Genomic DNA, 57,671 nt, shown 5'->3' with positions numbered 1-57,671 from the left:
TCGCCGTGGCCACTGGCAAAAGTACTGAAGATGACCTCCGCGCTGCCGGTGCCGAACGCGTAATCGCCAGCCTGCACACCTTCCCCGTGCTGTGAGGCGCAGAAGCAGTGGGGCACTTCGTTCGGCGCTGCGACTGAGCACAGCCGACCGAGCTCTTGACCGCGCAGCAGCCCGAGATCTTCCTTGTCTGCACGCAAGCGATGGCCAGGTCCGATTCGTGCGACCCGGTCGCAGCTGCGGGGGCTCACGTCAGTGCCCTCGGCACGCTAAGGGGGAGGGCGCGCCGAGGGCGTCTTTGACGCTACCGGCGACGCCATGAGGACGGATGGAAACTCCCCCAAGGAGTGAATTTTGGTGGTCAGTCGCCGCATCCGCACGCAGCTCTGCGATGGCGCAGCGGCTTCGAACGCACGGATGCCCCGGCGACAACGCACCGGGGCACCGAGGTGGTTCGATCAGTCGCGCCTGAAGTTGTTGATCAGTGCTCGCCATGCAGTGCCCGTGACGGACAGCTGCCCGCCGTCTCGATCCTTCGTGTCGCGGACGCCGACTTCAAGCGGTGCGACCGCGACCTCAACGCAGTTGTTGCCATTCTGGCTCCGACGCGGCTTCCGCCAGCGGTCGCCAGTTGTCGGTGCTGTCATTTTGTCCTCATTTCCTCGCGCAGGCGGGAGACGAACTCGATCGAATCCGCAGGACTCAGTGCGGCGGAGGAAACGAGGGGGACCGCATCGCGGTACGCCTTCACGTCACCCTCCTCGTGCAGGATCAGGCCGCTTCGCCGGTTCTCGAGGAACACGATCGAGAACCCGTCGGCCCGCGGGTCGATCAACGTGAACGCGCCCTCCAAGGCCGGATGCCAACCGCTCGCGAATGGCACCACTCGCAGGTCCACGTGCGGCCAGTTCGCGACCTTCATCAGGTAGGCAAGCTGCTCTGCCATCATTTCCCTGGTGCCAATCACCTGTCGGAGTGCGGCCTCGCCGACCAGTACAACCAGGTTCGCGGGGTTGGTCTTGTCGGTGCTCACCACTTCTCGACGACCGAGGCGTGTAGCGACACGCAGGCTGACCTCGTCGGGCGGCACCGTGCCGCCGGACATGATCGCGCGTGTGTAGTCCGCCGTCTGTACCAGACCGGGGACCAGTAGCGGGGCGACCTCGGTGATGGTGCCGGCCGCCGCTTCGAAGTCCAGCAACGCGGCAGTCTGTTGCCGTTGCTCTGGCAACGAGATCGCGAGCCACTGCGACGCGTCGACGTCGGCGAGCATGCCCATGATCTCGTCGTACAGGCCGTTGTTGATGCCGTAGTGGCCGAGAATTCGCGCGACAGTCTCTGTCTTCGGACCTCGTTCTCCGGTCTCGTAGCGGAGCAACGTGCTGGGATCGATGCCCAGGTCAGCAGCTGCGGACCGCAGCGATTGGCCCCGTTCTTCTCGCAGCTTCCTCAGCTTGGCGCCGACTGCTTTGGACTTGGTGGTCGCCGTGTTGCCAGGCATGCAACACAGGATAGGGCAGCGGTGCGTGAGGGCCTAGATCACCTGAACGGGTCATTGCTCTCCAGTGTTGCCAGTGTTGCCATTGTTGTCGTTACTTTAGCAACATTGGAAACGTTGGCAACGGCGGAAGGGATGGCCATGACCGGCTATGGCGTAGACGCGGTGCCGGCATCTCCCCTTCTCCGCGCGACAAGCCGACGACCCGCAGCTGCGACCGCAACGTCAAAAGTGGTTTCACCTGCATCCGGTTCGCCCGGGCGACGCCTTCCCGCACAGGCGCCCGGGTTCCTGAGGCGAGTGGCGGGGCGTGGAGACCGGCCCCCAGGTGCTGTGACGCTCCGTTCCGCCGCTCGCTTCCCCCGAACGCGAGGGATCTGGCGGCGCATCCCCGACCGTTGCCAGGTCCCTCGCCACCACAGGAGTGGACGGATGGACGACGACACCAGCGTGCAGCAGACGATGTGGCCTGGACTTTGGAGCGGCAGGTTCCTTCACCGGGTGACGCCCGGCAACGAAGACCGACTGCACGGCGCCGGACGGTCTTTTGGCCTATCGGAGTGCGGCGTGGCCTGCGTTCGAACGCGTTCCGCTCGCCGCGAGATGGAGTACTGCCCCCAGTGCTTCCCTGCGTGGCCTCAGAGGAACGCCCTTGAACTCGAGGGGCCGATGCCGTCGTTGCCGAAGCGGGTACCCGGTTGGGTTCCCCCACCGCTTCCGAATCGGCGTAACCCGGACAGCCCGTGGTTCTCGTCATTTCCGCACCGTGATGACTCTGATGTCCCGATCGGTGGAGGTAGCCGCCCGGCGGTGGATATGTCGGAGGATGTGCGCTCAACGACGGTGTCCATCCGCGAGCCAGCACTCGCGTCGAGCACGGGCAGGCGCGACGGGGCAGGGAAACACGAAGGCATGCGTTCGTTGCCTCGGTGCGAACCCGACGCCGGCGGTGACAGCGGCCACGCACGATCGGCGCGGACTCGGAAGGCACGCAACCGACGGGGAGTTCTGGCTGTGCTGATCAAAGCCGGTTGGAAGTCGGGGCGACGCGCATGGGCCGTGTCGTGCCGTGACGGTGATGGGCGACGCTCGTACGTGCGGGTGTCGCTCGATGAACGAGGTCCGCGACTTTCGTTCGACGCGTCCGGTATCGCGACTCTTCGGCCGCGGGAGGTGGGTCAGTTGCGTGCGCTCCTGCGAACGGCGCTCGAGGTCCACGCACGGCTGGACAGATCAACGCACGAGGGAGAAGCGGTACCCCGCAGCCATCCCGGGCCCCTGCCTGCCCCTCACCGCGCGCAGTCCGACGGTCCGCAGGGGACTGAATTGGCAGATCGTACGAGTGTGGTGATCGACAAGGAATTCGGCGTGGAGCTCAGTGGCTTGCACGCTTCCGTCCGGTCCCATCCGATGATCGGCGAGGCGGCGTGACAACCGACGGAACAGAGGTCGACGTGCCGTCTCAGTGCGCTCTGCGTCGAGTCGAGGGAGGCGCGCTGCGCTGGCATGGCGAATTCTTGGTCACTGACGGAGGGATGGCAGTGCCGGACTGGGTTGCCCAGGCGTGCGGCGAGCTCTTGACGTCCGGTCACCTCGTTCTCGAAGCGGCGACGCATCGGCTCGAGCTCACTACATCGGGCGATGCCGTGTTGGCCAAGATCCGACAGAGAGGCGCGCATGCATGAGTTGCGCGCGGCACGAGCCGACGCGATGGCGAGAATCGGATTCGGCAACGATTGTCGCCTTGACAACAGTGGCACAAAACCGGCACAGGAACGGCACACCACTGTGATCGCCGTTCTGTTCCTTCACTGGACGCAAAACTTCATCGTGGAGGTATGCGAGTCGAGTCACCTGTTGGAGCTGTCGATCCCGTCGAGGGGCGGGCAGTTCTGCGCTCGAGTTCGCGCGCTGGGGTGGCGCCTCTCCCATCTTGCGCCACCCCAGCCTCGGCAACCCGGTTCGGCCGCGCGACGCTGCGAACTGCGGAGAGTCGCGGCGTGCGACACCGTCGTTCGTTACCTGCCGCCGTTGAGCTAGCCGGCCACCACGACCATCACGAGTGTCCCGGCGAACAAGCAGGGGCCGAAGGGCACCACTACAGCGCCCTCGGCGTTGCGTTGCCTCACCTCTGGGGCGGCGACAAGGACGAGCGCCAGGACCGATGCTGTGAGCAGCGCGCCGGCGACAAACGGCCATCCGATCCACCCTGCCACCAGGCCGACCACTGCTGCCGCGCCGACGTCTCCGGCTCCTACTCCTCCGGCAGTCACGAGGGCCAGTGCCAGGAACAGGCCGCCGGCTGCAGCGAGAGCAGCAATGGCCCGAACACCGGGTGCGAAGTCGTGTCTTTCCAAGCACAAGAGCAAGAACCCGGCCAGGGCGACGGCCAGCTGCGGCCACAACAGCGCCCGGGGCAGCCTGTGCTCGGACCAGTCGATCAACGCGAGCGGCACCGCCAGCACGGCAACGAACCCGTCGACTACAAATTCGCCGTCGGTGCGCACGCGCCAGGCAAGGAGGCCCAGCACTGCGGCTGTCATCAGAGCTCCCAGCCACCAGGAGCTGGCGACAACGCGGTCAAGCGGTACGAACCGGCGTGTGAGCACGCTTGCTGCGGCTCCGAGTGCGAGCCCGGTGAGGACGGCGCCGAGGATCGACCACCCATGGATGTGCGCGAGCTGCGCAGCGGCCTCGGTTCCCACCTGCCCAGGATGTACACAACCGCAGCCGTCGAAGCGTCGATCATGACGCTGCCCAAACCATCGGGTGAACTTTACCGACGAGCCCACGAGTGCCGCCTTCTGGCCGGAAAGGTCTGCCTCGCACTGATTCCGCGCTTGATGTGGTCAGTCCGGGGAGCACACGCACCTGGGGCAAGGGATGCCGACGATCTAGGGGCGACAATGACACGTCTTTCGAATAGGAGCACTTGCACGGCTGCGCTGGTTGCGACGATCGGGATAGGCCTGGGTGCAACGGCTTGTGGATCTGGTGGCGCCTCAGTCCCCACACCAGCGACGCCAACCACATCGTCGTCAACCCCGAGCAGCGCGGCCGCGTCGCCCGAAGAAGTCGCGTCGCAGAAGGCAACCCGGGCGTACTTGGCGATGTGGGGCGACGTCGCCGCCGTGGCTGCGACGTCCGATTGGCAGTCGTCGCGGCTGTCTGACCACGCGACTGGTGACGCGCTTTCAGTGCTATCTAGGCAAATGTACGCCGACCACGCGAATGGCCTGATCACGAAGGGGCGACCCGTCAGTGTGCCGGTCGTTGAGTCTGTGGAGCCGCAGAGCGCCCCGAAGACCGTCCGGATCCGTGATTGTTCAGACGCGAGCGGATGGTTGAAGTACCGTGCTGACACGGGAAGCCCGTCGACACTGAGCCTGGCGGCAAGCACTTGATCAACGCCGAGGTCAAGCTGGCGGTCGACGACTCGTGGAGGGTGACTCGGTTCGCCGTGGCGGGGACAGGCTCATGCTGACCGTCAAACGCGCGGCCGCGTTGACGGTGTTGACCTCCTCGGCCGTGCTCGCGTGCGCGGGGCCGGCGCTGGCGGGCGACTGGTACGGCGATGTCGACTGTGGCCAGTCGTCTTACGCGGGTTGTGAGCTCGGTGCGGGGCAAGGCGGGAACGAGGCAACTCCCCCGCCAGGCCGTGGCGGTTCGCTGCCGCCGAAGGAGCCCGGAGAGCAGGCTCCTTCCACTCCGCCGGATGATACCAAGGTCGGGAAGGACGATCGTGCCCAGTGCTCATACGTGCGCAGCGACTACCAGCCCCCGTCGGGTGTGAAGACCGCAAGCTACCGGCCGAGTTCGACAGGTGCGAGGTTCGTGTCGTTGTCCCGGGCCGAGCAGGGTCACGCGTTGCCGGCGCAGGCCGGGAGCACGAGTGGTGCGTGGTACGTCTACCGCTGCACGGGACCAGGAGCGCGGGACGCGCTGTACCGCGCCCCGGTCTGGATTCCTGATGACCAAGCCCCAGGAGGCGGGCCGGCTCCCTCGCCAGAAGAGCTGGCGCGGCAGGCTCGGTCACAGTTGCGGTTGCCTAGCCCGGTGATCGCGTCGAGCCCGGCCGGGACTCAGCTGGTGCGTCTGCCGACGTGGCTCTGGCTGGACCGCGGGTTCTGGCAGGCGCGCACGGCCACGGCTGAGGTACCCGCGGTGTCAGTGACCGCGACGGCGACGCCGACGTCGGTGGCGTGGTCGATGGGGGACGGCACGACAGTGACCTGCGCCGGGCCGGGAACACCATTCCCCGGTTCGCGCGACCCGAAAGCGGCGTCGCCGGACTGCGGGCACACGTATCAGCATTCTTCGGCCGGCATGCCGGTCGAACGGTTTCCCGTCACGGCGACGGTGTCGTGGCGGATCACGTGGGCGGGCGCCGGCGCATCAGGGACGTTCCCGGACTTCACCACCAGCGGGTCGGCGGCGTTGCGGGTCGCTGAGTCGCAAGCCCTCGGAACCGGCTAGGGCCACGCCCGCGCCTTGAACTGAATCATCGTTTTCCTTTCTGGACTGCGGTTTCCATGAATTCGCGGTGCGGGTTAGCCATGCTTGGAGGGCCGTCATGACGAGTACCGACACATCCACGAGGGGCCGCGCGTCCTCGGACGGGCTCCGGCCGGTTTCGTGGCTGGGCCCTTCGGGGTCGCGCGGAGCGGCGGCACCGCGCCGTCGTCGCCGACTGCCGCATCTGGTGGCGGGCGTTCTGCTGGTGGTGTTGTGCGTCGGAGGCGCGGTGTGGTGGACGACCGCAAGCCATGAGCGAGTTGCCGTGCTGGCGACCGCGCATTCTGTGCTGGTCGGGCATGTGCTCGCCCCGGTCGATCTGCGCAGCGTCGAGGTGTCGGTGGGGCCAGGGCTGGTCGTCGTCCCGGCGGATCAGGCCCGGGGCCTGGTGGGGCGGACGATGGCGACCAGCCTGGGCCCGGGGGCGTTGCTCACGCCGGACGCCGTCGGTGCGACCGCGATACCGGCAGCAGGGCGCTGCGTGGTTGCGGTCGGAGTGAAACCCGGCCAGTTCCCGCCGGAGCTCGCCGCAGGCTCCCGGGTCGCCGTGGTCGTCACGGCGAGCGGCGAAGCTGCACCAGGCGACGCGGGACCTGTTTCGGGCACGTCATGGCTGGGGACGGTCGTCGGCATGACCTCGGCGGCCGGTGACCAGACGACGGTTGTCTCGCTAGATCTCGACGAGGTTGGAGCTGCGCAGCTGGCGCAGGTCCAGGCCGGGCGTTTGGCGCTGGTACTTCAGTCCGCGGGCGGTGGGCGCTGATGCTGGTGGCCTTGTGCTCGCTGAAGGGCTCCCCCGGAGTGACCACGGTGGCCGTGGCCCTGGCGACGCAGTGGCCGCGGCCGGAGCTCACCTACCGCCTGGTCGCCGAGGTCGACCCGTCCGGCGGCGATCTGGCAATGCGGTTCGGCGTGCCCGCCACCCCCGGTCTGGTGAGCTTGGCCGCGGTCGCGCGCCGCACCGGTGACCCCACAGCCGTGTGGGAGCACACCCGTCCGCTGCCGGACGGTGTGCGGATGCTGCTGGCACCACCCGGCGGTGTTCACGCGCGTGCGGCGTTGCACACGATGGCCGCCGGGGCGGGAAGGTCGATGCTGCGCGAATTGTCGCGCGATCCCCGCGTCGTGGTGCTAGCCGACTGCGGCCGGATCGACCCCGGCTCCCCGGCAGAAGCTGTTGCGCGCCAGTCCGACACGTTGCTGGTTCTGACGCGGACGCACGCCGAGGATCTCGCGCATGCCGCGGCCCGGCTGACGGAGCTGGCCGGCTGGACGCCTCGACCGGGGTTGTTGCTCGTGGGAGAGGGATACCCGACGGCCGATGTCGAGCGCGGCCTCGGCGTGCCCGCCGTGGGGCGGATTCCGCACGACCCGGCCGTCGGAGCCGTCCCAGGCGGTAGGCGTCGCCGCCGCCCCGGCGCGCTGGACCGGCAGGCCGCTTTGCTTGCGCGCAGCCTGGTCACCGGCGCACCGACCTCGACGTTGCCATCGCCAGTGGGCGGATTGTTCACCGTGCCTGGGGGTCCGTCCCAGCAAGTGCGGCTTCCCGGCGGCGAGGTCGTCCGGTACCCGCACCCACCGCTTCAGCACCTGCGACCGGTACCCATGCCGCCGGCACGAGACGTCGGTTCAGCGCGCAACGGCCATCCTCTTCGTGTTGTCGGGAGGGATTCGGCATGACGTCGACCGGCAACGCTCCCCGAACGACTCGCTCGGCGGCAACTGAGCCGAGCCCAGGTGAGGACCGGCTACGCACTCGGCTTCGCCACGCAGTCATCGCCGACCTTCCGACGCAAGTCGACGCTGCCGCACAGTCCTCGGGTGATCCGCTGAGCCTGTCTCGGCGCCGAGAGATCGGCCGCGAGCTACTCGAGACGGCGATCGCTAAGCACAGCGAAGCCGAGCTGCTTGCCGGGCGCGCGCTGGTGGACTCCGCGACGGAGCAGCGGCTGGTCGACCAGGTGCTCGACGAGGTGTTCGGCCTTGGCGGCCTGCAACCGCTGCTCGCGGATTCCAGTGTGGAGACGATCGCGGTGAACCGCTTCGACCGGGTTTTCGTCCAGCACAACGACGGGCGCCGTACGCGGGCCGCACCGGTGGCAGCGTCCAATGAGGAATTGACCGAGCTGATCCGCACTCTCGCGGCGCGCGCGTCGTCGGAGGAACGACGGTTCGATCGCGGCTCGCCCGCGTTGAATCTCCAGCTGCCGGGTGGAGAGCGCCTGTTCGCGGTCCTGGGGCTGACGGCGGGCGGGGTGACGGCCTGCACGATCCGCCGGCACGGCTACCTGACCGCCACCCTCGGGCAACTGCGCCGACGCGGCACTCTCGACGTCGGGCTGGAGCGATTCCTCCGTGCGATGGTGCGGGCGCGGAAGAACGCGTTGATCACCGGCGGCACCGGGGCGGGCAAGACGACGCTGCTGCGCGGTTTGGCTTCGGAGATGGACCCGATGGAGCGGGTGGTCACCATCGAGGATGCGTTCGAGCTCGGTCTCGATCGGGATCCCGCTCTGCACGCGGACGTGACCGCGTTGCAGGCCAGAGAGGCGAACGTAGAGGGCGAAGGCGCGGTCGATCAGGCCGAGCTGGTCCGGTGGGGCCTGCGGATGTCGCCGGACCGCGTGATCGTCGGCGAGATCCGGGGCCCCGAGGTCATCCCGATGTGCAACGCGATGTCGCAGGGCAACGACGGCTCGATGGCCACCTTGCATGCCTCCAGCTCGAAGATCGCCTTCACCCGCCTGGCCTCCTACGCCGCCCAAGGCCCGGAGCGACTGTCGCTGGAGTCGACCGCGTTGCTGGTGGCGAGCGCGGTGCATTTCGTCGTCCACCTCGACCGTGCCGCCGACCGCACTACGCGGGTGATCGCCTCGATCCGCGAGGTCGTCGACGCCGACGGCGGCACGGTGATCTCCAACGAGGTCTACCGCCGCGGTCCGGACCGTCGCGCCGTCCCGGTGCCAGGAGCGCTGCGCGCCGACACCCTCGACGACCTGGTCGCGGCCGGGTTCGACTCGGAGCTGCTCACCCAGCCCGAAGGGTGGTGGACCCCATGACCATCGACACCATGCTCATCGCCGCCGGCCTCGGCGCCGGTGCTGCCGGCGGGGTCCTGCTCATCCTTGCCACCGGGCGTCGTGGCACGCCCACGAGTGTCAAAGTCAGTCGCCTGCAGGTTCTCGCGCGCAAGTTGCGGGATCGGCGGGTGCTGCTGCGCCTGTCCGTGGCGCTCGCCGCGGGCATCGTGGCCGCGGCCGTGACCGGCTGGGTGGTCGGCGTGGTGCTGGCCGCGGCGGCGGTCTGGTTCCTGCCCCAGCTCGTCGGCCCGGACCGTACGCACGCGCGGCGGGTTGCGCGGATTGAGGCGATCGCCGGTTGGACGGAGATGCTGCGCGACGTCCTCTCCGCCGCCGCCGGTCTCGAGCAAGCCATGCTCGAGACCGCCCGTCTCACCCCGCCCGCGATCCGACCCGAGATCACCAGTCTCGCCGCCAGGTTGTCGAGCGGGCAGCGTCTGGCGCAGGCGCTGCGGCAGCTGGCCGGGGAGCTGGGCCATCCGATGGCCGACCTCGTCCTCGCCGCCTTGGTGCTGGCCGCCGAGCGACAGGCCCGCCAGCTCACCGACCTGCTCGGCTCGCTGGCGACCACCGCGCGCGAGCAGGCGGCGACGTGGATGCGAATCGAGTCCGGGCGCGCCCGCATCCGCACCTCGGTCCGCGTGGTTGTGGCCACCACGCTGGTCTTCGCTGGTGGGGTCGTCGTGTTCGACCGCGCTTATCTCGACGTCTACAACACCGCTGGCGGCCAGCTCGTCCTGCTGCTCATCGGCGGAGCATTCGCCGCCGGGTTCGCCTGGCTCACCCGCATCGCCGCCAGCGCCGGCCAGACCCGCCCCCTCATCCTCGAAACGCCGGTTGAGCCTGACGGGGCCGCAGGGGCGCACGACGGAGGTGAGCGCGGATGATTCCCGCGCTCCTGCTTGGCACCGGCACGGGCGGTGGCCTCTGGCTGCTGCTGATTTGGGCCTTCCCGCCCCGCCCCGCGCTTGGTGAGCGCCTCGCACAGCTCGTACCATCGCCCGCGGCGCCGATCACGACCACCCGCGACGCCGCGTGGGTCCGGCGGTGGGGTCGACCGGTTGTGCACTTGCTGCGCGCCCTGGGCTTGCCCAGGGCCCCGATCGAGACCGACTTGCGGGTCCTCGGCCGCGGCGCCGACACCCACCTCGCCACGAAAGGCCTGCTCGCCTTCGCGGGGCTCCTCGCGCCGTGGCTGCTTCACGCCCTGCTTGCGGCGGCCGGAGTGGCGCTGGGAACGGAGGTGTCGCTGGCAGGCGGGATGGTCCTGGCCGCACTGGGCTTCTGCCTGCCCGACCTCGTCGTCCGAGCGAAGGCGGCCCGCTGCCGGCGCGAGTTCCGAGCCGCGCTCTCGGCGTACCTCGACCTGGTGTGGATCACCCTCGCCGGCGGCGCCGGTGTCGAAGCCGCGTTGATCGACGCCGTCACTGTCGGCCACGGACCCGCGTTCGGCAAGATCCGCCACGCTCTGCACGCCGCCCAGCTCACCCGCACCACCCCGTGGGCCGCGCTGCGCCGGCTCGGCGAAGAACTCGACATCACCGAGTTGGCCGAGCTCGCCGCCTCGCTCTCGCTGGCCGGCACCGAAGGCGCCCGTATCCGCGTGTCGCTCGCCGCGAAAGCGAAGGCCCTGCGCACCCACCAGCTCACCGACGCCGAAGGCGATGCTCAAGCCGCCACCGAACGCATGGCCCTGCCCGTGGCCCTGCTGTTCCTCGGCTTCTTGACCTTCATCGCCTACCCGGCAGTACTGCAAGTCCTCAATGGACTTTAACTGCGACCGCACCGTCCGGTTGACACGAAAGGTCTAACACGCCACGACAACGAAGGAAGTTTGATGTGGAACAACATGCACACCCTCTGGACAGTCGTCTGCGCACGCATCGCGGTGTTGCGGGCCGAGTCGGAGCGCGGGGAGATCACGACCACCGTCATCGTCACCGCGTTGCTGGCCCTCGCCGCGATCGCCATCGTCGCGATCATCGTGGCCAAGCTGACCGCGAAGGCGAATTCGATCGACCTCGGCAGCTGACTCCCTCACCTCCCACGATGGGCGCACGCCTCGAGCGCGCGCTGCGGGGTGACCGAGGCGAGGTCACCGCCGAGCTGGTCATCGTCATCCCAGTGCTGTTCCTGGCCCTGATGGCGATCATCCAGTTTGTGCTGTGGTCACACGCCACCCACGTCGCCCAGGCCGCCACCGCCCAAGCCCTCGCCGCCGCGCGCACCCAGGACGGCACCGCCGGCACCGGGCACGCGGCCGGACAACAACTGCTCGAAGACCTCGCCCGTGGACCACTGCAGAACCCGCAGTTGACGGTGTCCCGAGGGCCGACGGCGGTGTCGGTCGCCGTCCAGGGCGAGGCCGCCGCCGTCGTGCCCGGCCTGCACCTGCACGTCCACGCCGAAGCCGCCGGGGCAGTCGAACGCTTCGTCCCCGACATCCCGGGAGCCCGCTGACACCTCGCGCCGCAGGCACACAAGCGGCGCGGCACGCGAACGGAACATGCCATGACCACACGAATCACCACCACGCCGGTGCGCACCGGGACCTTCCACGACGGACCCGACACGCTGCTGCTCAACCCGCAGACACGAGGGCGCCGATGGCGCCGTGAACGCCTGCGTGCCTTGTTGCTGCCGCAGACTCTCCTCATCGCACTTGCCGGAGCTGCCGCGCCGGACGTGATCCAGGTATTGCCCGTATGGGCCGACGTCATCGCGAACTTGAGGGTGATCACCGTTTTGGGCGCCGGGATCATCCTGGCCGTCGGGGTCGGCAGGTTCCTGCGCATGCCCACCGACCACCGTCACCCGCTGGCCCGGCCGTGCCGCCTTGACCGCGTCCGCGGCGAGTTCTTCTTCCGCAGCAGGGACTTCGCCGACCTCGGACCCGAAAATTACCTGCGCGTAAGAAATTTGGTCGCCGGCGTGGACGAGCTGCATCGCAGCCCGGCGCGTGCCTGGCTCGACCCGCAGCTCTGCGCCGAGGTGCACCAGCTCGTGTGGCAGACCCTGACTTGCCTGGACCGCACCCGCGCTGCGCGCAGCCTCGCGGCCGAACTCGCCACCGAGCCCGACACCGACACCGCTGCGCTCGCCGCCGAGGCCCGGGAGGCCGTCGCGGTGATCGACGACGCCCTGGGCCAGGTAGTTCTTCACCTGCACGGCTGCCTGGCGCTGACCCGCGCGTGGGAGGCCCAAGCTTGGTCCACCGAGCTGACCGCGCGCACCGACCGGGCTCTGGCTGAGCTGCCCGAAAGCGACCTCCTGCACCAGCTGGCCGAGGCCGCCGAGGAACTCCCGCAACGCGTGTTCGCCTACATCACCGCCGCTCGCGATGTCACCGGCGCCGGCACCTTCCCGTGGGAGCGGCCGCGCTCAACCTGGCCACAGCCCGGCGGCGTCACCTCCCGGCGCGCCACCTGGAACCGCACCGGACGTGCAGGTGACGGCGGGGGATCACCGTGACCCGCCTGCGTCCTGCCGTCGGGTGGCTGCGGCGATGGTGGGCCGATGAGCAGGGGTCGGTGACCGTCGAGACGGTGATCGTGGTCCCGTTCCTGGTGCTGCTGCTGGTGTTCGTCGCCGTGTTCGTGCACCGCGGGGTCGACGCGCGGCTGCGGCTGGACGACGCCGCCCACCAGGCCGCCCGCGCTGCCACCCTGCAACGCACGATCGCGGCCGCCACCACCGCGGCGGGCGACACCGCCAGCAGCGCACTCGCCCAGGCCGGGATCGTGTGCCGTGCAATCACCACGGCCCTGACCGGGACCCTCGCCCCTGCCAGCAGCGTCACGGTCACCGTGCGCTGCAGCGTCGACTTCGGGCAAGCCGCGCTCCTCGGCGTCCCCTCCACCAGGACGCTCGCCTCCACCGCCAGCGAAGTCGTCGACACCTACCGCTCCCAACCCGCCGGAGCCACGCCATGACCCGCCGACCGGAGGGCGGATGGGGTTACTGGTGGCGCGCCGAGCGCGGCCAGGTGACCGTCCTCGTGGTCGTCCTGCTCGTTGCGCTGCTTGCCCTGGCTGGCCTGAGTCTGGACGGCGGCCTCGCGCTGGCCAGCAAGGTCCGTGCCGGCGGGCAGGCCGAATCCGCCGCCCGCGCCGGCGCTCAAGCCCTCGACCTTACGACCTACCGCACCACCGGCCAGCTCCGTCTCGACCCGGCCCACGCACAGCAGCTCGCCCAGAACTACCTCGCCAGTGTCGGCGCCACCGGCACCGTCCAGGTCGGCGGCGACACCGTGACCGTCGAGATCACCACCACCTACCGAACCCAGCTGATGTCGCTGATCGGCGTGCGCGACATCCGCACCCACGGCCACGGCGCCGCCCATCCCCAACGCGGCGTCACCGCCATCGAGCCCTGACCGCCACTACGAGCAATCTACGAGCAGGAAGGGAGAACAGGCATGGTCACCTCCGAACAGGAGATCGCCCGTCGCCTCGAGGAGACCGACTCCGCCCGCAGCGCCCGCCGAACCAAGGCCGCCACTACGATCGGCGAGCTGGCCCGTCGCCACAGCGACCTCGCCGGCCAGCTCGCCGAGCTCGAACGAGAGCTCGGCGCAACCCTCGCCGCGGCCGAGGATGTCATCGACGTGCCCGAGCTGGCCCAGATCACCGACATCCCCACAACCGACCTTGCCCGCTGGCGCGACCAGGCCGCCAAGCCCGTCCGGGCCGGTAAGCGCAAGCGCACCAGCAGCCCGAAGGACAACGGCCTGCCTCCCACGGCAGCCGCCGCACGGCCACCGCAGTTCAGCACGCCGAACCCTGCTGTCGCAGGCGCGGCACCCAGCTGATGGCCTCCCCTGGTCACCGTGTCGCGCGCACGGTCCGGCTATTGGGCTGGACTGTGCGCGGCCTGTTCGCGGCCGCGTTGCTCGTGGCCCTACTGGCGGGGCTCCCGCTCGTGCTGATCTACGGCGTCGGGTGGCCGTTGCCCGACCATGTGCCGAGCCTCGACGAGGTCGAATCGCTGCTGCTGACGCCGATGTCGAGCACGTTCCTGCTCAACACGCTCGCCTGCGTGGCCTGGCTGCTGTGGACGGTGTTCGTCCTCGACGTCGCCGCCTGCACGGTGGACGTGGTGCGTGGCGCGCGCTGGCCGCAGCACAGCGGGCCCGTGCGCCGCATCGCTGCCGCCCTGGTCGGCACGCTGCTGGTTGCGCTGCTCGGCCGCACGGCCACCGCGGCACCAGCCAGCACGCCCTCGCTCGGACATCCTCAGAGCCACACCACGTCCGTCGCTGCGGCGGCGGATGGCCGCGATACCGCCGCGGCCCCCGAGGCGACGCTGCCGGCGCAACGCGTGGGCCCTGGTGTCGAACGTGTGCGCGAGCCGCGCAACGGAGTCCACGACTCGTTGTGGCGCGTCGCGCAGCGCTGCCTCGGTGACGGCGATCGATGGCCGGAGATCTGGGCGCTCAACCGCGGCAGCGCGCAGCCCCAGGGGCGAATTCTAAGCAACCCCAACCTGCTTCACCCCGGTGACCTGCTTCGTTTGCCCGTCCGTGAGCCGGCTTCCACCACGGTCGATCCTGTCCAACCCGCCGCCCCGCACCACATCGCGCCGACCCTGCCGAGTTCGGACCCGACGCCATCCCCGCAGGCCGTCCCGCCGTCCGCCTCGGTCGCCGCCCCCGCCCCGGCGAAGGTGCGCGCCGAGCACAGCGAGGGCGTGGTGACCTGGGGCGAGGGCGAGGTGTTCATTGGGCTCGGGCTGGCGACCGCGGTGAGTGCGCTGCTGCTGCTTGCCCGTCGGCGCCGCCACGCGCGTTACCAGCCCGGCAGCGGTCGCCGCGGCGACGACCTCCCGGCCGCCCCGATCGTCTACCAGCTGCGCCAGGCCCATCTGCGCGCCCAGTGCGACGACGACCTCCCGGTCACCAACCCCGCAGAACCAGACGGCGACGCTAATCCTGCCCCGGACGCAGCTCGCCCGACCGAGCCGCACGACGCCAACGAGTCCATCGCCGCATCGGAACCCGCCGGAAGCCCGGGGAGCGGCGCCGCGCAGGTGTTCACAACCGGAGTTCGAAGGGTCGTCGGCGCGAGCGGAGGAACCGGCCCGAGGAGCCCGCTCTCAGCGGTCGACCTCGCCCTCGCACCCGGCGCGAGCGACGAGTCCGCGGCCGCCGGGTTCGGAGGAGGAGGAACGCAGATCGCGCTCGACCTGGCCCATGTGCACGGCCTCGGGCTCGTCGGGCCCGGCGCCTACGCCGCAGCTCGCGCACTGCTTCTCGACATCCTTACCGCGCCCGCCGGGCGGGCCGCGCCGAAGGTTCTGGTCCCCGCCGCCGACCTGTCTCGAGTGACCGGCCTGTCAATACCCGCCACGAGCCTGCCACGGGCCATCACCGTCACGATCGATCTCGATGCGGCCCTAAGCCGGCTCGACACCGACCCCGCCGAGCCACACCAGCCCCGCATGTTGATCGCGACACCGCCGCGCGAGCCGAGCCCCCAAGCGCGCCTACAGCAGCTGCTCGACAACGGCGGCACCGCCGGAATCACTGCCGTGCTGCTGGGCCAATGGCGCCCCGGCGCGACCGCCTACGTCACCGCCGCCGGCATCATCTCCGCTACCGATCCGGGCCCCGGCGAACCCCTACGTGGGGCGCGCGCATTCACGTTGCCGGAGGCCGCGACTCGCGACCTGCTGGCCTTCCTGCACACCACCACGCCCCACGACAACCCCGAAAGCGGGACCGACGATGCCGACCCGCGCTGTTACGCGCCCGCGCCCCAACTGGCTGTGACACCATCGGAGGCGGTCGCACCGTCCCCAACCCAGAACGCCGGAGTCGGCCCGCAACGCCTGGAAATCACCGCGTCGACACCCCCTCCGGAAATGTCACTGGCCAAGGCCGGCGAACCGCGCGATGTGCCGCGCCCGCGCGCGGCCGGTGCGGGCTCCGGGCCACCCGTGCCCCTGGCACTGAGTGTGTTCGGTGCTCCGGCCCTGCACTGGCGTCCCGGCCCCGGCCGGCCCGAGACCGGGGTGCGTGACCTGTCTGGCGAGCTGAGCAGTCGACCGGTCGAACTCCTGGTTTTTCTTGCAGTGCATCCGGGAGGTGTATCCCGGGACATCATCGTCGACGCCCTCTGGCCCGATGTGCCGCCCCGCAACCCAGCCAGCGTGCTGCGCACCGTGCTCTCGCGCATCCGCCGCTCCCTCGATGCCGCCACCGGCGGCTGCGCCGGCGAACTGGTGGTGGCCGAGCAGGGCCAGTACCGGCTCGATCCGGCCGTGGTGGAGGTGGACTACTGGGGCTTCGCCGACGCGGTGACGCGCCGCCGCGCCGCCACCACAGCGGAACGGCGCACCGACGCTTACGAGGAGATCGTCACGCACTACGGCGGTGCTTTGGCGGAGGGCCTGGATTCCGAGTGGCTCATCGCTGCCCGGGAAGCGACCCGCCGCGACGCGCTCGACGCTGTGGCCGGTCTCGCCCGCGCGCGGGTCACGACCGACCCCGACTACACCCTGGATCTGCTGGAGACCGCGCGGACGTTCGATCCCCACAACGAGCTGCTCTACCGCGACATCATGCGCCTGCAACACACGCTCGGCCGGCACGACGCCATCTCCCGAACCCTGAGCCTACTGCGGACCCGTCTGGCCGAAATCGACGCCATGCCCACCGCGGACACCGTCGACCTCGCCCAGCGGTTGCGTGCCCGCGACCCCGGAATGCCGGTCGAGGACCTTTCTCGATCCACGGCACCGTGAATGACCGCTGCGCGAAGCTCGAATACGAAACTCGCGTACCGGAATCGAGATGCCATTCGTAGGCGGTAAAGGCAGTTGCGCAGAACAGCAAAATACCTCGATCTCTTCCCGTGGTACCGCCCGCGCCGATGCTAGCGTCCACCGTGGCAGCACAATCGTCGAGGGTGAAGAAAAAGAACGTCGTGGGCGTGAACCGGTATTACCCCATAATCCGGCCACCGTTCTGGATCGGGTGCTGCCGAAGCCTTCCGCGCACCGAAGAGGCCCTCCGGCGCCATGGTGGCCTCCGGTGCTTCCGGTGCGACGAGAGGGCCCCGAGGGCCCGTTCGCACACAGTGGCCCGCCTACTCCGCGCGACAGGCGCGGCCGGTGACGACTCGGAGCGTGACTGCCAGCCGTGGGGCCGCCGACCCGGCCACTCAGCCTCGTCCTCCGGTATCCGCCTAAGGCGGATCCCCCCGTGTCGACCGTTATCGCAGCTCAGGACCCCTCCAGGGGGATCCACCGGTGTCCCAGACTCGCTTGACCCCAAGCAGGTAAACACATCAGGCCCGGCGGCGGTGTCAGGTGGCCCGATCATCGTTTCACCACTGGTCGCCAATGCACTTCGCTCGCTTTCCCCTTCCCTTGTCTTTCGCTTCTTTTTATTCAAAAATTATATCTGCCCGCGGCTTCCGCTGCGGCCGGCGCTCCCAGCCCAGGCTGACCCGCAACTGTCTGACCTGCGCAAACAATTCCGTGAATTCGTTTTCTCCACGTCGACAAATGGAAGAAATTCCGCGAAATTGATCCCGGAAACTATTGCGCTCCGCGCGGGGTCGAGTTACGTTTGCTGTGTCACCGGGAAACCGGAAACCACAAACCGCCCCGGCCACATACTCCGGGAAGCCGGAAAAATCCGAAACTCACGAACGGGGACCGCTATGTGCATTATTGAAAGCGAACGGATTTACGACGAAAACCCTGAGGTGTAGGTCGAACTCCCCGGGTAAGCCGCACCCATCGGGCACGCCGCCGCTGGTGACGTGCCTGCCCCGTGCCCCGCACGGCCCCGTCGCCCCCATTGTTCGAACCCGCACGAAAGGACCCGACACCATGACCACGCCAGCCACGACTCCGGTCCCGGGCAGCACGTCTGCCGCCCCGGGCGCGGCCAACCGACTGCGCAACGGCGAACTTCGCCGCATGGTGGCCGAACTACTCGCCCACAACCCGGTCGCCACGCTCACCCCCGGCACCATCGCGAACGCACTCGGCAAATCGTCCGGCGCGGTCGGCAACGCGTTGGCGACGCTGGAAGCGCGCGGGGAAGCCGAAAGGGTCGGCACCAACCCGATGACCTACCGCGCGACCGACACCACCGCCGACGCCGCAAAAACCGCCACGGTCACCCCGCGCGGCGCCACCGCCCCGCCCGCCCCACCCGGCCCCGCCCCGGCACCCGCCCTCCCCGCAGTGGTCACCGCTCCCGTGCGCCGCCCGAACGGGCAGATGTACCACCCGCGCAAGCTGTCGGGGCTGTCGGATGTGACCGCGCTACGGCGGTTGCGGGACGCGGGCGTGTCCGCGCTCATGTACGGCCCGCCCGGTACCGGGAAGACCTCGGTGGTGGAGGCAGCGTTCGACGACCTGGTGACAGTCCAGGGCGACAGCGACACCGTGGTCGATGACTTCGTCGGGTCCTACACCCAAACCCCCGACGGCCGTTACGAATTCGCCTACGGCCCGCTGGTGGCCGCGATGCGTGGGGGGCGCGCACTGTTCATCGACGACGCCACCCTCATCCCGCCGACCGTGCTCGCGGTGGTGTATCCCGCGATGGACGGACGCCGCCAGATACTGATCAAGTCCCACAAAAACGAGGTGGTCGACGCCGCGCCCGGGTTCTACGTCGTGGCCGGACACAACCCCGGGGTGCACGGCGCGGTGCTGAGCGACGCGCTCTCGTCACGGTTCGCCGCGCAGATTCACGTGTCCACCGACTACGACCTCGCCACCCGGCTCAAGATCGACCCCAAAGCGGTGCGCGCGGCGAAGAACCTGGCCCAACGGCAGGACAAGGGCGAGATCGGGTGGGCGCCGCAATTGCGTGAGCTGATGGCGTTCAACCGCATCGCCGATGTGCTGGGAACCGTCGCCGCCGCTGGAAACCTGGTCGGCATCGCCCCCGAGGAGGACCGGGAGGTGGTGGCCGAGGTCGTACGGAATGTGTTCGGCGCGAACGTCGCCCCGCTCTCACTCGGATCACAGTTCTAACCCCGCCAACACCGACCCGCGCGACACTGTCCGGAAAGGACACACGTCATGACGTCCCACATCGCCGCCCCCGCCGCCATACCTACCGCCGTGTTTCCCGCCGCACCCGGGTGGCTGACCCTGTCCGCCGCGTTCGGCGAGGAGGTCCCCTCGATCGCCGACCGTGACGACCTCGCGGTGATCGTCGCACCCGGGGCGGGACACGGTTCCCCCGCCTGTTTCTTCCCCGACCTCGCCACCATCGAGGTCGACGGGTCCCATGTGGACAAGAGTGTCGACCCCGCCACCGTCGAACCTCACCGAGTCGGTGACCGAACGCGCTACCGCACCGCATGGGGGCTATTGACTCACGAGTGCGGCCACGCCAAACACTCCAGGTGGCGCGCACCCGGCGACGCGCCCCCGGGCGCGGTCGCGGCGGCGAACCTGTTGGAAGAAACCCGGATGGAAGCGGCACAAGTCCGCCGCCGCCCGGGCGACCGGTACTGGCTGCGCGCCAGCGCCACCAACCTCATCCTCGCCGACACCCAAGCGAATGACCCCGCAGCCGCACCGCACATGACCCGGCACGACGCCGCCCACAGCGCCGCACTCTTGCTGGCCCGCGTGGACGCAGGCGTCCTCAACCGCCGCGAGGTCACCCGCGTCGAGCGCGTCGTGCGCGACATTCTCGGCACCGACACCCTCACCCAACTCCGCGTGATCTGGCGCGCGGCACACCGCACCGCCGACGACAACGCCGCCGCCATGATCGAACTTGGGCGCCGCTGGTGCGACACAGTCGGCGACGACCCTAACCAGCCACCCGGCACCCCCGACCGCAGCGCCAACGGGACCGGGAACGGGAACGGCACACCGTCCCCATTGGCACAGGCGATCAGCAGCGCCACCGCCGCGATCGGCCGCGCGGTCGCCACCGAACCCGCACCTACCGACCCCGCGACGCAAGCGATGAACGCCCGTGCCGCCGACGGCAAAGCGCGCCAGCAGGCACAGAAAGCCGCGAACACGGTCTTCGGCGGCGCCGCAAGCGGATACGACCCGACCGCCCGCCACATCCAGGGCACCCGGGCACCGCGCAGCACCGAACAAACCGCCGCACGGCAGCTCGCGCGAGCGCTGACCACCGCCGGACACCGCGACCGCACCGCCACCAAAACCCGCTCCACCGTGCCACCCGGGCGGTTGCGGATGCGGGGCGCGATGACCGCCGACGCGCAACGCGCGGCGGGCGCGATCCCCACCGCCGAACCGTTCACCCGCACCACCCGCACCGTCGTGCCCGCCCCGCCGCTGCGGCTGGGCATCATCTGCGACGTCACCGACTCCATGGGTGCCTTCACCGACCCCGTGGCCTCGGCGGCATGGATCCTCGCCCACGCCGCCCGCCACACCGCCGTACCCGCCACCACCGCGACGGTGACCTTCGGCGCGGGCATCGTCACCCCGATCACCCGCCCCGGAACAACCCCGGCCACCGTCACCCAATTCGGCACCCGACGCGGCGGGCACGTCATCGGCACCGCGATCGACGCCCTCGACGGCGCCCTCGACCTGGGCCGCCCGACCGCCGCGCGCCTACTGGTCATCATCTCCGACGGCCAATTCGAGGCCGACAAACGGGCAGCGGGCCAGAAGAAGCTTGACCGGTTGCGCAGCAGCGGTTGCGCGGTGCTGTGGCTCGCGCCCGACGAGCTCGGCACCGACCCGATGAACGGCGCCACCGTGCACACCCTCACCGACCCCGCCACCAGCGCCCGCGCCATCGGACAGGCCGCAACCGCCGCCCTGCGCGCCACCCGCTGAACCCGCCACCACCCGGGGCGGGGCCGCCTCGCCCCGGGGGCCACACCCGACGATCGCCACGGAAAGAGGCGCCAGCCATGACCACCCCGCGCAACACGCCGCCCGATCCTGCCATGCCACCGGGCGCCGTGGCCCCTGTGCCCACCCTGCCGGGAACGGCGCGGCCGCACGGCGCGGCCGACACGTGGGCGTTCATGACCACCGCCCCGCGCGACTTCGCCGACCGCCGCGCTTTCTGGCGGCTGTGGGATCGCCGACTGATCGCCGCCGTGCATGTCGCCACCGCCCTTGAGGTCGACGTCGACACGGTGACCGTGTACGACGATCCCGACCGCCACCACGGCATCGGGCCCCACACAACTCCGGGACGACCTCATCGCCGTCGCCACCGGAGGCCATCACCGGTACTTCATCCCGGACCTGACCGGGCCCGACCCGGTGTGGAGCTGGCTGCTGCTCGGCCAGTGCCCGTACTGCGAAGCATCCTGGGGACCGGTCGCGCGAGTCGCCGGCCTCGCCGACCTTGCGCGCGCACCTCGACCCCGAGTCTGACCACCACGGCACCGACACCGCGCCCCGGGAATTTCACAACGACCCCGGCCACAACCAGCACTGCCTCCACACGACGAACAACGAGGCCCCAGATTGATCGAGACGGGCCCATCGACCGGCGGTCGGGTTTTGCGCGGGCGCGCACCCGATTCCATTCCATGAAGGGAAAGGGTGTCGAGGATGCCTGATCGGGGCGATTCTGCCGACCCGCGAGTGCGGGCGTACATGGCGAGGGTGCGCGCAACACTGGACGAACACATGTGGGCGATTCAGTTCGCGGCGGGATCCGGATCGCGGCCACCACTGGCCTACACGGTCGGGATGACGGCGCACGGAATGTCGGAACTCGTCGCCGTCGGCCTGTCGCCGACATCTGCCGATGCGCTGCTGCACCACGTCGCCGAGCGATCGGTCCGAGATGATCCGCCCCGGCACGGAGACGTGTGCACACTGGCGGGCCTGCTGGGCGTTGAATTCGTGTCGCTCACGGACTCCTCGGCTCACCTGCACGTCGCGACAATGCTGTACGGCACCGCTGTTCGCGCGCTACAGGTGGTGTACTCCGACGAGGCAGGCCGATTCCCCTGGACCTCGTCGTTCCGAGACGGGCGCGGCGGTCAGCCGGTACTCGGCGTGAGGCATCCCCGGAAGCCCGATTGAGCCAAACGGAGAGCGTGCGGCACATCCCGCCGCAGATCCGGCCCCGGTCGGGGCCACTCGCGAATTTCCGACGACAGCCCTTGACCACCATTGCGCACTCGCAACGAGGAGAAGGTCCATGCAGGACAGGAAAAAACGTCTCTTCTGGACGGTTCTGGCCGTCGTGCTGCCGGGACCGTGGACGCCGGTAATCGTGCTGGCCTACATCCTCGGCCGCGCCGCCGAGCGCGACCAGGACGGCGTCGGCTACGGCGAGCCGCCACCGTACCCGCCGCCTGACCCCTACGCCTGCGTCCCCGCACCACTGGGCCCGAATCCCTACAACACCAACCTGGCAAGGGAGTGGTAACTAGTGTCGAGCTACACCGACTTCTACCTCGGACGTGGCGACCACGCGACCCGGTGCCCCCGACGCCCTCGACGAGCTACGCGCTGCTGCCACCACACCTGCGCTATGCCCTCACCGCCGACGACACGGCGGTAGAGCTGGAAATCGAGGTGTTCGGTTACCTCGACGGCGATCCCGCCGCCGAGCGGACCGCCCACGCCCTGTCGATACTGCCCGCCATCAATGGATGGACCGACCCCGCAGGCGGGCCGCCCCGCTTCGGCCTGCGCGAGCTCATCACCGACGAACGCCACACCACACACCCAGTCCTGGCCGACCCACACGCCCGCGCCGTGATCGCCGCCTACTGACTCCCCGCGCCAGCCCAGCCCCTCAACTGCCAGGAGCGGACAGCATGTCACCGAACACCGAGCCTGACGCGCGCGGATTGCAACCAGGAGCGCCCGATTCGCGACGACTCGTTCCAGCAACCGCTGCAGCCCACGCTTTAACTCCCCGCCGCCTTCGCCACAGCGAAGTCGTCGTCCATAGGGAACACGTCCTTGTCGGAATCGGGGTAGGGGTTCGCGCGGGACGGGGTCTATGGACACTCCGTGCGTGCGCGAATGTCAAGCCGGGTCTGTATCTTCGCCTAACTGGCCGCGTCCGGTGACCCGGGCGACGGTGTGTCCACACGAGACACATGTCTTCTTTGACGAATCGCTTGACATGGAGACAACGACGAAGCGTTCATAGACGTGTAGCCCGAACAACCGGATGCGCACCGGCCGGGCCGACGCCCTGGCCGGGCACGACCATTCCATCCCATTCTGTTTCGTACCAAGACATGGAGTTCGTCATGTCCGCGAAGAACCACCACATCCGCGTCGCCGCCGTTGACGGTGACCGCCACCTGCACGCCGTGTCCGACGCACCCGGGCAGCCCAACGCACCGACCACGGAGGACAAAGTCAGGGCGGCCCTGATGGACAGTCCCGGATCCACCCCCGCGGCCGTGGCGATGGCGGCCGGGGTCGGTCGCTCGACCGCCTCGAAGTTCCTGGCCCGCTGGGAGAGTGAGGGCACCGCGATCCGGACCGCAGGCGACAGCCCGCGCACGCCCGATACCTGGGCTCTCGCGACACCCGACCATGACGCCATGGCCGCCGTCGTCGAGGACGCCCAGCCGGAAACGAACGCGACGCCCAGCGCCGAGGTGCCGAGCGATCACGCCAGCGCAATCGCCGACACCACGACCGAGGCCACGGATGCGAGGGAGGCGGCCGACGCCGTAAACCCGGCCGCCGCCGACCCCACGTCGGTGCAGGAGCCGACCGTCGGCTCGGACACCAGCGGCGACCTGGCGACCGACGCCTCCGCCTCGGACAGCACCGCCACGGACTCTGCTGAGGATGCGGCCGTCCCGCCCGCCGACGCCGACGCCGAGAACAGTGGCGTCACACCGGTGCCCGGTGCCGCAGCGGGGGAGCCTGTGGGCGAGGCGGCCGAGACCGGGCCGTCTACGGTGGACCTGCCTGCGGTCGCCGAGACCGCTAGCACGGACGGCGACCGGTTGCCCAAGGGTGGACTCCGGGCCCTGGTGGAGGAGTACCTGACCGACCATCCGGGCGGGAGTTTCGGGCCTGCCAAGATCGGCAGGGACCTCGGCCGTTCGGGCGGTGCGGTCAACAACGCGTTGGAGAAACTCGTCGCCGACGGGTACGCGATCAAAACGTGCGAGGCGCCGAAGCGGTTCACCATCAATCAGGACAAGACCGACGTTCCCGCAACGCCCGGCGGCGCCGACGATTCCGGGCTGAAAGCCTGACTCCCACGCGCGGTTTTGTCCAGACGACGTTGTGCGTGGCGGCTGGTGCCACGCACAACGTCGTCTGGCACGACGGGCGGCGCAATGTCGGCGTCCTCGCCGCCCGCCCGGCCCGTACCTGCCATCAAGCATCGTTCCCCGGCCGCCAGCGGCTGCCGGGAGCACGGATGTTCGCGATTGCTCGGGGGGGATCCGTCCTTGTCGTCATGTTTCTCGTTGATCAGTGTGCGGGGCGGGTGGCGCCGATGTAGCCATCTCCGGGGTACCGGGAGTTGGCGATCTGCACGGGCTGGCCGACGTCGGGGGCATTCACCATTTTGCCGTTTCCTATGTAGAGGCCTACGTGCCAGACCCTGGAAGGTGGTTCGTAGAAGACGAGGTCTCCGGGGAGGAGTGCCTGTCCGTCGGGTACCCCTGGCCCTGCTTGATATTGGGTCTTCGCGGTGCGGGGAAGGACGATCCCGGCCGCGTCGTAGGCGGCCTTGGTCAGCCCTGAACAGTCGAAGCCGCTGTCCCCGCTGTCCGGGCCGTTGCCACCCCAGACGTAGGGCAGCCCCCGTTGCCCACAGGCGTAGTTGATCGCGGTCATCGCCGCAGCGGTAGCGGCCTCAATACGGTCGCAATCACCGCTTCCGGTCGTCGCGTGCGCGGGCTGACAGCGGACCCCCGACAGGGCGTTGGCGATCACCCGTGCCTTGCTTTCGTGCTGGGCGTAGGCGTTCGGGAACCCGGACCCCTGCACCGATTGCGCGGCGGCGGTGATGCTCATTTGCTGCCAGTTCGGTGTGGCGGTGAGGTGTTCGAAGAATTTCGTCGCCGCGTAGGTCGGTGTGGTGACTTGTTGCGGGGTGCCCCACCCCATCGACGGTCGTTGCTGGAACAGACCGAGCGAGTCGCGGTCGCCGAAGTAGATGTTGCGCAGGCTGGATTCCTGCATCGCGGCGGCGATGGCGACGACCCAGCCTCGCTCGGGAACGCCCATCTGCTTGCCGACCGCGACGATGGTGGCGGCGTTGCCCATCTGCTCGGCGGTGAAGCCCGGCACTGTTCCCGTCGGTGTGCCCTTAGGGGTGCAGCTGAGCGAACTGGGCACGCTGCTGCTGCCGAACAGGGAGCTGACGATGCTGGCGACCCCGGCGCCGATGAGCAGCGGGATGACGAGTATCAACGCGGCGACGCCGGCCGCGAGTTTGGGTCCCATGCTTGGCTCGCTCTCCTTTCTGGCCTGGCGCGCGGGAGTCGGCGGGCGAGCAATCCGCGGGATCGGGGTGAATGCGGAAGGCGCGCTGGCTTCAGTGCTCGCAGGCTCAGTGCTCGCCGCGTGCGACCCGGTTCGGTGTGGCCGGCGGGCCGATGGGGCTCGGCGGGGGCAGCCGATACGGCGAGGCCGCCGTGTCATCACCCGCCTCGGCCTCGTCGCCCTCGGCGTCGGGACCGGCCGGCGGTGCCAGGCCGGGCCAGGCGTCGGCGAGGTCGGCGAGGCTGTGTCGCGGGCCGGCGCGATCGGCTCGTGCTGAGGTCAAGGGCAGCCACACCGGCTCGGCCGGGCTCGGATGCGGCGCGGCGGGGTCGAGAAGGTCGGCGGCGGCGGTGGCCACCGGGAGGGTGCGGGGGTCGTCGAGGTCGGCGTGCGCGCGGGCCAGGGCAGCGCGGGCTCCGGCCTCGCGGCGGGTGGTGGGCAGCCACACCAGGACCGGTGTCGCGATCCCGGTCGAGTCGGCCAGCCGCGCGTAGCCGGCCAGCTTGCGCCCGACCTTGGTCAGGGACTCGGTGCCGGTGTCGAACTCAAGGAACCACTCCAGCTCTCGTCCGCCGCCGCGGTGGCGGGTGCGCCAGCGGCCGTAGCCGTCGGGGATGACGAGGTCGCCGAAAAGCCGGGCACAGCGGGCCTCGGACCACCACGCCACCAGTGCGTCGGTGTGGGTGCGGCGGGTGCGGGCGATCAGGGAGGTGAAGAAGTCGTTCACGCCGACGGTATGGGTGAGGCGCTGGTTGTGGGCGATGCCCATGGCACGGTCGTGCCGGTAGCCCAGGTCCTTGACCTCGAGGCCGTGCTCGGCGGCCAGCACGGCGGCCCCGGCCGGGCCGAGGACGTAGTGCATCGGGGCGGAGCCGAGCTGCTGGAAGGGCTGGAACCGGGAGATCGCGCGCCAGAGGTAGAGATCGCGCAGCCGCTGACGCGCCGAGCGGCCGGAGGGGAACGCGGCGTCCTGGATCTGGGCTGTGGTCAGGACCCGGTGCTCGTGCAGCAGGGCCAAGACCCACTTGTCGCGGAGGGTGAGGCGGGCGGCGAGCATGGCCTGGTGCTCGATCGAGCCGGCGGCGCGGGCGGTGTGGCGGCCGGGCAGATGACCGCGCAGGGTGTGCTGGCGGGTGGTCGTCGTGATCAACGGGCCCTCCCCTGTCGAGGGGTCAACAAGCTGTGGACAAGTGCTGTGAATAGGCGGAGATCAGCCCCGGACGGGACCGGTCCTTCGAGCGGTTTCTTTGTGGTGTGACGGAATATCTCGTCGCGGGGCGGGTTAGGGGCGGGCTCGGCGGGGATCGGTGTTGGACGGGCGGGTCGGAGGAATCCGGAGCCCGGTCTGCGCGGGCCGCGTCGTGGTGGTGACGGCGGTGGCGCCGGTGTGCGGCGCCGTGGCCTCGCTGCTTACTGAGGTGTGGGCGCGGCGCTGGGCGCGCAGCACGGCCCGGATTTCGCGGGCCCGGCCGGGGATCAGGTCGCGCAGAGGGGTGGTGGTCATGGTGAAGGGCTCGGTCTCCTCGCCGCGCACGACCAGGCGGGTGGCGGTGTGGTAGACGCCGAGGTGGGACAGGTCGTGCTCGGACAAGCGGGGCGCGGTGTGGCGGGCGAGTTCGCGGGCGTCTTCGGGGGAGGCGGAGTAGATGATTTTGTTGCGGGCGTTGGTGGAGAGGCCTTCTTTGAGTTCTCTCGACAGCTGCCCGAGGTGCTGGTGTGCGAGGATGAAGCCGTTGCGGAAGGCACGGGACTCGGCGAGCATGTCTTCCATGGGGTAGGGGAGATTCAGGAAGTTATGGCATTCGTCGATCACGGTGTGGGCGTCGGGGCGCAGCCGCTGTGGGACGCGGGCGCGGGCGGTGGTGGCCTGCCAGGTGCGAGCCACGACCAGCGAGCCGACCAGCCGCGTGGTCTCTTCCCCAAGGGAGCCTTTGGGGATGCGGACCAGGCAGATGCCGGCGTGGTCGAGCACGTCCGCCATGTCTACTGTGGATCGCCCGCCGGCGATGGCTTCTTTCACGAAGGGCCGCAGCAGGAACGCGCGCAGTTTGTTCATGAGCGGGGAGATGACCTGGGAGCGTGAGCTGTCGGTGAGCGCGTCGTACCATTCCCAGAATCCACGCAGGACAGGGTCGGTCAGGCCGGCGGTGATGCGGGACCGGAACGCCTCGCTGGTCAGCAGTTTCGGCAGCTCGGCCAGGGTCGGCACGCCTTCTTGCGCCCGCAGTGTCAGGCAGGCGGCGCGCATGAGGTCGTCGGTGCGCGGGCCCCAGAACGCCGAGTAGACCCGGCGGAAGACGGAGACGAGGTTGTCGACCTCGCGGTCGGTTTCCCCGCCCTCCAGCGGGTTGAGGACGGGTGGGCGGTGGCGGGAGTCGGCGTCGAAGAGCACCACTCGCTCGGCCGCGCGGCGCGGGAGCCGGTTCAGGATGTCGGTGACCAGATCCCCTTTCGGGTCGATCAGCACGACACCGCGCTCGTTGTCGACGTCGTCGAGGATGATGTTGCCCAGCAGCGTGGATTTCCCGGAGCCGGTCGCTCCGATCACGTGGAGGTGATACCGGGCGTCGGCGACGCGCAGGCCGATCGGCCGGGTGTGGCCGGTGTCGGATTGTCCCAGTGGTGTCACACCTGGCCCTGGGGTCGCGATCCCGGGCGGCGGGGCGACGGCCTTGGCTCCGGCGCGTTCGACGCCGGGGATCTCGGCGTCGGTGGGCAGATGTGCCAGCACCGCGAGTTCGGGCACGGAGAGCAGGTCGCCGTGGTCGAGGCGTCGTGTGGCGAGTGCGTGGGCGGGGCGGCGCAGGCGGGTGCGGGTGTAGTGGTTGTGGTCGGTGTAGGCGGCGAACGCGGCCGCGAGCGCGTGTGCCCGGCCCCGGGCGGTGTCGCGTGCCCGGCGCGCCGCGTCGGCGTCGTGGGCGGGCAGGTCGGTGGCTACGGCGTAGCGCACCAGGGTCTCGTACTCGGCGCCGCGTTGTTTACCGACGATTGCCTTGTTCTGGGCGGAGTATTCCAGCGAGAGCTGCGGGTCCTGGCTGATCCGGCGCGCGTCGGTGGTCCGGCCTGAACGGGTGGCGGTTGCCCCCGGGGTGAGCACGTCGAGCAGGCGCCCGCCGAGGCGGCCGGAGGAGCCGTGGTGGACCCGGCGGGCGGCGCGGCGGGCCCGGGCGACGCGGCGGCCGGTGACGGGGCGGGCGAGGATCTGCACGCAGGCCCGTTCGTCGCGGCCGAGCCCCACCGGGGCGCCCAGCAGCCCGCGGATCGGGTCGGCGTCGAAGCTCGTGCGGATCGGCAGCGCCTCGGGGCGGGCCAGGCGCAGCTGGCCGCCGACGGTGATCCGCCGGTGCCCGGTCTCGAGCGCGGGGAACGGGGGCGCGGCGGGGCTGGTGCGGGTGTGGGAGCCGGGCCAGGCTGCCTCGATGGCCCGTTCCACCAGGCTGGGTGGGATGAGGCCGGGGATCCAGAACTGCACGGTGACGCCGTGTTCGCCGAACACGTACTCCATCGCCAGGTGTGGTTGCCCGGCCCACCACCGCCGCCAGGCAGGACGCAGCAGCCCGACGAGGTTGGACCAGACCGCGGCGCCGCCGGCGGGGTCGACGGTGGGCGGGGCGAGCACGGTGATCCGGCGAGCATCGGCCTGCAGCGCTGCCTGGCGGCGAACACGCCGCCAGCGGCGAGCCGCGACTGCGCCCGCGACGGCCAGGGCCAGGGCCGCGATGACGACCGGCCCCCACGCCAGCGCCCAGTCGCCCAGCGCGGCGAGCAGGTGCCCGGTGACGCCGCCGGGGTTGCGCAGGTAGTCACCCACCCAGTTCTTCATCACCGGTGATGCCACAGCGTGCAGGGACATAGCGGAACTTCCTTCCGAGTGGGGTCGGGTCACGCGGGGCCGAGGTCGACTGGTCCTGCGTCGGTGAACTCGTCCCCGTCGAACTCGGCGTCGGCAGGGTTGGCTGACCCGAGGTCGATGTAGGCCTCGGCGAGGCCGTTGTCGGTGGCGTCGGGGTCGTCCTCGGCGAACCGGGCGAGTTCGGCGGGGTCGGTGGTGACGAGGAAGTTCTCGGTGGGTGATGCCAGCGACTGGAATGCGACTCGCTGGGTGCCTGAACACAGCAGGCCCTGACCGCGCTCGGCCGAGAGCAGGAACTGCCGCTCTCCGGCGGAGAGGTCGAACGCTTCGGCGATCTCGTCGATGGCTTGCGGCGCTTGGCGTTGCAGTACCTGCGTGGCGGCGTTGCTCACGATGGCTTTGCCCAGATCGCTGCTGAGCACGTCGGCGGTGTCCTGGGTCGCGATCGTCAGGCCGCACCAATGTTTGCGGGCGGCTTTGGCCATGCGGAACAGGAACCTCGCGCCCGCCGGCTGTTGCATCAGCAGCCACGCCTCGTCGACCACGACCAGCCGGGGCCGCCGGAAGGCGGGGTTGGAGACGCGGCGCCAGACGGCGTCGAGCACCAGCAGAGTGCCGATGGCGCGCAGCTCGTCGGGCAGGTCGCGCAGGGAGAACACCACGAGATGCCCGTCGGGGGTGGCGGTGGTGGGCCCGTCGAAGAGGTCGGCGAACGACCCGTCGACAAAGGGATGCAACCGGGCCGCCAGGTCACCGGCCACGGGGTCACCGCCGTCGCCGGAGGCGGCGAGGACGTTGCGCAGGTCGCGCAGCAGCGGCGCTGGGCGGGTCCAGGTCCGGGCGTTATCGGTGATGCCCGCGCGGTGGTAGGTGGCGGTGATCGCGGTGTCGAGCACGGCCCGCTCGGCGGCGGTGACCTCCGCGCCGAAGAGCACTTCCAGGACGGTGTGCAAGAACAGGCTGCGCCGCTTGAGGGCGTCCTGCGGTGCGGTGCGCCGTCCTCGGGGGTCGGTGTGTACGGGCAGGTCGAACGGGTTCAACCGCACGCCGCTCGCGCCGAGGTGGACGTAGGTGCCGCCTACCTGGGCGGCGAGGCGGGCGTACTCGTCTTCGGGGTCGATGACGAACGCCTGCACCCCGGCTGTGGCCCACTCGTTCTCGTTGTCGCCGAGCGTGCGATAGAGACTGCGCAAGGTCTCGAGCTTGACGAAGTAGGACTTGCCCGCGCCGGAGCGGCCCAGGGCGACGCAGTTGTAGTTGTCGCAGGCGAAGCGGTCCCAGTGCACCAGCCCCGAGGATCCGACGTTGTAGCCGTAGAGGACCCCGGTCGGCGTGGAGGTGGTCGGGTCGGTCGGGGGCAGGTCCGGTGAGGTGAAGGGATAGGCCGCCGACACCGCGGCGGTGTCGAACGTCCTTTTCAGACCGAGTGGGTCGAGCCCGAGCGGCAGGGTGCTCACCCAGCCTTGCAGCGCCCGGTAGGTGGCGGGTTTGGCGTCCAGCAGCAGCGACGCGCACAGCGACCGCAGCGCCGAGACTTCCTCGGCGAGCGTGGTCTCGTCCGGGGCGTGCACGGTCAGGTAGAGGCCGAATTTGAAGAGTTTCCCGTCGCCGCGGGCGATGCGCCGCGACAGGTCGGCGGCGTCCTCGGCGGCGGCGTCGAGGTCGGGGTCGTCGAGCCGGTCGTGGCGGGTGTTGTGGCGGCGGGAGGATTCGAGTTTCGCGCGTTGCTTGCGCAGTCCGCTGGCGGCGGTGGCCGGGTCGACGGGCTGGATGTGGACCGAGACGTCGAGGCGGGCGGGGTAGGTCAGCAGCGGGGCGAGCCATCCGGGGTAGACCTCTTGCGGGTAGCCGGTGACGCCGAAGCTGGCGACGAATTCGTTGCCGACCTCCAGGTGGCGGGCAGAGACCGACAACGCGTCCGGGGTGAACGCGCTCGCCGATCCGGACTGGGCCGCTGTGTGGTGGGTTCTGGTGCGGGCCATGAGCGGCTACCTGCTTTCGATCTCGTCGTCGTAGTCCCAGTCCTCGTCCTCCGACAGCCACGGGCCCGAGGCCTGCACGCGGGCCGAGCGCGGCGGCCGAGTGGGCGCGGGCTCGCCGGGTGTGGACTCCGGACCTCGAGCCGACGGGCGGGCGGAGCGCGTCGCCGGAGCGCGACGCGCGGTGGGCGCGGCGATGGGCGTGGGGCCCGGTCGGTGCAGGCGTGATGCCGGCGCCGGGTCAGCCTCGTCATCGGGGTTGTCGGCGGGGTCATCGGCGCCGTAGAGGTCGGTGAAGGTGGTGGTGGAGGTGACGACCTCCTCGGCTCCTGCCAGTGCGGCCGAGGGCGGCAGGAGGGTGTCGGGGTTGCAGGCCGCGGCCAGCACGCCGGTCGCGGCGGCGGCGTCGAAGGGGGTTGTCACGATCCCGGCGGGGGTCAGCAGTTCGATGGCCTCGCCGAGGCGCCGCATCAGCCGTTGCTCGGCAGCGTGCCGCACGCCCTCATCGACCGGCTGCTCGTCGCGGTGGTGACGTCGCCACGGCAGCACGCTCGACGCGGCAGCGGTGGGGCCGGTGCGCAGGGGTTCGCGTAAGACGAGCAGCACCTGGCGGCGCAGCAGATCCGCCTGGGCGGTGAGCTCGGCAAGGAAGTCCGCGTGGTCGCGCGCGGCCGCTTCCAGAGCGGGGTGCGGGAGCCCGCCGGCACGTGCACGGAGTTGCGTGATCTGCGGTGCGAGATCGAGCCGTTCGGCCCGCACGAGGATCTGCACGGGCGCGGTCAGGCTGTGCAGGTAGCGGGCGAACGAGGCGACCAGCGCTTCCTGTTCGGCGGGCATGCGCAGGGAGAAGTTGACGGTGCTGCACACGGCGATGACCGCGAGCCCGTCGGCGCCGAGGTCGACGATCCCGGCCTGGGCGCCGGTGTCGGCGACACCGGTCGCTGGGAGTTCCAGCGGTGCCGGGGATACCGGCTCCGCCGAGACTGGTCGCCGCTTGCGCCCGCGGGTGTGGCTCTCGGGTTGCTGGGCGGTGAGCCAGGCCGGAGCGGCGCGCACGCCTTCCGGAGCGGCGACCCGATGGCGTGGTGAGAGAAGCTGGCGCACGGCGGCGAGGGCGAGGCGGTCCAGAGACAGCCCGTCGCGCTGGCCGAGGGCCAGCACGGTGAAAGTGAGCCCGAGAGGGACGGCGACGATGAGGAACACCGGCAGCGCCACCACGGTGCGGGTGAGCGAGTAGAGACCGCACAGCCCGAGGCCAGCGATGCCGAGGATCGCGAGCTGCCGGGCGGTCAGCGGCCCGAGTATCCGGTCGGGGCGGTCGACATCGGCGGGCACGCGCACGGGAGACGTCATGGCGAGTAAGACCTCACTTCTTGTTGCGGCCCCGACGGCCGGGCAGGTCCAGGGGCAGGGGCAGCTGCGTTCCGGCTCGCCGTTTCGGCGTTGCCGGGGCGCCCGCGCCGCCGGCGACAGGAGGCGGCGCGGGTGGGGGCTGAGGTGTGGGCTGGCTCTTCACGTTCAAGGGCAGTGGGTACTGGCCTGAGGATTTCGGCCGGTTGCCGGTGTAGGCGTCGGGTGCGGGGCGCCGTGGTGCGCGAGCGGCCCGGTTGATCTGGCCCGAGGGGGTGATCAGCCCGGGTCCGGTCTGCTGGGCTGGCCCGGCCGGTGCGGGGTGGGCGAGGTCGTCGGCGAGCGTCTGGCGAGACGTGCCAGGTGGTGCGGGCCGCAGGTGGAGGGGCAGCATCCCGGCCCCGGGGGCGATCAGCGCGTTCGGCAGGTGTTTGAGCGGGCGCGCGTTGCGGTTGATCCGCCCGTCCGGGGTGAGCAGTCCGGGCTGGGAGACGGGCGGCGGCATGCCTGGTTGCCGTTCGGCGAGCTCGTCGGCCAGCGAGTGGCGGCCGAGTCGATCGGGGTCGCGGCGGGTGGTGATCGGCAGCCCGAGCTGGTCGCGGGGCAGCGCTCCGGGGAGGGGGTCCGGCGGCAGGGCTCGGGGGTTGAGCGCGACTGCGCGCTTGTTTCCGGAGCCGCTGGTGGTGAACAGCGACATCTGCCCGGGGCCGGGCTGGCGCGTCGCTTCGGCATCGGCGGACGGCAGCTCGCCCAGGCGCGGTGACCGGGGTGCTCCGGGCCGCACGCGACGCAGGCGCATCGGCAGCGTGAACTGGCCCGAGCGCGTGGCCGGCGGGTCCAGCGGAGGGCCCTCGGGGGCGCTGGGCCTTGCGCCTTTGCCCTTGAAGAGGGACGCGCCCTTGCCGAGCAGGCCCATGGTCTTGTAGGCGATGGCGCCGCGCACCAGCGAGCCGAGCATCGAGCGGCCGCCGGTGATCGGGCGCAGGCACCAGAACGGGATCTTGATCAGGACCCACATCAGCGCGAGGCACAGCAGCAGGTTGATCACGCCGTTGAGGTTCGGGCCGAACGCGGTGAAGCCGCCGGGGGCGAAGAAGATCCGCAGCGCCGCGACCATCGTCAGCGACTGGCCGATCTGGATGGCCAGTACTCCGGCGAAGGCTTTCCACCATGATCGGGCGATGCCCTCGGTGTGGGGCAGGGCGTGGCACATCAGCGCGATCGGTGCGGCGGCGATGAGCATGATCGTCACCATCAGGCGCACGATGTAGGTGATCAGCAAGACGATGATCATCACCACGAGGGCGAGGCCGATGAAGATCAGCCACAGCCCGCCGCCGAAGTTGGAGGTGACCATGTCGGTCAGCGTCTTGCCCGCCGCCTGCGGGCTGACCCCGGAGCCCATCACCGCCCCGGCTAGGGCGTTGGCGAACTGGATCGCCTTGGTCGCGATGAACAGCGACAGCGTCCCGGCGAGGAACCCGAGAATGACCCGGGGCCCGATTTCCTTGATGGTGTAGCGGGTTTGCAGGGTCTCGTAGCCCATGACGATCATCCCGGCGATCAGGACGATGATCCCGTAGACGGTGAGCAGGACCTGCCACGATTGAGTCCACAACTGCCCGACGGAAGGCAGCGAGCTCGGCTCCGGTGTGGTGAGCAGGCTTTGCCCGAGCAGGTCCAGCAGCGGGTTGAGGGCGTCGGTGACCACGCCGCGGAAGAAGCTGTCGATGCCCTCGGTGACGCACGCGACCGGGTCGGTGATCCCGCAGTCATCGGCCGTATCCCCGGTGCCCGCGCCGGGGGCCTGGGGCTGGCCGGGCGCGTTCGGATCGATGGGGACCGGCTGCGGAATGCAGTCCGGCCCGTCACACGGCGCGGGCGCCGAGGCGGTGCCGCCGAGCCCGCCGCACTCGGGCATCAGCGCACCCGGGAAACAGGACACCGGTGGCTGCGACGACACTTGTGGCGGCGGCACGAGGGGGGTGCTGGGCGGCCCCGAGGGGGTCGGTGCTTGAGTGCCGGTGGGCAGCATGCATCCGGGATCGGTCGAGCCCGGAGCACAGCTGGCTATCGGAGGCAGTGGCAGCACTGGCGGCTGCGCGGGCGCCAGCGCCACCGCCGCTGCGGTCACCGGCACGGGGCCGGGCGTGGCCGAGGCGCTCAGCGCGATACCGGCGACGGCTGCCAGCAGTGGCACCAGCACCGCGAGCGCGCGTGCCCACCGCCGCCGGGGCATCCAGCGTCGCCAGCCGCCGCGTCCGCGACCGGGCCGGACGGGGATTGTCGGCGGACGGACCATGAGCCGCTCGTCGCGACCCGCCTCGGTGGCGGCACCGTCGCGGACGCGGCCGGAGTCGGTGGGTCGGGCGGGACGCACGATCGGCGCGGCAGGCCGGCGCCGGAGAGGGCGGCGTGGGCGGGCTGGAGGTGTGGTGCCGGTGGTGGTCATCGCTCACACCCCGCCCACGATGCCCTTGAGGATCTCGACCACGAGCGGGGCGAGCGCGGCGAGCGCGAAACCGATGCAACCGGCTTTGAAGGCGCCTTTGGCCTTTTCGATTTCGCCGGGGTCACCTGAGGCCAGCAGGTATCGCAGGCCCGCGACGGTGAACAGCACGAGGGCGATGCCGGCGAGCAGGCCCAGCACCCAGTTGCGGATGTTGGTCAGGACCTCATCAACGGTCTGGGCGAGCGCGAGGACTTCGACGGTGTCCGCTCGCGCGACCGAGGACGCCAGCAGCAGACCGGCCGCGACCAGCGGCCCGAGGACCAGGGCGACACGGCCGTGCCGCGCACCGCGCCGCCGCCGAGCTATTGCCGGCGAGAACGGAAGGTCGGTCGTACCTGTGCGGCGCGGTCCGATGCGCGTGCCTGCCGGCCCTGACTGGGCACCTGGTCGATGAGGTCGCGGTCGCGGCGCGCAGGCCCACGATCCGGCGGGGCGTGCGAGTGTCGGGTGTGGACGGTGGTGGCGGAGCGGGGTCAGTCGCATGAGCGGGTCTCCTGACGAGTCGCCGAGCCGCGGTGCGGGCGTGCGGGCAGCCGGGTCCCGCGTGCGCTAACTCCGGATTTCGGGCCGTGTGGAGACACCGGGCGCGCGACTTTCTCCGCCAGCTCCGGACTTACGCGTGTCACGTTGCGTAGCCGCTGTCGGTGCGTCGGGGAGCGCCGCAGGACCGGGTGCCGGGCGCCGTCGGCGTGGCTGCGCACGCTGGCGCGCGGTGCGGGTGCCGACGCGTCGTCGGCGGGGTCGGCGACCGGCTCGGTGAGGTAGCGCGCTAGGCGCTGCTCGGCGCGGTGGCGGGCCTGCTGCGCGGCCCGGTACGACTGGCGGCGCGCGCGGGCGGCCTCGACCAGCGACAGGTCCCCGAAGCGGGTGGCCGAGATCAGCGCGGCGTCGTCGGTCGTGATGACACCCGCGCGCACGGCGGTCACGAGGACGAGGTCGGGGTGTCCACTCGAACGGTGCGGTGGCGTGGCGTGGACGCCGACGTCGTCGGTCGGCGGGGCAGCCTCGAGGGCCTCGCGCAGCGCGGCATACCCGGCGCGGTAGGCCGCCCAGCGCAGGCGCACCAGGATCGCCGGCCGGTCCAGATCGGCCTCACCGAGCGCCGCGAGGAACCCGGTCACGACGGCGGCGTGGATGTCGTGCTTGTCGCCACGGAAGCGGTTGGTCAGCTGCGCGGCGACCGGCAACAGCACCGGCATCGCCAGGCCGACGCACGCCATCGTCCACGTGCCGCCCTCCGCCCGCGCCCGGGTGATCAGGTAGGTCCAGGCCGCGTCGCGGGTGGCCTGCGAACATTCCTCGGCCAGCAGCCGCGCCCCGAGCTCGTCCAGCGCCACCGGGCGCGCGGGCAGTCCGGGAATGGAGGCGCCGTCCACGCACACGGGATGCGGGCCGGTCACCAGCCATCGGAAGGTCGTGACGGCCGTGTCGAACACCCCGTTGTCCCATGCGTAATCCTCGCTGTGGTGGAGCGAGAAAACCCCGGGCTCGCGGCCGTTGTGCGGTGACGATGAATTCATGTCGCAGCTCCTGGTGAAAGCGGAATCAGTGCAACCACCAGAGAGCCATCCGAGTCGCCTCAAAACCGGCTCACAAGCGCCTCAGAATCGCCTCACAAACGCCTCAAAGGGGCGCCTCAAGCGGGCGGTGAGCGCGTTGATCCCAGGCCACGACCGCCGGCCCGCAGGACATGTCCACGGCGCTTGAGGCGCTCCTTAGGAGTCCCCGTGAGCTGCGGAGAACTCGTGGAAGATGTCGCCGGGCGACCGGGCCGCCTCAAGGGCTGCTCGTCGCCGACGGTCGCGGGATGTGGCGACGGCAAGGGGCTGTGGCAATTTCTTGAGCCCGCCGTCGAGGGCGCCAGGGTCACTAGCAAAATTTATCAATTTAGTGATGGGTTTCTTTCGTGCTTATCGTGAGTGACCTGAAATGTCTGTGGTCATCGTGAATCTCGGAAGTTTCCGAATTTTTGCGAGGGTGCGTGTCTCCGGACGGCCATTTTTTCGGAGTTAGCCGGTGACAGCATCTACCGCCGGGCACGCTCCGGCGGCACTGGCTTCAGGAGGCTTCTTATGACCCAGCGTGCGCAGTCCCCGGACGGCCGTCCTGGTCGCCGGACGGACTCGGCTCGCCCGCCGCGCACCCGGCGCGGCGGCGACCGCACCCCCTACCCCGGAGCCCGCACACGCGCCACCGCGCCGCGCGCCGGCGGGACCCGCGCGACCACACGTCCTCAGGGCGCGCCCACCTCGTCGCGACGGCGCCCGGCACCGGCCTCGACCGGGCCAACTCCGGCGACGGTGTGGACGTGCGGACCCGAACCGATCGACACCCACGCGGCGTGGCCGGTACCGATCGTGGAGGCCATCACCACGGCGTTCACCGACCCGGGCGCACACGTCGTGCTGGTCGAGCTGGACCCCGCGCCGACCACAGGCACGACCCCGGACATCGACCGCGCCATCGGGAGTGGCGCGGAGTCTGTGGCGGCGCGAGAGGCGGTGCGCGCACTCGACCGCACCGCCGACATCGTTACCGTTGACGTCCGCGCCGGCGGTTCCGCCGCGTCGTCACGACCGTTCTGGGCCGAGCTCGTCACCGACACGAGCGACCCGTCCGCGGCCCTCGCCGCGGCGCCCTCGCTTCCGGTTCGCGCCGGTCTCGACACGGTGGGCGTGCCGGATCCGGCACGCGGCGCGGGCGCGGATCTGGTGCTCGTCTCGCTGCCCGCCCGCGCGGCCGAGGCCGTGTCGTTGGACCGGCTCGCACTGCTGGCGGCAGGGCGGCTTCGTCATGGCGGCATCTTCGCGGTGTACACGCACAGTGACTGGAGCCAGGGGCGGTTGATCGACCCGAGCGGCGCGATCGTGGCCGCGTGCCAGCACGCCGACCTGCTCTACCTGCAGCACATCGTCGCGCTGCACGCCACCGTGGCGAACGGGCGCCTGCACGCCGCGCCGAGCGCGGCGGCGGCCGCGGAGTACGACCGCACCCGGCACCGCGCGACGGTGCGCGGACTGCCCGCGCCGCATCTGCGCGTGCACGGCGACGTTCTCGCGTTCGCCCAACCCGCCGACCCGGGCGCCCAGGTTCCCGGGACCGACGCGGGGACCGCCACGCCCGGCGGCGCACCCGGTGCGGGAGGTGGCCGGTGACCCCGCTGTCGCCAGACCCGACGGGGTCCGCATCAGCCGCTCTCCCCTCTCCGAAAGGCGCCACGCACATGTTCCACCAGTTCCTCCCGGCATCGACCGCCACCGACCCGACCGCGCACGGCGCTGACCACCCGACCGTGCCGATCTCTCGCGTGCTTATCGACGTGCTCGACCACGGCCGCGACAGCCATCCGGCGCAGCACGAGACTCCGACCGGAAACGACCCGACCGGCCCGGCCACTGCGACCGGGGCGACCGATGGCGGCGAGGTGCCGGTGTCGGTGTGGGCGACCGCGCAGACCTCCCCCGCGGCGCAGCGCAAGGGCCGCTACGTGCCCGATTCGACCGCGCATCCGGCGAAGATGCTCCCGGCGGTGGCCGCGCACGCCATCGCCCGCTGCACCCGGCGCGGGGATCTGGTGTTCGACCCCATGGCCGGCTCCGGGACGACACTCGTGGAGGCGATCGACGCCGGGCGCCGGGCGGTCGGCGTGGAGTACGAACCCCACTGGGTCCGGGTCGCCCGAGCGAACCTCACGCTGGCGCGCGAACGCGGTCACGATCACGACGGCGAGGTTGTGCAGGGTGATGCGCGACAGCTGCCGTTCCTGCTGCCGGAGAAGTACCGGGGTCAGGTCGCGCTGGTGGTGACCTCGCCCCCATACGGGCCGTCGCTGCACGGGCAGGTCGTCACCAAAGCCACCGACTCCGACGACGGGAAGGTGCACAAGTACCACCACCGCTACGGCTCCGCGCTCGATCGCGGCAACCTCGCCAACGTCGGCCACCACCGGCTGCTGGCCGGCTTCACCCGCATCCTCATCGGGTGCGCGGCTGTGCTGCGCCCCGGCGGGCACGTCGCGATTACCGCGCGGCCGTGGCGCGAGCACTCGGAACTGATCGACCTGCCCTCGCAGATCATCGCCTGCGGCCAGGCGGCCGGTCTGGTGCCGGTGGAGCGCTGCGTCGCCCTGCTGGCCCGCGTCGCGGAAAAGGACCTGATCGCGCGCGGCTCGTTCTTCCAGCGCGACTTCATCCGCAAACAGCGCGAGCTGGGTTTGCCCTTGCACCTGATCGCGCACGAGGACGTTATCGTGCTGCGCCGTCCTCGAACCTCATCCCGCTGTGCTTCCACTGTCGGTCCCGCTTCGCGGCCTGAGCACGGCGAAGGTCGCGAGAGCGAAGGTCGCGGGCGGTGGGGAGCATGAGCACGCTCGTGCACTGCGGGGACTGCGGGTGGAACTCCCGCTATCGGTGGCCCGCGGAAGCGCGGCGCGCGGCCGTCAGCCACCGTTGCCCCACCACGCGCCCTGGCTTGCCCGGCCACGACGCCGATACGGCCGGTGCGTCCCCACGGATCGCTCTGTGCCCCGCAGCCGGGGCGTCGCCCAATGGACCAAGCGGACTCGACAACCCCATTCAGCCCGAACCCCGTTTCGACACGCTGGAGAGCTGAGCCGTGCCGTCACCATCGAGTAGGACCTCGCAGCGTCCCCACCAGGCACGGCCCAGCGGCGCGCCCCCGGAGCCAATGCCCGTGATCCTCCAGGCCGACGCCCGTGCTCTCCCTCTTGCCGATGACAGTGTCGACCTCGTCGTCACGAGTCCTCCGTACTACATGCAGCGCTCCTACACCGATGGCGGCCGACACTACGATGGCCAGATCGGCGTCGAACCCACCGTCACCGCCTACCTCGACGCGTTGCTTCACGCGACCCGCGAATGCATCCGCGTGCTCAAACCAACCGGATCAATCTGGATCAACCTCGGCGACAAATACGCCACTCGCGGCTCCTCGACGCGGGCGGCCAGACGCGATGGCCTCAACGACAACGACCACACCAGACACCGGCCAGGTATGAACCGCGGGGGCGTCCCGGAGAAGTCGCTGCTGGGACTTCCCTGGCGCTACGCCATCCGCTGCGTGGACGAGCTGGGCTTGACGCTGCGTGCCGAAGTGATCTGGTCGAAGCCGAACGGGCTGCCTGAGTCGGTGACCGACCGGGTGCGCCGCTCGCACGAGCAGTGGTTCCACTTCACCCTCACGCCCCGCTACTACTCGGCGGTGGACGACATCCGTGAGCTGTACAACGGCGATCGGGCACTCTCGCGCCGGATCAAACACCCAGGATCGGGCAAGCACGAGCAACGCGCCGCCTGGACCAAACAACACTCACGTGGCCGGATACCCGGCTCGGTGTGGGAGGTCCCCACGCAGCCACTGACCGTGCCCGCCGACCTCGAGGTGGACCACTTCGCCGCCTTTCCCATGGAACTTCCCCGCCGATTGATACGGGGCTGGTCACCGCGCGAAGTCTGCGCCAGATGCGGCGCAGGCCGGGGCCCCCGTGTCGCCGCGCAGGGGATCGGTGACCGTCAGCCGGCCGTGCTCGGCGCGAGACGGGGAGAGGACCTCCACCCGGATACATCCGGAATCGAGAACCGGCGGCATCGCACTGCGCGACACCCCGGCAGCGCCCGGTGTGCCTGTCCGGATGCGACCGCACCCACGACTCCTGGCGTCGTGCTCGATCCCTTTGGCGGTACCGGAACAACCGCGCTGGTCGCTGCCATGCTCGGCCGCACCGGAGTCTCCGTCGACGCTTCTGCCGACTACTGCCGACTGGCCGAATGGCGCGCCCGCGATCCTCGACAGCGAGCCAAGGCCGCAGCGCACAGAAGCCCCCACACCACCTCCGGCCCGCATCCACCCGACGTCGCCGGCGCGCAACGGCGCCCTCCTCACCACCCGCGGCGAGAGCCATGAGATCGCCCGAGTGGACTCGTCGTCGACAGCTTCCTGGTCGGTTCACGGCTACAGCGCCAACGTCGGCGCGACCGAGGTGCGGCGACGACAACTTCGCCACGACCCAAGGCGCATAATCCACAGCCCGTCGCCGTCCATCCACGACATCGGTGGCTGGCCGATCGGCCGCGTCGCGAGCGCTACGAACGCCGAAGGAAACCCATGCGAGCCAGTTCTTCCTCCACCGCTCTCTGTGTCCACTCGATCAATTCGACCTTGACGCCACCCGCGGCCGACCCAGCACCGAGGAGGACGAATCCGACGGCTGCTCCCCGTCCTCCTGCCGTAGCGGCCCGAAGCTGCCGTCCCCGAGAGCTAGACCGCGCTGCCCGAAGGCTGCGCTCGTAACCCGGAAAGAATTCCTCATGAGCCTCGCCGAACGACATGACCGTGACGACATGCCTCCAGCACGGCACCCATCCGTCGAGGGAGGATCCTCGGCCGAACCGTTGCTGTTCACACCGAAGGAGGCAGCCGCGAGGTTGAAGATCAAGGAGTCATGGCTGCGCAGACGAGCCGGTGAACGCAGGGTTCTCTGTACCTTCCTCGGCAAGCATCTTCGCTTCTCCGAGGCCGATCTTGCCGGCATCGTCCGCAACGGAGCGACGGCACGGCCGCCGCAGCGCGGCACCGGCCGACGACGCCGCGCAACGCCGAGGCCCCCGTATAACCGCTCACCGGATTAGCGGCGCCACCGCCTGAATCCGCGTTGAGTATTGAGGTATTTCAGAGGCTCTCTTGACCACAGGCTGGCCCTCTGTCGCAGGGTGAGCGTTCATGGTGACCACCCCTACCTGACCCCCTCACCACTGCAAAGGAGTTCACCATGGCCTGGACCGAAGCGTGCGACAACGGCACCTTCCGAGTCCGCTTCCGGCGCAATGACGGCACCATCGGATCCATCCCGGACTTCACCGATGAAGAGTCCGCCGGCACCTACATCGCCGACATGAAAACCGACCAGAGACGCAACGTCTGGGTCGATCCCACCACACAGCAGACGCTGCTCGGTACGTTCGCCGAACCCGGCTGGATCGACTCACTCGACGTCGACCAGCGCACCGAAGAAAACTATCGCAGCTTCCTCAAAGTGCACATCATGCCCAAATGGAAAAACTATCCCTTGCCCGAAATAACCAACCTCAAAGCGAGGGTGTGGAAGAAAGAACTACATGCTCTGGGCCTTGCGCCCAGCACCGTTGATAGCATCATGAAATGCTTCTCGATGCTGCTGTCCGACGCTGCTGACGAAAATCTGCTCCCGGCCAACCCGATCCGCAAGCCTCGTCGCGGCCGCCGCCAGCGTCCGCAACGTCGCGTGCGCCAGATTTGGAGCGAGTCGGACGATGTGCTGGCCATCGCCGACCAAGCGGCGTTGGTCTACGGCCCTGGGGCGGCCTTGCTCATCGTTACCGCAGCGTGGACTGGCCTGCGCTGGGGCGAACTGACGGGCCTCGACAGGATCAACGTCCACCTGTTCGACGACGACACCGGGAAGATCGTCATCGATCCCGACTTCGGCTGCCTGCACGAACCATGCAAAGGGGCAATGTTCCTCGGACCGCCGAAAACCAACTCGTCCGTGCGGGAGGTCTCCCTTCCCCCGTTCCTCGTCCGCCTTCTGCGCGCCCACCTGGCGACCCACGCTCACCGCCACGTATTCGTCACACCCGATGGCGCACTCCACCGGCGAAGCAACTTCGCCCGCCGCGCCTTCCGGCTCGCAGCCGACGGCAACACCCACATCCTCGACGCTCCGATCAGGCTACGTGCCGTCAAACCCGGGCTGAAGTTCCACGGGCTCCGACACAGCCACAAGACCTGGATGATCTCCGACGGCATCCCCGAGATCGCCCAGGCCCTCCGGCTCGGGCACGAACTCAAAGACAAGGTTCAACAGACCTACTCCCACGTCGCAAGGGCTGTCGAGGAGCGACTCCTCGATCTCCTGCAGGCCCGTTGGGAGAAGGCAGTCGCGGGTAGCGCGACGCCCGCCGAGCAGTCGACATGGCGATGTGCGGCGTAGCCCCTCGGCGCTTGGTGTCGAGTGAAGTTCTTTAGGACAGTTGGAGGAACGAGGCGCGGACGGTTGAGCAGAAGATCGCGATGCTGCGAGAGCTGTTCGCCGACGCGCCGGAGGTGGGCAGGACGGCGCTGGAGAACGTGCTCAGCAGGCCGGCGTCGGACGCGTCTCGGAAGCCGCCAGGTCCCGCACCACTGAGGGAGCGCGGTGTGCTAGCTGTATTGCCTCGAGAGGTTGCGAACGGTCCGACACGTAGTCGGATGATCTAGTAATCGGGGTCGGTGCTGGTGAACACCAGCACCTGGACCGTGTCGTCGGCCTCGGTTTCCTGGATGAGGGACACCAGATCGCGAACCAGGTCGGGCCCGAGGAGGTTCATGGGCGGGGCCGCGATCCCGGCGAACAGAACGGCGTTTTCCTGGCGGACGGTGAGGGTCTCGAGAATCACCGGGCTTCCTCGGCTGGGGCGGCCCGGCCTCCCGCGCGTCGCGCATCAGGGCCCCGCGGTGACCAGTGACCAGCTCGATCAGCCGCCGCGACGCCGCCGGCGCCTGCACCGGCGTGACCTTCGCGGTGCCGGCCAGTTCCCGCTCCCCCAGCCTGCGCCCGGGATTGTCCGGCTCGGCCCCGGCCACGAGGACCGCGTGCGCCCGCCGGTGGAAGTACGTCTCGCGCAGCACCATCAGCTCCCGCTCGTCCCCCTTCTGCACGATCGCGTCCACGTCGTGTCCAGCGGTCAGGTGCCCGGCCGCCGTCCGCTCGATGTCCATCCGTCAAGCCTGACGCTCACACGCTTGGCCACAAAATTGGACTCCACCGCCACCTTCAAAGACCACCGCGACGACCGGGAAGGGCGAGGCGCGCGCGGCGATCGCCCCGCTCCCCGCGCAGCGGTGGGAGGGACAGCGGGCCCAGTACAGCGCCCTGGTGGGCGTCTCGCCCTCGGCGGGCGAGGCGCTGGAGAGCAGCTGCACGCCGCGCTCGGCGAGCTGGAACCGCTGCTCGCCTCCGGTGACGGGCCGGTCCGGATGACCGACAAAGGCGGGAATCGTCGTCTCCCAAGCTCTCGGCGATGGCCGTGCCCGACGCCGTTGAGCGGCTGCACCTGCAGCTGGTGGACCTGCTGCCACGGCCGCAGCTGACCGAGCTGCTCATCGAGGCCGACCGACGGGCCGCGTGGTCGGCGCGGTCGAAGGGAGAGACACCGAGTCCGACGAGACCGGCCGCCCATTACCGGTGGTGGTCGCGTACTGGACGTCCACCGCCGTTCACGCGGGGTGGACGTCTGGGTCGGCTTGGCGGGATTGGTGGAAATCTCCAGGGCGGCTCGAGGACGATGTCGGGCGGGTACTGGCGGGAAACCATCGAGTCCCCAGCGGCCGAATGGTCGAGGTGCCGGTCGAGCTGCGTCATGCCGGGGAAGGCTGAGCACCGCGCGGGTTTCCGGCCACTGCCTTCGCGTCTGGAAGGTCGAGGCGAGGCGGAGGAAGGCCCCCGGCCGACGGGATCGGACGGGGGCCTTCCGGTAATCGATCAGCTATCAGCCGTCGTTGTCGGCCGAGGGGAGGTAGGAACCCGGGACATCGTTGGGTGCGTAGACCTTCTTCTCACCCGGGTAGGGCTGCTCCCACCCGTGTGCTTCGTACCAGTCGAAGTGGTTCATCTGGGCCGGGTTGGCGGAGTCCGGCACGGCGTTCGGGCCGGTGAGGTGCTGCTGGGACTTCCAGGTGTCCCACTGGGCCGCGACCTGCTGCTTGTCCGCGGGCACCACGGTCGACGGCACGGGCGCGGCCGCCGGGTTCGCGGGCGCCGGCACGTCGGCGCCGCATGAGGGCAGCGTCTTCACACCGGCGGTCAGCGAGGTCCGGTTGGGGACCGCGGTGAACGGCGTGAAGTCGGGCTTCGGGGTGAAGGCCTGACGCATCGGCGACGCTGCGCTGTCCTTCTGGTTCATCGGCTGGATCCCGAGGATCTGCTCGATGGTCCGGATCATCGTGATCTGCGAGTAATAGTGGTTGTCCACCACGGCGTGCTGCGCATACGGGCTGATGATCTGGATCGGCGCGCGGTGGCCGTCGACGTGGTCCGAGCCGGCCTGGGAGTCGTCCTCGACCACGAAGATCGCGGAGTCCTTCCAGTACGGGCTGTGCGAGATCGTGTCGACGATCCTGCCCACGGCGAGGTCGTTGTCGGCGACCTGCGCCGGGCCGCTGGCCGGGCCACCGGTGTGGTCGTTGGAGAGCCAGAACATGTTCAGGTTCGCGGGACCGTTCTTCTGGAAGTCCTGCTGCCAGACCTGCTCCTTGTAGACGTCGGGCACGCTGGTGTCGAACTTCGGGAAGCCGGGCACCGACACCTGGTTCAGCGACGGGATCGCCGAGCCGACCTTGATCGGGTAGGCGCTGGGCTCACCGGTCGCGGCCATGTTCTTGGCGTCGCAGTAGTAGTTCTGCCACGTCCCGCCGGCCGGCTTGGTTTCCAGCGACTGGAACTCGCCGTAGTCCTTGACGGACTGGCCGGCGGCCTGCGCGCCGGTCCAGATGAAGCCGGACTTCTGGTGGCCGAGCACGTCGTCCTCGGTGTCGTAGCTGCGCTCGTACTCACCGGCTGAGGACTCGGTGTACTCGGGGTTGTCGGCCTGCATGAGCCAGTTGTGGCCCTCGGCGGAGTTGGTGCCGATGTCGTAGGTGTTGTCATACAGCCCGAACTGCTCGGCCAGCGCGTGCTGGTTCGGCGTCACGTTCTGGCCGTAGGTGGTGAAGGAGGGGTCGCCATTGCCCTGGGGCAGGTCGCCGTAGACCTGGTCGTAGGTCCGGTTCTCCTTGACGATCAGGAAGACGTGCTTGATCGACGAGGGGTCGCCGAGCTTGACCGGGACCGGCATCGGGGGTGTGTTGCCGGTGCCGTTAGCCGTGGCGACCGAGTTGCCGCGCCAGCCGTTCTGGGTGAACACCGTGCCGGTCTCACCCTTGATCACGTCGTCGCCGGGCAGCGTGAAGTGCGTGAGGCTGGACGTGGTGTCGTGGGTGCCGTGCGCCGGGCCGGCGGAGCGGCGGGCGTCGACGCCGCGGGTGTTGGACACCACGACCTGGTCGCCGACGGTGGTGATCTCGGCCGGGAAGTAGTCCGTCGGCAGCAGGCCGACGTAGCTGACCGGCTCCTGCGCGCTCGTGTACTTGTAGACCGCGACGGCGTTCGCGCGGCCCAGCGTCACCAGCAGGTGACCGTCGCCGGTCAGGGTGACCGCGTCCGGCTCGTAGCCCACCGAGGCCTCGGGCCACGGCTGCGTGGCGATGGTCTGCACGACCTTGTCCTTGGCCGAGTCGATCACCGACACGTCGTCGCTCGCCGTGTTCGTGACGAACACGGCGCCGTTCTTGGCGTACACCGCGCTCGGGTGCAGCCCGACGTCGATGCTCCCCGGCGCCGCGGCCGCGTTCGCGAGGTCGATGACGCTGACCGTGCCACTCGTGGAGGCACCGGTGTCCGGGTTGGCCGGCACCTGGGTGCCGTAGGAGTTGATCGTGATGTCACCGGGCTGCGCCAGTCGCCCGCCCTCATTGCTCACATAGAGCTTCGAGCCGACCTGCACCATGCCACGGGGCGCGATGCCCACGTTCCAGGTCTGCTTGATCGTCCCGGTCGCCGTGTCGATCGCGGCCACCCGGTTCTGGCCGTTGACTGCGACGTAGGCCGTGGTCCCGTCCGCGGAGAAGACCAGGCCCGAGGGCAGCGCCTTCTTCGACCCGTTCGCGGCGATCGCGATGAAGCTCGGCGCGCCGACGGTGCCGTCGGCGTTCACCGGGAAGCGGTCGATGCCGTTGAGCTGCGGCATCCACAGCGACGTGCCGTCCGGGCTGTAGAACGGCCCTTCCTGCCCGACGTTGTTGTTGTTGATCACCAGGTTGGCAGACTTGTCCGTGCCGATCGTCTGCTGCACTGTCCAGCTCTTCAGATCCACGATCGTCAGCGCGATGCCGCCGTCCGTGGTCAGCGCCGCGAGGTGGGCACCGTCCGGGCTGGTAGTGGACGACATGATCTTGCCCTTGGGCACGAGCATCCGGTCGCCGTAGGGGGCCAGGTACTGGTCAGCGGACACGACCTGACCGTTGTCGGTTGTCTCGCCCACCTGGTCGGTGCCGAACAGCTCGGTCTGGGCGAAACCGATCCCCGTTCCGGTGGCGACGAGGCCGATCGCGGACAGTCCGGCCGTGGCCATGCTGACCCATCGGCCGCCGCGGCGGCCGAGAAGCGCAGGCTTCTCGGCACGTCGTCTGAGGCGCGTTACCTGCATTGTCTGGTCGTCCCTTTCGTGGCGGGGAGTGTTCACAAAGGACAAACGCCGAAGACGCCCGGGCGGAAGAACACCCGGATGCGGTCAACACACGCGCTTGCCCTCTCCTTTGCTCGGAGGTGAAGGAGACGCACAGACGCTAATTTCCGCCGGCCGACAACGCCGATACCGGGGATGGCCATCCCGTGAACGCATGGTTTCCACAGGCGCGATTCCGCCGGACGTCGCCAGATTTCTCCCGAATAACCCGAAAAGCGCAAAGTAATCCGACGGCAAACGGACAGTTCACTCGCGCTAACCTGAATTGTGCCACACCCAACATGGCATCGCCGTAAATTCACACCCGCTCGCCGACACGGCCGCCGACGACAAGATCCACACCTCCCACCAATAACACGAGCGATGTTGCGGAGACTCTTCCCCTTGCTTCTACGCAAAGACAGTTCCTGTGGACGAACACCCTGCGCCCCGAGGACGTGCCCGCGGAGTCCGGCTTCGTGGTGTTCGCAAGTTCGGTGCGGCGGCATCGTGATCAGAGACCACCCCCAGCGGTGCGGTGCTGCGCAGCGAGAACGTCGCCGCAACCGACCTCGGATGGGACCAGGCCAAGAACACCACTGTGGCCTGGGGCCAGGCCGTGCGCAGAATGTGGCTGCTGATCACCCAGCCCGGCGTCACCGCCGTCGACGAGCATCCGCTGCCGCGCACCATCCGCCGGCGGGCCGAACGCGAGGGCTATAACCCCCACGCCGTGCGAGTCGTACGGTTCCGCGACCGCGCCGACGCCCCGCAGCGCGGGCACCACACCGAACGCGGCTACCGGGTGCGACCACCAGTCGAGCCCCGAGCACGTCACAACCTGGAAGGAGCACGTTTTCGCGATGCCCTGGCCGCCGTTCGCCGCGAGCACCGCCTTGCCGACACGGGGCAGATCGGCATTGACCGCCGAAGCGGTCACGACTGCTGTGGAGTAGTACTGGAACACTAGTACGGCGTGCTCTGCCAGCAGTTGGGATTGGTCCTGGGTGCGTGTCGCGTCCGGAGCCGTCGCGTCTGTTCGCCATATACACCGAACGCCGAAGGCCCGCGCGTGCACAACGGCCCGGGGCGATCCCGCTGGGCGAGCCACCCGGACGACGCGCCCGAGGCGTAGCGGTCCAAGGTCAAGAAGCAGCGTGAGCGCAGCGAGGGCGAGCGTGCCGGGGTGGCGTACGTGGGCTACGACGAGGACAGGACGACATCGAGGATGGCTGAGAGCGCGGCCAAGTCGGTGATGACACCGCAGGGCAACATCGGTTCCGGTGTCCCTTCTGGATGGTCCTTAGTGGAGCAGAATGCCGAGCGCTCCGGCGGCGGCGACGATGTAGGGTTCGCCGATTTTGAAGCGCCACAACAGTCCGAGGGTGACGAGGGCGATGGCGGCGGTGGGCCAGTCGGTGACGGCTTGGCGGGTGAGGACGACGACGGCACCGGAGAGGGCGCCGGCCGCGGCGGCGGTGGCCCCCGATACGAACGCTTTGACCTGGTTGTTGTCGCGGTGGCGCAGGAACCAGGGGCCAGGGACGATGACGCCGAGGTAGATCGGGATGAAGATCGCGACGGTGGCGATGATCGCGCCGGGCAGGCCGGCAACGATGTAGCCGATGAACCCGGCGGTGATCACGACCGGGCCGGGGGTGATCAGGCCCATCGCGACCGCGTCGAGGAACTGGCCTTGGGTGAGCCAGTGGTGCTGGTCGACGACTCCCTCGCGCAGGAGCGGGACGATGGCCAGCCCGGAACCGAACACGATCGCCCCGGTCTTGAGGAAGAACAGGCCCAGTGACAGCAATGTCCCACCGCCGAGCGCGGCGCCCAGCGCGCCGGAGGGCAGCGCGAACGGGATGAACCGCGACGGGCGTTCATCACTCGCGGGCGGCGGTACGCCGTCGTCGCCCCGTCGTCGGCGCGGCCGGTGCAGGCGGGGGCGGGCGTCGAGCAGGATCATCAGCAGCCCGGCGCCGATGATGACCAGAATCGGTTCGGAGCCGGTGATCGCGGTGAGCGCGAAGACGGCGACGCTGATGGCCCACAGGCGCCAGTCGCGGCGGTCGGTGAGGCGCACGAGTTTGACCGCGGCGATGGTGATGATGGCCATAACCGCGGGTGCGATGCCGTAGAACAGCGCCTGCACCACGGGTGGGCCCCGAGTAGTGGGAGTACAGCGCGCCGACGGCGACTACGAGCACGAAAGAGGGGGCGATGAAGGCCAGTGCGACGGCGAGCGCGCCGAGGCTGCCGCGGCGCAGGTAGCCGACCCACATGGCGACCTGGGCGGCCAGCGGGCCGGGCATGGTCTTGGCCGAGCGCGACGCCGTCGAGGAAGTCCTGGCGGTCGATCCAGGCGCGGCGTTCGACGAGGTCGCGTTGCATGTAGCCGACGGTGGCGATCGGGCCGCCGAACCCGATGGTGCCCAGTCGCAGGAAATACCCCCAGCACGCGCCGCAGGCGCACCGGGTCCGTCTGGCCGTCTGCGGGTGTCGGCGTCGCATCGCTCATCTGCCGACTGTAACCATGGTTGCACTTGTAGGGCGAGGGTGGTGTCGCTGGTTTCAGATGGTGATCACGTTGACGGCCAGGGAGGCGAGAACGGCCAGCGCGCGGGCCTGGCCGTAGCGGCGGACATCGGCGGGTGGGCGCAGGTCGGCGTAGACGGTGAGGAACAGGTAGGTCGCGACGGGGGCGAGCCAGTCGTTGGCGGAAAACCCGGGCAGTCCGTCGCTGTTGAGTGCGGGCATGTTCGCGGAGATCCGCCAGAGGAACACGGATCCTGCGGCGAGCACGCCGACGGCCGCCACGTCGAGCCAGGCCGGGCGGGGCAGCCGCCACGCTGCTGCGGCGTAGGCGAGGACGCCGGTGATCGCCGCGGTGAGGGCGATGTGGGCGGCGCTGAAGATTTCTGCTGTCATGCGGGCCTCACGGTGTTGGGGGGAGCGGGACGAGGCGGTGGGCGTGGTCGAACAGGGCGTGTTCGGCCAGTCGGGCGACGGCCAGGGCGGCGAGCGCGGTGGCGGCGAGCAGCATGTACATCACGACGATCTGGTAGCGGATCGCGGTGAGGGGGTCGACTCCGGCCAGGATCAGCCCGGTCATGGCGCCGGGCAGGGTGATCAGTCCGACCACCTTGGTGGAGTCGATCGCCGGCAGCAGTGCGGTGCGCAGCGCTGAGCGCTGGTGGGGCAGGAAGGCCTCGCGGGCGGGCAGCCCGAGGCAGAGCCGGGCCTCGATCGCCGGCCGGGCCGCGTGGGCGTCTTCGCGCAGCCGGCGCAGGGTAACGCCGGCGGCTTGCATGGCGCCGGAGACGATCATGCCGCCGACCGGGACCACGACGCGGGCCTCGGTGGAGATCACGCCGAGCGCGAGCAGCGCGCCGAGGGTGACCACGCTGCCGGCGGCGACTCCGGCGGTGGCCGCCGTGCGGGCGCGGGGCAGGCCGGCGCCGCGGTGCCCGGCGACCTGCCCGGCGACCAGGATCATGATCGTGACCCAGGCGAACGCGCCGGGCAGCCCGGTGCGGGCGAAGATCACCAGCAGCAGCGCGCCGACCGCGACCAGCTGCACTCCGGCGCGCAGCGAGGCGATGACCAGCTCGCGGGTCAGGTGCAGCCGTTGCCGGTAGGCCACCGCGGCGGCGAGGGCGACCAGCAGCAGCGAGGCGACCACGCCCGTCCAGCTCGGTACGGAGACCCCGGTCATCACCCGGCCTCCAGATACTCGATCTCCTCAGGGCGGCCGTGGGCGACCAGGCGCCCGTGGTCGAGGACCAGCACAGTCTCGGCGATACCGCGCACCACGGCGAGGTCGTGGCTGACCAGCACCACCGTCCCACCCGCGGCGATGTGGCCGCGGGCGGCCTCGACGATCACGCCGCTGCTCACCCCGTCCAGTGCCGAGGTCGGCTCGTCGAGCAGCAGCACCTCGGGCTCGACGGCCAACGCCCGCGCCAGGCACACCCGCTGTGCTTCGCCGCCGGAGAGCGCGCTCGTGCGGCGCTGCGCGAAGCCGGCGGGCAACCCGACCTGCGCCAGCAGGTCCCGAATGGCGTTGTCACTGAGCTCGGGGCGGCCGACGCGCAGGTCGTCGGCGACGAGGTCGGTGAGCAGCACCGGCCGTTGGGCGACCAGCCCGACCCGGCGCCGCAGCGCGAGCACATCGAGCTCGGTGAGCGCGACACCCTCGAGCAGGATCTGGCCGGTGCTGGGGTCCTCCAGCCGGTTGAGCAGCCGCAGCAGGGTGGATTTGCCGGCCCCGCTGGCGCCGACCACGGCCGTGCACGCTCCTGCGGGGAGTCGGGCGTTGATCGTGTCGAGGAGCCGGGCCCGGCCGCGGATCACGGTGACCTGGTCGAGGAGAAAGCCGCGGGGCGTACTCATCCGGATACCGTGATCGGGGAGAGCGCGGCGGGCAAGGTGAGAGTCACGCTGCCGCCGCCGTCGGGATGGTTGGCGGCTGTGGCGTGGCCGCCGTTACGGCGGGCCAGGGCGGCGACGATGGCCAGGCCCAGGCCGGTGCCGCCGCTGGTGCGGGCGTCATCGGCGCGGGTGAACCGGTCGAAGGCGTGGGGCAGGAAGGCGGGGTCGAAGCCGCGGCCGTGGTCACCGACCTCGACGGTCACCGCGTCCTCCGGTCGGCTGGTGGAGGCGGGCTGGACCGTGATCGTGATCGGTGCGCGGCCGTGCTGTGCGGCGTTGTCGATCAGGTTGGCGACCGCGCGGTCGAGGTCATCGGGGTCAGCGCGGACCGCGAGCCCCTGCGCACAGTTCACGATCACCACGTCCTCGCCGAGGGTCGCGCGGTAGCGGGCGAGCAGCGATTCCAGCACCGGGCGCACCTCGTGGGCTTCGGCGTGCCGGCGCGGGGTGCCGGTGTGCTCGGTGCGGGCCAGCAGCAGGAGGTCCTGGGCCAGACGGGACAGGCGCCCGGTTTCCTCCAAGGCCGAGCCCAGCGCGGCGGTCAGCTCCCGCGTGCTGCGGGGTCGGCGCAGCGCGAGTTCGAGTTCGGTGGTCAGCAGGCTCAGCGGGGTCCGCAGCTCGTGGCTGGCGTCGGCGACGAACTGCCGCTCGCGGCGCAGGGCCGTGTGCAGCCGGTCGAGCAGGTCGTTGAACGTGGTCCCCAGGCGGGAGATCTCGTCCCGGGTGGCCGGCACGGGCAGACGCGGCTCCGCGGCGTCGGCGGTGATCGTGGCGGCGCGGGCCCGCATCCGCTCCACTGGACGCAACGCGGCGGCTGCCAGCAGATACGCCCCGGCCGCGGCGGCCAGCAGCACGAGCGGGAACCCGATCAGCAGTTCCTGGCGCAGATCCGCGACCGCGGCGTCCCGGTCGGACAGGGTCACCGCGACCACGGCGATCCGGCTGCCGTCACTGGTCGGGGCGGCGCCGATACGCACCGGCGCGTCCAGCGTCCCGGCCACGACGTGATCCACCAGCAATGGGCCGTTCCGGGCCGACGTCAGCTCCGTCGCGGTGAGCAGCGGCCGGTCCGGGACCTCTGGGGAGGCGGCGACGAGGTGGCCGGTCGGGTCGAGGACCTGTTCGCCGGTGTCGCGGCTGACTCCGGACAGCACCGGCCTTGCGGTGGCGGCGGTCGGCTGCAGGTCGTGCAGCCGGTAGGTCAGCGCCTCGGTGATCGAGGCGTCCAGCGAGGATCGGGTGTGGGCCACGGTCGCGAACCCGACACTGAGCAGCACCAGCGCCATCAGCACGGTGAACGCCGCGGTCAGCCGGATCCGCGCCGGCCAGCGCCGTGGGTTCATGGTCGTGGGTCCGCTCGTCCGCCATCGGTGCGCAGCCGATAGCCCGCTCCGCGCACGGTCTCCAGCGACACCACCCCGAAGGCGCGGTCGATCTTCTCCCGCAACCCGCGCAGGTGGACCTCGACGACGTTGGACCGCGACTCGTAGGCGAGGTCCCAGCACCGCTCCAGCAGCACCTCCCGGGTGAGCACCGTGCCGGGGTGGCGCAGGAACGCTTCCAGGAGCGCGAATTCCTTGGCCGTCACCCGGACCTCGGTATCGCCGCGGAAGCAGCGACGCCCGGCCAGGTCGACCCGCAGGTCCCCCACGGCCAGCTCCGGCGGCCGCAGCGCCGGGCCGCGGCGCCCGAGCGCGCGCAGCCGGGCGAACAACTCGGCCAGGTGAAACGGTTTGGCCAGGTAGTCGTCCGCGCCGCCGTCGAGGCCGTGAATCCGATCGGCCACCGCGGCGCGCGCGGTGAGCATCAGCACCGGCACCCACACCGCGTCGCGGCGCAACCGCCGGCAAACCTCGAATCCCGAGTATCCGGGCAGCATCACATCCAGCACCACCACGTCGTACTGGCGCCCGGCCGCAGCCGCGAACCCGCCGGGCCCGTCGGCCGCCACGTCGACCATGTAGCCCTCCTCGGCCAGGCCCCGGCGCAACAGCCCGGCCATCTTCGGCTCGTCCTCCACTACCAGCACCCGCATCCGCCCATCACCTCCGCTTCGGCGCCCCTCCCGGGCAGGGTCGCACCCCCGGCGGGTGACCACCGCGTCGTCTTCATCGCGGCTTCATCTGCACCCACTACGCATGACCTATGCAACCACGGTTGCACACGATCGAAGAAGGGGTAGAGCGATGAATCGCAGGACGAAGATCGGGATCGGTGTCGCCGCCGGAGTGCTCGTGCTCAGTGGTGGCGCGGTCGGTATCGCCTCCGCGGTCGGCGGCGACGAGGTCACCGGTACAGCGGCCGACCAGGCCCAGGCCGCCGCGGTCCGAACGGTCCCGGGTGGCACGGCCGGTGCGGTTGAGGCACAGAACGAGGGGGGCCACGCCGCCTACGGCGTGCTCGTCACCAAACCCGACCACAGCACTGTCGAGGTCTTCCTCGACCAGGGCTTCCACGTCCTGGGCACGGGATTCCCCGACCGCGACGGTGACGGCGACGAGGGCTGACCCGCGCCCCGCCAACGGACACCACCTGAGGAGGACAACGACATGCCGTTCATCACCGCTGGTGCGGCCCGCCGCGCGGTCGCGCCGCTGACAGCGATGCTGCTGCTCGCGCTCGCTGCCTGCGGCAGCGCCACGACAGCCACTACGGCAGCTGCTCCCGACGCCGAGATCGACAGCGACGCTAGCCACGGGCATAACCAGCCGATTCCCACCACCGAGGCGGACTGGAAACCCGTCACCGACACCCTGGGCCGGACCGGGACGTTCGGCGACAACAACACCGTCTACCGGATTCCGCTGCCGCGCACCGATCTGCACGTCACCTCCTACGGCGTCGCGATCAAACCCGGCCTGTCCCTCGGTGGCTATGCCGCGTTCGCCAAATACCGCGACGGCGTCGTGCTCATGGGCGACCTGGTCGTCACCGAGACGGAGCTGCCGAAGGTCACCGATGCCCTGCAGGCGCACGGGATCGAGCAGACCGCACTGCATAAACACCTGCTGCAGCAGGACCCGCCGGTCTGGTGGACCCACGTCGATGCCATCAGCGGCAATCCCACTGTGCTCGCCCAAGGCATCAAGGCCGCGCTGGACGCCACCGCGATCCCGCCGGCCGCCGCACCCTCCGGTCCGCAGCCGCCGGTCCATCTGGACACGGCCGGTATCGACAAGGCGTTGGGGCGCAAGGGAACCGCGGACGGCGGGATCGACAAGTTCACCATCGCCCGCGCCGAGACCCTCACCGACGACGGCCACGTCCTGCCGCCGACGTTCGGCGTGACCACCGGCATCAACTTCCAACCCGTCGGCGGCGGCAAGGCCGCGATCAACGGCGACTTCGTGATGACCGCACCCGAGGTGCAGAAGGTGATCCAGGCGCTGCGCAAGGGCGGCATCGACCTGGTCGAGGTGCACAACCACAGCTTCACCGAGCAACCCCGGCCGTTCTACATGCACTTCTGGGCCGTCGACGACGGCGTCACCCTTGCCAAGGCACTCCGCCCAGCGCTGGACGCCACCAACCTGCGCCCGGCTACCTGACCGAAGTGGACGGTCGATCCCGCGCTACCCGACGGGCGCTTGCTCCAGGAGCGCGGGACGGCCGTCCGCCCCGGCGGGCACCGGGTAGAAGCTGTGATGTGTGGCCGGGTCGACCGCGACCACGTGCGCGCCATCGGCTAGATGACCCGCCCCGGCCACGTCCAATGTCCGGCCGTGCAGGTCCAGGACGGTGACCGGGCCGCTCTCCGCGGCCACGTACAGCCGACGGGCGGCCTGGTCGTAGGCCAGCACATCCGGATCCTCGCCCACCGGCGCGGTTCCGGTCACCTGCCAGCCGGTCAGGTCCACCGTCAGCAGGGTCGCGTTGCCGTCGCACGCCACGAACCCCAGCCGGTCCGTGGTGTCCAGGGCGAGGCCGTGGTCGTGGTCGCAGCCCGGCAGCGGCACTCGCTTCTCGACGGCGAGGCTCGCCGGGTCGATCACGGCGAGGTCGTCGCGGCCCTGCACGTCCACCAGCATGCGGTCGTTCGCCGGGTCGTAGACGACGTTGCCGACCTCGCCGCCCAACATCACCGTGCCGCGCACCGCCCCGCTCGCGGCGTCGATCACCGTCTCCGACCCACCGGACTCGTTCGTCGTCCAGATCGCACCCCGCCGCGGGTCATACGCCAGCCCGTCGGGATACTCACCCGTCGCCGCCTGAGCCACCACGGCGCCGGTGTCCTCGTCCAGGGCGACCATCCGGTTCGCGCCGGTCGCGGTCGCGAACACCCGGTGCAGCGCGGGCACCACCAGCACCCCATGCACCTGGGACAGGTTCGGAATCGTGCGCACCACCCGGTGGGCGTGGATGTCGACTTCGATGACCTCGCCGGCGCCCAGATGCGCCACGAACAGCAGACCGCGCTCGGCGTCCAGGCTCGCGTAGTCAAACCGCGAGTCGTCGCCCGGTAACGCCACCTCGCCGGCCGCCCGCAACGGCAGCGGCGCCGACGAGGGCAGCCCACCGCCGCCGCGCAGGACCACCACGAGCACCACGACCAGCGCCACCACCACGGCACCCGCAGCCACCAGCAGCCACCGAGACCGCGCGGCCAGCCTCATCGCACTCGCCTCTCCCGCCTAACGTCACCAGATCCGACGCAACCAAGGTTACAGTGCATAGGATGGTGCCCTCGTATGCGGCGAAAAGGGGTGGTCGGGGTGGCCCGAGCGTCTGGACCGGGTATGCCCGGTGAGTGGGTGCTGCTGTCCTACCGGATCCCGCGCGAACCCTCCACACCCCGCATCACGATCTGGCGCAAGCTCAAACGGCTCGGCGTCGCCCAGATCTCCGACGGCCTCATCGCCCTCCCCGCCGACGCCCGCACCCGCGAACACCTGGACTGGATCGCCGACGAAATCCTCGACGCCGGCGGCAGCGCCTCCATCTGGATCGCCCACCCCGGCACCACCACCACCGAACGCGACTTGGCCACCGCCATGGCCACCGCCCGCGCCGCCGAATACGCGAAAGTCACCGCCGAAGCCACCGCCGCGGCCGCGTGTGACGAGCCCGCCCGGCTGTCATTGACCCGCCGGTTGCGCGCGGAATTGCGCCGCATCCACCGCCGCGACTACTTCCCACCCGTCGAACGCGACCAGGCCACCGCCGCCGTCGACGCCCTCGCCCAGCCCATCACCGAGCCGGAGGAGCAACCCTCGTGAAGTGGGCCACCCGCGCCAACATCCACATCGACCGCGCCGCCTGCGCCTGGCTCATCCGCCGCCACATCGACGCGGAAGCCGAGTTCGTCTTCGTCAGCGACCCAGCCGACGTGCCCGCCGACGCCACCCCGTTCGACATGCGCGGCGTCGAACTTGGCCACCACCAAGGCGACTGCAGTTTCGAAACCATCCTGCGCCACTACCACCTCGACGATCCTGTCCTCTGGCGCGTCGCCCAGATCATTCACGAAGCCGACCTCGACGACGAACGCTACGACGCACCCGAAGCCCCCGGCCTCGACGTCGTCCTGCGCGGGCTGTCCATGATCCGCACCGACGACGCGACCTCGCCATCACGGGCCCGGTGTTCGACGGCCTCTACGAATTCCACCGCCGCGCCACCCTCCTCGGCCGCGAACCCGCCTGACGGGCCCGGAACTGACGTGCCGGGAGCCTGGTCCGCGCGGCTACAACTCGCGGGGTTGTTCGACGTGCCGGTCATGACGTGGCGAGGTCGAGGGCGAATCG

General features: G+C 70.1%; 50 protein-coding genes and 2 pseudogenes (2 of these 52 cut by a window edge). 29 read left to right on the top strand and 23 right to left on the bottom strand.

All coding sequences use genetic code 11. The annotated features are described in order from the left end of the window. Positions 1 to 95, top strand: the 3' end of a protein-coding gene (locus ACQPXB_RS08570) for a haloacid dehalogenase-like hydrolase (RefSeq protein ID WP_432850682.1). The gene continues 598 nt to the left of window position 1, outside the view; the window shows 95 of its 693 coding nt (coding positions 599–693); its start codon lies beyond the left edge, outside the window; its stop codon occupies positions 93 to 95. A 360-nt stretch (positions 96 to 455) separates the two neighbouring features. Here ACQPXB_RS08570 and ACQPXB_RS08565 read toward each other — a convergent pair whose 3' ends face one another. The 3 genes from ACQPXB_RS08565 to ACQPXB_RS08555 form a co-directional block, all read right to left on the bottom strand. After that, positions 456 to 644, bottom strand: a complete 189-nt coding sequence (locus tag ACQPXB_RS08565; protein WP_432850680.1) for a DUF397 domain-containing protein — start codon at positions 642 to 644, stop codon at positions 456 to 458. Continuing rightward, complete coding sequence (locus ACQPXB_RS08560; RefSeq protein ID WP_432850678.1) at positions 641 to 1,498, bottom strand: helix-turn-helix domain-containing protein; 858 nt, start codon at positions 1,496 to 1,498, stop codon at positions 641 to 643. Before ACQPXB_RS08560 ends, ACQPXB_RS08565 begins: the two co-directional genes overlap by 4 nt. 2,033 nt (positions 1,499 to 3,531) lie before the next feature. Beyond that, positions 3,532 to 4,200 (bottom strand): prepilin peptidase, encoded by a 669-nt coding sequence (locus ACQPXB_RS08555; RefSeq protein WP_432850676.1) that lies wholly within the window; start codon positions 4,198 to 4,200, stop codon positions 3,532 to 3,534. A 1,351-nt stretch (positions 4,201 to 5,551) separates the two neighbouring features. Here ACQPXB_RS08555 and ACQPXB_RS08550 point away from each other — a divergent pair. The 19 genes from ACQPXB_RS08550 (at position 5,552) to ACQPXB_RS08460 (ending at position 24,263) form a co-directional block, all read left to right on the top strand. Then, positions 5,552 to 5,971 carry a hypothetical protein gene (locus ACQPXB_RS08550; protein ID WP_432850674.1) on the top strand — a complete coding sequence of 140 codons (420 nt, stop codon included), beginning with the start codon at positions 5,552 to 5,554 and terminating at the stop codon, positions 5,969 to 5,971. Positions 5,972 to 6,275: 304 nt separating this feature from the next. Continuing rightward, positions 6,276 to 6,773: a hypothetical protein gene (locus ACQPXB_RS08545; RefSeq protein ID WP_432850672.1), complete on the top strand. Its 498-nt coding sequence runs from the start codon at positions 6,276 to 6,278 to the stop codon at positions 6,771 to 6,773. After that, positions 6,773 to 7,690 (top strand): carbon monoxide dehydrogenase maturation protein, encoded by a 918-nt coding sequence (locus ACQPXB_RS08540; RefSeq protein ID WP_432850670.1) that lies wholly within the window; start codon positions 6,773 to 6,775, stop codon positions 7,688 to 7,690. Before ACQPXB_RS08545 ends, ACQPXB_RS08540 begins: the two co-directional genes overlap by 1 nt. A 245-nt stretch (positions 7,691 to 7,935) precedes the next feature. Further along, positions 7,936 to 9,069 carry a CpaF family protein gene (locus tag ACQPXB_RS08535; protein WP_432850668.1) on the top strand — a complete coding sequence of 378 codons (1,134 nt, stop codon included), beginning with the start codon at positions 7,936 to 7,938 and terminating at the stop codon, positions 9,067 to 9,069. Beyond that, positions 9,066 to 9,977 (top strand): type II secretion system F family protein, encoded by a 912-nt coding sequence (locus ACQPXB_RS08530; protein WP_432850666.1) that lies wholly within the window; start codon positions 9,066 to 9,068, stop codon positions 9,975 to 9,977. Before ACQPXB_RS08535 ends, ACQPXB_RS08530 begins: the two co-directional genes overlap by 4 nt. Then, complete coding sequence (locus ACQPXB_RS08525; protein WP_432850664.1) at positions 9,974 to 10,864, top strand: type II secretion system F family protein; 891 nt, start codon at positions 9,974 to 9,976, stop codon at positions 10,862 to 10,864. The genes ACQPXB_RS08530 and ACQPXB_RS08525 overlap by 4 nt, the downstream gene beginning before the upstream one ends. 63 nt (positions 10,865 to 10,927) lie before the next feature. Continuing rightward, the gene (locus tag ACQPXB_RS08520; RefSeq protein ID WP_432850662.1) at positions 10,928 to 11,122 is read left to right on the top strand and encodes a hypothetical protein; all 195 of its coding nucleotides are present in this window, start codon (positions 10,928 to 10,930) and stop codon (positions 11,120 to 11,122) included. 17 nt (positions 11,123 to 11,139) lie between these two features. Further along, positions 11,140 to 11,550, top strand: a complete 411-nt coding sequence (locus ACQPXB_RS08515; protein ID WP_432850660.1) for a TadE/TadG family type IV pilus assembly protein — start codon at positions 11,140 to 11,142, stop codon at positions 11,548 to 11,550. 78 nt (positions 11,551 to 11,628) lie between these two features. Further along, entirely contained in the window at positions 11,629 to 12,561 is a 933-nt protein-coding gene (locus tag ACQPXB_RS08510; RefSeq protein WP_432850659.1) for a hypothetical protein, read from the top strand. Between the two features lie 59 nt (positions 12,562 to 12,620). Further along, positions 12,621 to 13,022 (top strand): TadE/TadG family type IV pilus assembly protein, encoded by a 402-nt coding sequence (locus tag ACQPXB_RS08505; protein ID WP_432850657.1) that lies wholly within the window; start codon positions 12,621 to 12,623, stop codon positions 13,020 to 13,022. Then, positions 13,019 to 13,465 (top strand): pilus assembly protein TadG-related protein, encoded by a 447-nt coding sequence (locus ACQPXB_RS08500; protein ID WP_432850655.1) that lies wholly within the window; start codon positions 13,019 to 13,021, stop codon positions 13,463 to 13,465. The genes ACQPXB_RS08505 and ACQPXB_RS08500 overlap by 4 nt, the downstream gene beginning before the upstream one ends. A gap of 42 nt (positions 13,466 to 13,507) precedes the next feature. Then, entirely contained in the window at positions 13,508 to 13,900 is a 393-nt protein-coding gene (locus ACQPXB_RS08495; protein ID WP_432850653.1) for a hypothetical protein, read from the top strand. 41 nt (positions 13,901 to 13,941) lie between these two features. Next, the gene (locus ACQPXB_RS08490) at positions 13,942 to 16,833 is read left to right on the top strand and encodes a BTAD domain-containing putative transcriptional regulator (protein WP_432850651.1); all 2,892 of its coding nucleotides are present in this window, start codon (positions 13,942 to 13,944) and stop codon (positions 16,831 to 16,833) included. A gap of 1,095 nt (positions 16,834 to 17,928) precedes the next feature. Further along, a complete protein-coding gene (locus ACQPXB_RS08485) occupies positions 17,929 to 19,089 on the top strand; it encodes an AAA family ATPase (RefSeq protein ID WP_432850649.1) in 1,161 nt (386 codons plus the stop codon). A 48-nt stretch (positions 19,090 to 19,137) separates the two neighbouring features. Continuing rightward, complete coding sequence (locus ACQPXB_RS08480; RefSeq protein WP_432850647.1) at positions 19,138 to 20,895, top strand: VWA domain-containing protein; 1,758 nt, start codon at positions 19,138 to 19,140, stop codon at positions 20,893 to 20,895. 786 nt (positions 20,896 to 21,681) lie between these two features. Next, positions 21,682 to 22,107 (top strand): DUF4262 domain-containing protein, encoded by a 426-nt coding sequence (locus ACQPXB_RS08475; protein ID WP_432850645.1) that lies wholly within the window; start codon positions 21,682 to 21,684, stop codon positions 22,105 to 22,107. A 118-nt stretch (positions 22,108 to 22,225) separates the two neighbouring features. Beyond that, the gene (locus ACQPXB_RS08470; protein WP_432850643.1) at positions 22,226 to 22,456 is read left to right on the top strand and encodes a hypothetical protein; all 231 of its coding nucleotides are present in this window, start codon (positions 22,226 to 22,228) and stop codon (positions 22,454 to 22,456) included. 53 nt (positions 22,457 to 22,509) lie between these two features. Next, positions 22,510 to 22,806, top strand: a complete 297-nt coding sequence (locus tag ACQPXB_RS08465; RefSeq protein WP_432850641.1) for a hypothetical protein — start codon at positions 22,510 to 22,512, stop codon at positions 22,804 to 22,806. Between the two features lie 476 nt (positions 22,807 to 23,282). Beyond that, positions 23,283 to 24,263, top strand: a complete 981-nt coding sequence (locus ACQPXB_RS08460) for a hypothetical protein (RefSeq protein WP_432850640.1) — start codon at positions 23,283 to 23,285, stop codon at positions 24,261 to 24,263. Positions 24,264 to 24,483: 220 nt separating this feature from the next. On the opposite strand, the gene ACQPXB_RS08455 is transcribed toward ACQPXB_RS08460, so the two are convergent. The 9 genes from ACQPXB_RS08455 to ACQPXB_RS08415 all read right to left on the bottom strand — a co-directional run bounded on the left by ACQPXB_RS08455 (position 24,484) and on the right by ACQPXB_RS08415 (position 37,565). Then, the gene (locus ACQPXB_RS08455) at positions 24,484 to 25,464 is read right to left on the bottom strand and encodes a C40 family peptidase (RefSeq protein ID WP_432850638.1); all 981 of its coding nucleotides are present in this window, start codon (positions 25,462 to 25,464) and stop codon (positions 24,484 to 24,486) included. Between the two features lie 106 nt (positions 25,465 to 25,570). Further along, complete coding sequence (locus ACQPXB_RS08450; protein WP_432850636.1) at positions 25,571 to 26,653, bottom strand: replication-relaxation family protein; 1,083 nt, start codon at positions 26,651 to 26,653, stop codon at positions 25,571 to 25,573. Between the two features lie 132 nt (positions 26,654 to 26,785). Next, positions 26,786 to 29,356 carry a helicase HerA domain-containing protein gene (locus ACQPXB_RS08445; protein WP_432850634.1) on the bottom strand — a complete coding sequence of 857 codons (2,571 nt, stop codon included), beginning with the start codon at positions 29,354 to 29,356 and terminating at the stop codon, positions 26,786 to 26,788. Between the two features lie 29 nt (positions 29,357 to 29,385). Continuing rightward, complete coding sequence (locus ACQPXB_RS08440; protein ID WP_432850632.1) at positions 29,386 to 31,338, bottom strand: VirB4 family type IV secretion system protein; 1,953 nt, start codon at positions 31,336 to 31,338, stop codon at positions 29,386 to 29,388. A gap of 6 nt (positions 31,339 to 31,344) precedes the next feature. Beyond that, complete coding sequence (locus ACQPXB_RS08435; RefSeq protein WP_432850630.1) at positions 31,345 to 32,688, bottom strand: PrgI family protein; 1,344 nt, start codon at positions 32,686 to 32,688, stop codon at positions 31,345 to 31,347. A 13-nt stretch (positions 32,689 to 32,701) separates the two neighbouring features. Next, positions 32,702 to 34,606, bottom strand: a complete 1,905-nt coding sequence (locus ACQPXB_RS08430) for a hypothetical protein (protein ID WP_432850628.1) — start codon at positions 34,604 to 34,606, stop codon at positions 32,702 to 32,704. A 534-nt stretch (positions 34,607 to 35,140) separates the two neighbouring features. Beyond that, a complete protein-coding gene (locus tag ACQPXB_RS08425) occupies positions 35,141 to 35,680 on the bottom strand; it encodes a pilin (protein ID WP_432850626.1) in 540 nt (179 codons plus the stop codon). Beyond that, positions 35,671 to 36,717, bottom strand: coding sequence for a sigma-70 family RNA polymerase sigma factor (locus ACQPXB_RS08420; RefSeq protein WP_432850624.1), 1,047 nt, complete (start codon positions 36,715 to 36,717; stop codon positions 35,671 to 35,673). The genes ACQPXB_RS08425 and ACQPXB_RS08420 overlap by 10 nt, the downstream gene beginning before the upstream one ends. A 713-nt stretch (positions 36,718 to 37,430) precedes the next feature. Beyond that, complete coding sequence (locus tag ACQPXB_RS08415) at positions 37,431 to 37,565, bottom strand: hypothetical protein (RefSeq protein WP_432850622.1); 135 nt, start codon at positions 37,563 to 37,565, stop codon at positions 37,431 to 37,433. Between ACQPXB_RS08415 and ACQPXB_RS08410 the strand changes: the two genes are divergently transcribed. The 4 genes from ACQPXB_RS08410 (at position 37,555) to ACQPXB_RS08395 (ending at position 43,184) form a co-directional block, all read left to right on the top strand. Beyond that, positions 37,555 to 38,352, top strand: a complete 798-nt coding sequence (locus tag ACQPXB_RS08410; RefSeq protein ID WP_432850620.1) for a hypothetical protein — start codon at positions 37,555 to 37,557, stop codon at positions 38,350 to 38,352. The two genes, ACQPXB_RS08415 and ACQPXB_RS08410, sit on opposite strands and share 11 nt — an antisense overlap. A 68-nt stretch (positions 38,353 to 38,420) precedes the next feature. Continuing rightward, positions 38,421 to 39,560 carry a TRM11 family SAM-dependent methyltransferase gene (locus tag ACQPXB_RS08405; RefSeq protein WP_432850618.1) on the top strand — a complete coding sequence of 380 codons (1,140 nt, stop codon included), beginning with the start codon at positions 38,421 to 38,423 and terminating at the stop codon, positions 39,558 to 39,560. A 329-nt stretch (positions 39,561 to 39,889) separates the two neighbouring features. Continuing rightward, complete coding sequence (locus ACQPXB_RS08400; RefSeq protein WP_432850616.1) at positions 39,890 to 41,119, top strand: DNA-methyltransferase; 1,230 nt, start codon at positions 39,890 to 39,892, stop codon at positions 41,117 to 41,119. 865 nt (positions 41,120 to 41,984) lie between these two features. Beyond that, complete coding sequence (locus tag ACQPXB_RS08395) at positions 41,985 to 43,184, top strand: tyrosine-type recombinase/integrase (RefSeq protein WP_432850614.1); 1,200 nt, start codon at positions 41,985 to 41,987, stop codon at positions 43,182 to 43,184. Positions 43,185 to 43,446: 262 nt separating this feature from the next. On the opposite strand, the gene ACQPXB_RS08390 is transcribed toward ACQPXB_RS08395, so the two are convergent. Both ACQPXB_RS08390 and ACQPXB_RS08385 read right to left on the bottom strand, forming a co-directional pair. Beyond that, entirely contained in the window at positions 43,447 to 43,629 is a 183-nt protein-coding gene (locus tag ACQPXB_RS08390; RefSeq protein ID WP_432850612.1) for a hypothetical protein, read from the bottom strand. Positions 43,630 to 44,721: 1,092 nt separating this feature from the next. Beyond that, positions 44,722 to 47,400: a bifunctional YncE family protein/alkaline phosphatase family protein gene (locus tag ACQPXB_RS08385; protein ID WP_432850610.1), complete on the bottom strand. Its 2,679-nt coding sequence runs from the start codon at positions 47,398 to 47,400 to the stop codon at positions 44,722 to 44,724. 631 nt (positions 47,401 to 48,031) lie between these two features. Here ACQPXB_RS08385 and ACQPXB_RS08380 point away from each other — a divergent pair. After that, on the top strand, positions 48,032 to 48,463 hold the full coding sequence (locus ACQPXB_RS08380) for a hypothetical protein (protein ID WP_432850608.1): 432 nt from the start codon (positions 48,032 to 48,034) through the stop codon (positions 48,461 to 48,463). 333 nt (positions 48,464 to 48,796) lie between these two features. Here the strand turns inward: ACQPXB_RS08380 and chrA are convergent, their stop codons facing one another. The 8 genes and pseudogenes from chrA to ACQPXB_RS08340 form a co-directional block, all read right to left on the bottom strand. Continuing rightward, positions 48,797 to 49,651, bottom strand: a complete 855-nt coding sequence (gene chrA, locus ACQPXB_RS08375) for a chromate efflux transporter (protein WP_432850606.1) — start codon at positions 49,649 to 49,651, stop codon at positions 48,797 to 48,799. Positions 49,652 to 49,676: 25 nt separating this feature from the next. Further along, positions 49,677 to 49,808 (bottom strand): annotated as a pseudogene (locus tag ACQPXB_RS08370) (chromate transporter); the annotation flags it as partial. Positions 49,809 to 49,830: 22 nt separating this feature from the next. Beyond that, positions 49,831 to 50,007, bottom strand: a pseudogene (locus ACQPXB_RS08365) (chromate transporter); the annotation flags it as partial. A 60-nt stretch (positions 50,008 to 50,067) separates the two neighbouring features. Then, positions 50,068 to 50,424: a hypothetical protein gene (locus ACQPXB_RS08360; protein WP_432850604.1), complete on the bottom strand. Its 357-nt coding sequence runs from the start codon at positions 50,422 to 50,424 to the stop codon at positions 50,068 to 50,070. A 7-nt stretch (positions 50,425 to 50,431) separates the two neighbouring features. Beyond that, complete coding sequence (locus tag ACQPXB_RS08355; RefSeq protein ID WP_432850602.1) at positions 50,432 to 51,211, bottom strand: ABC transporter permease; 780 nt, start codon at positions 51,209 to 51,211, stop codon at positions 50,432 to 50,434. Beyond that, positions 51,211 to 51,888, bottom strand: a complete 678-nt coding sequence (locus ACQPXB_RS08350) for an ABC transporter ATP-binding protein (protein ID WP_432850600.1) — start codon at positions 51,886 to 51,888, stop codon at positions 51,211 to 51,213. Before ACQPXB_RS08350 ends, ACQPXB_RS08355 begins: the two co-directional genes overlap by 1 nt. Further along, the gene (locus ACQPXB_RS08345) at positions 51,885 to 53,270 is read right to left on the bottom strand and encodes a sensor histidine kinase (protein ID WP_432850598.1); all 1,386 of its coding nucleotides are present in this window, start codon (positions 53,268 to 53,270) and stop codon (positions 51,885 to 51,887) included. The genes ACQPXB_RS08350 and ACQPXB_RS08345 overlap by 4 nt, the downstream gene beginning before the upstream one ends. Beyond that, entirely contained in the window at positions 53,267 to 53,962 is a 696-nt protein-coding gene (locus ACQPXB_RS08340) for a response regulator transcription factor (protein WP_432850596.1), read from the bottom strand. Before ACQPXB_RS08340 ends, ACQPXB_RS08345 begins: the two co-directional genes overlap by 4 nt. 151 nt (positions 53,963 to 54,113) lie before the next feature. On the opposite strand from ACQPXB_RS08340, the gene ACQPXB_RS08335 reads away from it, so the two are divergent. Next, a complete protein-coding gene (locus ACQPXB_RS08335; RefSeq protein ID WP_432850594.1) occupies positions 54,114 to 54,434 on the top strand; it encodes a PepSY domain-containing protein in 321 nt (106 codons plus the stop codon). Between the two features lie 42 nt (positions 54,435 to 54,476). Beyond that, positions 54,477 to 55,475, top strand: coding sequence for a DUF1259 domain-containing protein (locus ACQPXB_RS08330; RefSeq protein WP_432850592.1), 999 nt, complete (start codon positions 54,477 to 54,479; stop codon positions 55,473 to 55,475). A gap of 24 nt (positions 55,476 to 55,499) precedes the next feature. On the opposite strand, the gene ACQPXB_RS08325 is transcribed toward ACQPXB_RS08330, so the two are convergent. Beyond that, entirely contained in the window at positions 55,500 to 56,540 is a 1,041-nt protein-coding gene (locus tag ACQPXB_RS08325; protein ID WP_432850590.1) for a YncE family protein, read from the bottom strand. Positions 56,541 to 56,663: 123 nt separating this feature from the next. On the opposite strand from ACQPXB_RS08325, the gene ACQPXB_RS08320 reads away from it, so the two are divergent. Beyond that, complete coding sequence (locus ACQPXB_RS08320) at positions 56,664 to 57,143, top strand: Chromate resistance protein ChrB (protein ID WP_432850588.1); 480 nt, start codon at positions 56,664 to 56,666, stop codon at positions 57,141 to 57,143. Next, a protein-coding gene (locus tag ACQPXB_RS08315; protein ID WP_432850586.1) for a chromate resistance protein ChrB domain-containing protein crosses the window boundary here: on the top strand, positions 57,140 to 57,671 show its 5' portion. 314 nt of this gene lie beyond the right edge of the window; only the first 532 of its 846 coding nucleotides appear in the window; the start codon lies at positions 57,140 to 57,142; its stop codon lies beyond the right edge, outside the window. Before ACQPXB_RS08320 ends, ACQPXB_RS08315 begins: the two co-directional genes overlap by 4 nt.

Source organism: Amycolatopsis sp. CA-161197 (genome assembly GCF_050942255.1).
In the GTDB taxonomy this organism is placed as follows: domain Bacteria; phylum Actinomycetota; class Actinomycetes; order Mycobacteriales; family Pseudonocardiaceae; genus Amycolatopsis.
Note: the sequence above shows the minus strand (reverse complement) of the source record. Positions and strands in the feature narration are given on the sequence as shown.

Coding starts and splice junctions, on each gene's coding strand:
- ACQPXB_RS08565 (WP_432850680.1), bottom strand. CDS start 644: ATGACAGCACCGACAACTGGCGACCGCTGGCGGAAGCCGCGTCGGAGC.
- ACQPXB_RS08560 (WP_432850678.1), bottom strand. CDS start 1,498: ATGCCTGGCAACACGGCGACCACCAAGTCCAAAGCAGTCGGCGCCAAG.
- ACQPXB_RS08540 (WP_432850670.1), top strand. CDS start 6,773: ATGCTGGTGGCCTTGTGCTCGCTGAAGGGCTCCCCCGGAGTGACCACG.
- ACQPXB_RS08530 (WP_432850666.1), top strand. CDS start 9,066: ATGACCATCGACACCATGCTCATCGCCGCCGGCCTCGGCGCCGGTGCT.
- ACQPXB_RS08525 (WP_432850664.1), top strand. CDS start 9,974: ATGATTCCCGCGCTCCTGCTTGGCACCGGCACGGGCGGTGGCCTCTGG.
- ACQPXB_RS08520 (WP_432850662.1), top strand. CDS start 10,928: ATGTGGAACAACATGCACACCCTCTGGACAGTCGTCTGCGCACGCATC.
- ACQPXB_RS08515 (WP_432850660.1), top strand. CDS start 11,140: ATGGGCGCACGCCTCGAGCGCGCGCTGCGGGGTGACCGAGGCGAGGTC.
- ACQPXB_RS08500 (WP_432850655.1), top strand. CDS start 13,019: ATGACCCGCCGACCGGAGGGCGGATGGGGTTACTGGTGGCGCGCCGAG.
- ACQPXB_RS08495 (WP_432850653.1), top strand. CDS start 13,508: ATGGTCACCTCCGAACAGGAGATCGCCCGTCGCCTCGAGGAGACCGAC.
- ACQPXB_RS08485 (WP_432850649.1), top strand. CDS start 17,929: ATGACCACGCCAGCCACGACTCCGGTCCCGGGCAGCACGTCTGCCGCC.
- ACQPXB_RS08480 (WP_432850647.1), top strand. CDS start 19,138: ATGACGTCCCACATCGCCGCCCCCGCCGCCATACCTACCGCCGTGTTT.
- ACQPXB_RS08470 (WP_432850643.1), top strand. CDS start 22,226: ATGCAGGACAGGAAAAAACGTCTCTTCTGGACGGTTCTGGCCGTCGTG.
- ACQPXB_RS08460 (WP_432850640.1), top strand. CDS start 23,283: ATGGAGTTCGTCATGTCCGCGAAGAACCACCACATCCGCGTCGCCGCC.
- ACQPXB_RS08455 (WP_432850638.1), bottom strand. CDS start 25,464: ATGGGACCCAAACTCGCGGCCGGCGTCGCCGCGTTGATACTCGTCATC.
- ACQPXB_RS08445 (WP_432850634.1), bottom strand. CDS start 29,356: ATGTCCCTGCACGCTGTGGCATCACCGGTGATGAAGAACTGGGTGGGT.
- ACQPXB_RS08440 (WP_432850632.1), bottom strand. CDS start 31,338: ATGGCCCGCACCAGAACCCACCACACAGCGGCCCAGTCCGGATCGGCG.
- ACQPXB_RS08435 (WP_432850630.1), bottom strand. CDS start 32,688: ATGACGTCTCCCGTGCGCGTGCCCGCCGATGTCGACCGCCCCGACCGG.
- ACQPXB_RS08430 (WP_432850628.1), bottom strand. CDS start 34,606: ATGCCCGAGTGCGGCGGGCTCGGCGGCACCGCCTCGGCGCCCGCGCCG.
- ACQPXB_RS08425 (WP_432850626.1), bottom strand. CDS start 35,680: ATGCGACTGACCCCGCTCCGCCACCACCGTCCACACCCGACACTCGCA.
- ACQPXB_RS08420 (WP_432850624.1), bottom strand. CDS start 36,717: ATGAATTCATCGTCACCGCACAACGGCCGCGAGCCCGGGGTTTTCTCG.
- ACQPXB_RS08415 (WP_432850622.1), bottom strand. CDS start 37,565: ATGGCCTCCACGATCGGTACCGGCCACGCCGCGTGGGTGTCGATCGGT.
- ACQPXB_RS08405 (WP_432850618.1), top strand. CDS start 38,421: ATGTTCCACCAGTTCCTCCCGGCATCGACCGCCACCGACCCGACCGCG.
- ACQPXB_RS08395 (WP_432850614.1), top strand. CDS start 41,985: ATGGCCTGGACCGAAGCGTGCGACAACGGCACCTTCCGAGTCCGCTTC.
- ACQPXB_RS08385 (WP_432850610.1), bottom strand. CDS start 47,400: ATGGCCACGGCCGGACTGTCCGCGATCGGCCTCGTCGCCACCGGAACG.
- ACQPXB_RS08360 (WP_432850604.1), bottom strand. CDS start 50,424: ATGACAGCAGAAATCTTCAGCGCCGCCCACATCGCCCTCACCGCGGCG.
- ACQPXB_RS08355 (WP_432850602.1), bottom strand. CDS start 51,211: ATGACCGGGGTCTCCGTACCGAGCTGGACGGGCGTGGTCGCCTCGCTG.
- ACQPXB_RS08350 (WP_432850600.1), bottom strand. CDS start 51,888: ATGAGTACGCCCCGCGGCTTTCTCCTCGACCAGGTCACCGTGATCCGC.
- ACQPXB_RS08345 (WP_432850598.1), bottom strand. CDS start 53,270: ATGAACCCACGGCGCTGGCCGGCGCGGATCCGGCTGACCGCGGCGTTC.
- ACQPXB_RS08340 (WP_432850596.1), bottom strand. CDS start 53,962: ATGCGGGTGCTGGTAGTGGAGGACGAGCCGAAGATGGCCGGGCTGTTG.
- ACQPXB_RS08335 (WP_432850594.1), top strand. CDS start 54,114: ATGAATCGCAGGACGAAGATCGGGATCGGTGTCGCCGCCGGAGTGCTC.
- ACQPXB_RS08330 (WP_432850592.1), top strand. CDS start 54,477: ATGCCGTTCATCACCGCTGGTGCGGCCCGCCGCGCGGTCGCGCCGCTG.
- ACQPXB_RS08325 (WP_432850590.1), bottom strand. CDS start 56,540: ATGAGGCTGGCCGCGCGGTCTCGGTGGCTGCTGGTGGCTGCGGGTGCC.
- ACQPXB_RS08320 (WP_432850588.1), top strand. CDS start 56,664: ATGCCCGGTGAGTGGGTGCTGCTGTCCTACCGGATCCCGCGCGAACCC.